This window comes from Bacillus massiliigorillae, assembly GCF_000380245.2.
GTDB lineage: Bacteria > Bacillota > Bacilli > Bacillales > DSM-1321 > Bacillus_AD > Bacillus_AD massiliigorillae.
Genome location: NZ_HG428743.1, coordinates 273738 through 316952, shown reverse-complemented (window position 1 = coordinate 316952; position 43215 = coordinate 273738). Strand labels below are relative to the sequence as shown.

44 protein-coding genes, 6 tRNA genes and 1 rRNA gene (1 of these 51 cut by a window edge) are annotated in these 43215 nt (G+C 36.1%); 36 read left to right on the top strand and 15 right to left on the bottom strand.

Going from position 1 to position 43215, the window contains the following annotated elements:
- Positions 1 to 62: 62 nt before the first annotated feature.
- The 10 genes from rrf (at position 63) to TX86_RS20230 (ending at position 4561) form a co-directional block, all read left to right on the top strand.
- Positions 63 to 178 (top strand): 5S ribosomal RNA (rrf, locus tag TX86_RS20275).
- Between the two features lie 53 nt (positions 179 to 231).
- A tRNA-Glu gene (locus TX86_RS20270) sits at positions 232 to 306 on the top strand.
- A gap of 61 nt (positions 307 to 367) precedes the next feature.
- Positions 368 to 443 (top strand) — tRNA-Val (locus TX86_RS20265).
- Between the two features lie 79 nt (positions 444 to 522).
- Positions 523 to 599, top strand: a tRNA-Arg gene (locus tag TX86_RS20260).
- A gap of 13 nt (positions 600 to 612) precedes the next feature.
- A tRNA-Gln gene (locus TX86_RS20255) sits at positions 613 to 687 on the top strand.
- 7 nt (positions 688 to 694) lie between these two features.
- Positions 695 to 765 (top strand) — tRNA-Gly (locus TX86_RS20250).
- Between the two features lie 12 nt (positions 766 to 777).
- Positions 778 to 851, top strand: a tRNA-Ile gene (locus TX86_RS20245).
- Between the two features lie 198 nt (positions 852 to 1049).
- Positions 1050 to 2531 (top strand): aldehyde dehydrogenase family protein, encoded by a 1482-nt coding sequence (locus TX86_RS20240; protein WP_042351658.1) that lies wholly within the window; start codon positions 1050 to 1052, stop codon positions 2529 to 2531.
- A 98-nt stretch (positions 2532 to 2629) separates the two neighbouring features.
- The gene (locus tag TX86_RS20235) at positions 2630 to 3427 is read left to right on the top strand and encodes an aspartate/glutamate racemase family protein (protein WP_230203695.1); all 798 of its coding nucleotides are present in this window, start codon (positions 2630 to 2632) and stop codon (positions 3425 to 3427) included.
- 36 nt (positions 3428 to 3463) lie between these two features.
- A complete protein-coding gene (locus tag TX86_RS20230) occupies positions 3464 to 4561 on the top strand; it encodes a YkvI family membrane protein (protein ID WP_042351656.1) in 1098 nt (365 codons plus the stop codon).
- 48 nt (positions 4562 to 4609) lie between these two features.
- Here TX86_RS20230 and TX86_RS20225 read toward each other — a convergent pair whose 3' ends face one another.
- The gene (locus TX86_RS20225; protein WP_052343797.1) at positions 4610 to 5797 is read right to left on the bottom strand and encodes a CdaR family transcriptional regulator; all 1188 of its coding nucleotides are present in this window, start codon (positions 5795 to 5797) and stop codon (positions 4610 to 4612) included.
- Between the two features lie 188 nt (positions 5798 to 5985).
- Here TX86_RS20225 and TX86_RS20220 point away from each other — a divergent pair, with 188 nt between their 5' ends.
- The 4 genes from TX86_RS20220 to TX86_RS20205 all read left to right on the top strand — a co-directional run bounded on the left by TX86_RS20220 (position 5986) and on the right by TX86_RS20205 (position 10563).
- A complete protein-coding gene (locus TX86_RS20220; RefSeq protein WP_042351654.1) occupies positions 5986 to 7152 on the top strand; it encodes an NAD(P)/FAD-dependent oxidoreductase in 1167 nt (388 codons plus the stop codon).
- A gap of 192 nt (positions 7153 to 7344) precedes the next feature.
- Positions 7345 to 7527 (top strand): hypothetical protein, encoded by a 183-nt coding sequence (locus TX86_RS20215; RefSeq protein WP_042351653.1) that lies wholly within the window; start codon positions 7345 to 7347, stop codon positions 7525 to 7527.
- The gene (locus tag TX86_RS20210; protein ID WP_042351651.1) at positions 7520 to 8944 is read left to right on the top strand and encodes an Asp-tRNA(Asn)/Glu-tRNA(Gln) amidotransferase GatCAB subunit A; all 1425 of its coding nucleotides are present in this window, start codon (positions 7520 to 7522) and stop codon (positions 8942 to 8944) included. The genes TX86_RS20215 and TX86_RS20210 overlap by 8 nt, the downstream gene beginning before the upstream one ends.
- A 344-nt stretch (positions 8945 to 9288) precedes the next feature.
- Positions 9289 to 10563 (top strand): dicarboxylate/amino acid:cation symporter, encoded by a 1275-nt coding sequence (locus TX86_RS20205; protein ID WP_195892932.1) that lies wholly within the window; start codon positions 9289 to 9291, stop codon positions 10561 to 10563.
- A gap of 77 nt (positions 10564 to 10640) precedes the next feature.
- Here TX86_RS20205 and TX86_RS20200 read toward each other — a convergent pair whose 3' ends face one another.
- A complete protein-coding gene (locus TX86_RS20200; protein WP_042351649.1) occupies positions 10641 to 11816 on the bottom strand; it encodes an LL-diaminopimelate aminotransferase in 1176 nt (391 codons plus the stop codon).
- Between the two features lie 83 nt (positions 11817 to 11899).
- Positions 11900 to 13558: a thiamine pyrophosphate-dependent enzyme gene (locus TX86_RS20195; protein ID WP_052343796.1), complete on the bottom strand. Its 1659-nt coding sequence runs from the start codon at positions 13556 to 13558 to the stop codon at positions 11900 to 11902.
- Between the two features lie 181 nt (positions 13559 to 13739).
- Here TX86_RS20195 and TX86_RS20190 point away from each other — a divergent pair, with 181 nt between their 5' ends.
- Positions 13740 to 14513: an IclR family transcriptional regulator gene (locus tag TX86_RS20190; protein ID WP_042351647.1), complete on the top strand. Its 774-nt coding sequence runs from the start codon at positions 13740 to 13742 to the stop codon at positions 14511 to 14513.
- A 391-nt stretch (positions 14514 to 14904) separates the two neighbouring features.
- Positions 14905 to 17043 (top strand): peptidoglycan D,D-transpeptidase FtsI family protein, encoded by a 2139-nt coding sequence (locus TX86_RS20185; RefSeq protein ID WP_042351645.1) that lies wholly within the window; start codon positions 14905 to 14907, stop codon positions 17041 to 17043.
- A gap of 731 nt (positions 17044 to 17774) precedes the next feature.
- On the opposite strand, the gene TX86_RS20175 is transcribed toward TX86_RS20185, so the two are convergent.
- From TX86_RS20175 to TX86_RS20165, 3 genes are all read right to left on the bottom strand, one after another.
- Positions 17775 to 18335 carry a hypothetical protein gene (locus tag TX86_RS20175; RefSeq protein ID WP_042351643.1) on the bottom strand — a complete coding sequence of 187 codons (561 nt, stop codon included), beginning with the start codon at positions 18333 to 18335 and terminating at the stop codon, positions 17775 to 17777.
- 173 nt (positions 18336 to 18508) lie between these two features.
- On the bottom strand, positions 18509 to 19021 hold the full coding sequence (locus TX86_RS25935; protein ID WP_052343794.1) for a hypothetical protein: 513 nt from the start codon (positions 19019 to 19021) through the stop codon (positions 18509 to 18511).
- 260 nt (positions 19022 to 19281) lie between these two features.
- Positions 19282 to 20007 carry a DUF2238 domain-containing protein gene (locus TX86_RS20165; protein ID WP_154663183.1) on the bottom strand — a complete coding sequence of 242 codons (726 nt, stop codon included), beginning with the start codon at positions 20005 to 20007 and terminating at the stop codon, positions 19282 to 19284.
- 328 nt (positions 20008 to 20335) lie between these two features.
- Here TX86_RS20165 and TX86_RS20160 point away from each other — a divergent pair, with 328 nt between their 5' ends.
- The gene (locus TX86_RS20160) at positions 20336 to 20791 is read left to right on the top strand and encodes an NUDIX hydrolase (RefSeq protein WP_081707776.1); all 456 of its coding nucleotides are present in this window, start codon (positions 20336 to 20338) and stop codon (positions 20789 to 20791) included.
- A gap of 127 nt (positions 20792 to 20918) precedes the next feature.
- Here the strand turns inward: TX86_RS20160 and TX86_RS20155 are convergent, their stop codons facing one another.
- From TX86_RS20155 to TX86_RS20140, 4 genes are all read right to left on the bottom strand, one after another.
- The gene (locus tag TX86_RS20155; RefSeq protein ID WP_042351641.1) at positions 20919 to 22208 is read right to left on the bottom strand and encodes a DUF4179 domain-containing protein; all 1290 of its coding nucleotides are present in this window, start codon (positions 22206 to 22208) and stop codon (positions 20919 to 20921) included.
- A complete protein-coding gene (locus tag TX86_RS20150) occupies positions 22201 to 22746 on the bottom strand; it encodes a sigma-70 family RNA polymerase sigma factor (RefSeq protein WP_042351639.1) in 546 nt (181 codons plus the stop codon). Before TX86_RS20150 ends, TX86_RS20155 begins: the two co-directional genes overlap by 8 nt.
- 276 nt (positions 22747 to 23022) lie before the next feature.
- Entirely contained in the window at positions 23023 to 23232 is a 210-nt protein-coding gene (locus tag TX86_RS20145) for a DUF4177 domain-containing protein (protein ID WP_042351637.1), read from the bottom strand.
- A 227-nt stretch (positions 23233 to 23459) separates the two neighbouring features.
- Complete coding sequence (locus TX86_RS20140; RefSeq protein WP_042351636.1) at positions 23460 to 23645, bottom strand: hypothetical protein; 186 nt, start codon at positions 23643 to 23645, stop codon at positions 23460 to 23462.
- Between the two features lie 254 nt (positions 23646 to 23899).
- Here TX86_RS20140 and TX86_RS20135 point away from each other — a divergent pair, with 254 nt between their 5' ends.
- The 3 genes from TX86_RS20135 (at position 23900) to TX86_RS20125 (ending at position 25565) form a co-directional block, all read left to right on the top strand.
- Positions 23900 to 24283 (top strand): hypothetical protein, encoded by a 384-nt coding sequence (locus TX86_RS20135; RefSeq protein WP_042351635.1) that lies wholly within the window; start codon positions 23900 to 23902, stop codon positions 24281 to 24283.
- A 155-nt stretch (positions 24284 to 24438) separates the two neighbouring features.
- A complete protein-coding gene (locus TX86_RS20130) occupies positions 24439 to 24669 on the top strand; it encodes a hypothetical protein (RefSeq protein ID WP_042351634.1) in 231 nt (76 codons plus the stop codon).
- A gap of 368 nt (positions 24670 to 25037) precedes the next feature.
- Entirely contained in the window at positions 25038 to 25565 is a 528-nt protein-coding gene (locus TX86_RS20125) for a YceI family protein (protein ID WP_042351632.1), read from the top strand.
- A gap of 90 nt (positions 25566 to 25655) precedes the next feature.
- Here the strand turns inward: TX86_RS20125 and TX86_RS20120 are convergent, their stop codons facing one another.
- Positions 25656 to 25865, bottom strand: coding sequence for a hypothetical protein (locus TX86_RS20120; protein WP_042351631.1), 210 nt, complete (start codon positions 25863 to 25865; stop codon positions 25656 to 25658).
- Positions 25866 to 26319: 454 nt separating this feature from the next.
- On the opposite strand from TX86_RS20120, the gene TX86_RS20115 reads away from it, so the two are divergent.
- Together TX86_RS20115 and TX86_RS20110 are read left to right on the top strand one after the other, a co-directional pair.
- Positions 26320 to 27570 (top strand): benzoate/H(+) symporter BenE family transporter, encoded by a 1251-nt coding sequence (locus TX86_RS20115; protein ID WP_042351630.1) that lies wholly within the window; start codon positions 26320 to 26322, stop codon positions 27568 to 27570.
- Positions 27571 to 27834: 264 nt separating this feature from the next.
- The gene (locus TX86_RS20110; RefSeq protein ID WP_042351628.1) at positions 27835 to 28515 is read left to right on the top strand and encodes a DUF4652 domain-containing protein; all 681 of its coding nucleotides are present in this window, start codon (positions 27835 to 27837) and stop codon (positions 28513 to 28515) included.
- Between the two features lie 247 nt (positions 28516 to 28762).
- Here TX86_RS20110 and TX86_RS20105 read toward each other — a convergent pair whose 3' ends face one another.
- Complete coding sequence (locus TX86_RS20105; RefSeq protein ID WP_042351626.1) at positions 28763 to 29251, bottom strand: prolyl-tRNA synthetase associated domain-containing protein; 489 nt, start codon at positions 29249 to 29251, stop codon at positions 28763 to 28765.
- Positions 29252 to 29469: 218 nt separating this feature from the next.
- A complete protein-coding gene (locus TX86_RS20100; RefSeq protein ID WP_042351625.1) occupies positions 29470 to 31227 on the bottom strand; it encodes a helix-turn-helix domain-containing protein in 1758 nt (585 codons plus the stop codon).
- 262 nt (positions 31228 to 31489) lie between these two features.
- On the opposite strand from TX86_RS20100, the gene TX86_RS20095 reads away from it, so the two are divergent.
- The 11 genes from TX86_RS20095 (at position 31490) to TX86_RS20045 (ending at position 40801) form a co-directional block, all read left to right on the top strand.
- Positions 31490 to 31747, top strand: a complete 258-nt coding sequence (locus TX86_RS20095; RefSeq protein ID WP_052343793.1) for a DUF4318 domain-containing protein — start codon at positions 31490 to 31492, stop codon at positions 31745 to 31747.
- Positions 31748 to 31872: 125 nt separating this feature from the next.
- Positions 31873 to 32121: a hypothetical protein gene (locus TX86_RS20090; RefSeq protein ID WP_154663182.1), complete on the top strand. Its 249-nt coding sequence runs from the start codon at positions 31873 to 31875 to the stop codon at positions 32119 to 32121.
- 538 nt (positions 32122 to 32659) lie between these two features.
- A complete protein-coding gene (locus TX86_RS20085) occupies positions 32660 to 33166 on the top strand; it encodes a DinB family protein (protein ID WP_042351622.1) in 507 nt (168 codons plus the stop codon).
- A 248-nt stretch (positions 33167 to 33414) separates the two neighbouring features.
- Positions 33415 to 35484 (top strand): HelD family protein, encoded by a 2070-nt coding sequence (locus tag TX86_RS20080; protein ID WP_042351620.1) that lies wholly within the window; start codon positions 33415 to 33417, stop codon positions 35482 to 35484.
- 213 nt (positions 35485 to 35697) lie between these two features.
- Positions 35698 to 36441: an alpha/beta hydrolase gene (locus TX86_RS20075; RefSeq protein ID WP_042351619.1), complete on the top strand. Its 744-nt coding sequence runs from the start codon at positions 35698 to 35700 to the stop codon at positions 36439 to 36441.
- Between the two features lie 94 nt (positions 36442 to 36535).
- Positions 36536 to 37609, top strand: coding sequence for an alkene reductase (locus tag TX86_RS20070; RefSeq protein WP_042351617.1), 1074 nt, complete (start codon positions 36536 to 36538; stop codon positions 37607 to 37609).
- A gap of 331 nt (positions 37610 to 37940) precedes the next feature.
- Entirely contained in the window at positions 37941 to 38363 is a 423-nt protein-coding gene (locus TX86_RS20065; protein WP_042351616.1) for a hypothetical protein, read from the top strand.
- Between the two features lie 139 nt (positions 38364 to 38502).
- Positions 38503 to 38817 carry a hypothetical protein gene (locus TX86_RS20060; RefSeq protein WP_042351615.1) on the top strand — a complete coding sequence of 105 codons (315 nt, stop codon included), beginning with the start codon at positions 38503 to 38505 and terminating at the stop codon, positions 38815 to 38817.
- Positions 38818 to 38832: 15 nt separating this feature from the next.
- Positions 38833 to 39285: a DUF3997 domain-containing protein gene (locus tag TX86_RS20055; protein WP_042351613.1), complete on the top strand. Its 453-nt coding sequence runs from the start codon at positions 38833 to 38835 to the stop codon at positions 39283 to 39285.
- Between the two features lie 177 nt (positions 39286 to 39462).
- Positions 39463 to 40398 carry a bifunctional helix-turn-helix transcriptional regulator/GNAT family N-acetyltransferase gene (locus tag TX86_RS20050; RefSeq protein WP_042351611.1) on the top strand — a complete coding sequence of 312 codons (936 nt, stop codon included), beginning with the start codon at positions 39463 to 39465 and terminating at the stop codon, positions 40396 to 40398.
- 94 nt (positions 40399 to 40492) lie between these two features.
- Complete coding sequence (locus TX86_RS20045; protein ID WP_042351609.1) at positions 40493 to 40801, top strand: YfzA family protein; 309 nt, start codon at positions 40493 to 40495, stop codon at positions 40799 to 40801.
- Positions 40802 to 40968: 167 nt separating this feature from the next.
- Here the strand turns inward: TX86_RS20045 and TX86_RS20040 are convergent, their stop codons facing one another.
- The gene (locus TX86_RS20040) at positions 40969 to 41343 is read right to left on the bottom strand and encodes an HsmA family protein (RefSeq protein ID WP_042351607.1); all 375 of its coding nucleotides are present in this window, start codon (positions 41341 to 41343) and stop codon (positions 40969 to 40971) included.
- Positions 41344 to 41526: 183 nt separating this feature from the next.
- Between TX86_RS20040 and TX86_RS20035 the strand changes: the two genes are divergently transcribed.
- Both TX86_RS20035 and TX86_RS20030 read left to right on the top strand, forming a co-directional pair.
- Positions 41527 to 41706: a hypothetical protein gene (locus TX86_RS20035; RefSeq protein ID WP_042351606.1), complete on the top strand. Its 180-nt coding sequence runs from the start codon at positions 41527 to 41529 to the stop codon at positions 41704 to 41706.
- A 56-nt stretch (positions 41707 to 41762) separates the two neighbouring features.
- Complete coding sequence (locus TX86_RS20030; RefSeq protein WP_042351605.1) at positions 41763 to 42173, top strand: nuclear transport factor 2-like protein; 411 nt, start codon at positions 41763 to 41765, stop codon at positions 42171 to 42173.
- A gap of 65 nt (positions 42174 to 42238) precedes the next feature.
- Here TX86_RS20030 and TX86_RS20025 read toward each other — a convergent pair whose 3' ends face one another.
- Positions 42239 to 42718 (bottom strand): GyrI-like domain-containing protein, encoded by a 480-nt coding sequence (locus tag TX86_RS20025; protein WP_042351604.1) that lies wholly within the window; start codon positions 42716 to 42718, stop codon positions 42239 to 42241.
- A gap of 111 nt (positions 42719 to 42829) precedes the next feature.
- On the opposite strand from TX86_RS20025, the gene TX86_RS20020 reads away from it, so the two are divergent.
- On the top strand, positions 42830 to 43215 hold the 5' portion of the coding sequence (locus tag TX86_RS20020) for a helix-turn-helix transcriptional regulator (RefSeq protein ID WP_042351602.1). Its footprint extends 577 nt past the window's final position; 386 of the gene's 963 nt are visible here — the first part of the coding sequence; the start codon lies at positions 42830 to 42832; its stop codon lies beyond the right edge, outside the window.

Here is a 43215-nt window from a genome sequence, read left to right as displayed (position 1 = left end):
CAATTTTATTTGGAAAAACACTTCTGTTATCTAGTTTTGAAAGAATGAAAATTCTTCATATGTCTGGTAATGATGGCGAAGAGGCCACACCCGTTCCCATTCCGAACACGGAAGTTAAGCTCTTCAGCGCCGATGGTAGTTGGGGGGTTCCCCCTGTGAGAGTAGGACGTTGCCAGGCATAATCCCATTGGGATTATTTTTTTTGGTTATTTTTTAAGAAATACAAACAATGGCCCGTTGGTCAAGCGGTTAAGACACCGCCCTTTCACGGCGGTAACACGGGTTCGAATCCCGTACGGGTCACCAATAATACAGTTGATAGTTCTTTTAGCTATCCGTTATCAACTTTCAACTATAAACTAACCACGGAGGATTAGCTCAGCTGGGAGAGCACCTGCCTTACAAGCAGGGGGTCGGCGGTTCGATCCCGTCATCCTCCACCATGAAGATGCAGTAGACAGTTCAATGTTGATTGTGAGTAGTTTATTCCTCGAATAACTATAAGCTTTCAACGTATAAAATGCGCCCGTAGCTCAATTGGATAGAGCGTCTGACTACGGATCAGAAGGTTATGGGTTCGACTCCTTTCGGGCGCGCCATTTTTATAATTATTGGGCTATAGCCAAGCGGTAAGGCAACGGATTTTGATTCCGTCATGCGAAGGTTCGAATCCTTCTAGCCCAGCCATCCTTATGCGGGTGTAGTTTAGTGGTAAAACCTCAGCCTTCCAAGCTGATGATGAGAGTTCGATTCTCTTCACCCGCTTAAAATCTTTGGGGGCCTATAGCTCAGCTGGTTAGAGCGCACGCCTGATAAGCGTGAGGTCGGTGGTTCGAGTCCACTTAGGCCCATTATATGTTTAGAAGATAACCCAATGAGGGTTATTTTTTTTGCTTAAATTACAATCGCACCATGCCTATTTGTACAAATTTTACAGAAAACACGGGTGAAATCCATATAATTTTAGTGTAAATCATCCATAGTCCTTACATGAAAAAAAAGATAAATTTATGTTAATAAATTTCTTACTGTAATGGAGGAGGATGACAATGAATAAATATTTGAATTTTATCAATGGAGAGTGGAGAGAGGCTTCATCAGGTGAAAGTGTTCCCGTTACAAACCCAGCAACTGGTGAAGTTATCGGGATGGTTGTTCAATCGACTCAAGAGGATGTTGATGCGGCTGTCCAATCTGCTAAACTAGCGCAAAAATCATGGAGATTAGTGCCTGCACCTAAGCGAGCTGAAATTCTATATAAAGTGGCCTACTTATTACAAGAAAGAAAAGAAGAGTTATCCCAAACTTTAACGCAAGAAATGGGAAAAGTCATTAGTGAAGCTAGAGGAGAAGTACAAGAAGCAATTGATATGGCTTATTACATGGCAGGAGAAGGCCGTCGTCTGTTCGGTGATACCGTTCCTTCAGAGCTACAAAACAAATTTGCGATGAGCGTCCGTGTGCCAATCGGAATTGCAGGCTTAATTACGCCATGGAACTTTCCAATTGCTATTGCTTCGTGGAAGTCATTACCGGCATTGGTTTCAGGTAATGCAGTAGTTTGGAAGCCTGCAACGGAGACACCAGCAGTTGCTCAAGGCTTTGTAAAAATCTATGAAGATGCAGGTTTACCAAAGGGTCTAGTAAACCTTGTAAATGGGTCAGGAAGCGTAGTAGGTAATGCGATGGTTGAACATCCAGACATCGATCTAATTTCGTTTACAGGATCGAATGAGGTAGGAAAACAAATAAATGAACGTGCAGGAGCTTTGTTGAAGCGTACATCGCTTGAAATGGGCGGTAAGAATGCGGTGACGGTATTAGAAGATGCTGACCTTGATCTTGCGGTTGATGGCATTCTGTGGGGTGCTTTTGGAACAAGTGGTCAAAGATGTACAGCATCCAGTCGAATCATCGTACATGAAAAAGTAAAAGCAGAATTAGAGCGCAAATTAGTGGAACGAATCGGTGAACTAAAGCTGGGTAATGGGCTAGATGAAACAGTAAATGTCGGTCCTGTGATTAATCGTTCTTCACTTGAACGAATTGATGAGTATGTGAAGATTGGTCAAGCTGAAGGAGCGAAGCTTTTAGTTGGAGGACGAATTGCGACGGAGAATGGTTTAAATCAAGGAAACTTCTATGCCCCTACCATTTTTACAGATGTGACACCTGATATGAGAATTGCGAAGGAAGAAATCTTCGGCCCTGTCCTTTCCATCATAGAGGTGAAGAGTCTAGAGGAAGCTATTGAAGTCAATAATAGCGTTGAGTTCGGTTTATCAAGCGCTATCTTTACGGCTGATGTGAATCGTGCTTTCCAAGCGATGAATGATTTGGACACAGGTATTGTGTACGTGAATGCAGGAACAACAGGTGCTGAAATCCACTTACCATTTGGTGGCACGAAAGGAACAGGCAATGGTCATCGTGACTCAGGAGTAGCTGCCCTTGATGTGTATACAGAGTGGAAATCCATTTATGTAGACTATAGTGGTAAATTACAACGAGCACAGATTGATAATAATTAATGTGAGAAGGCTACTCTTTTTGAGTAGCCTTCATTACCTCACTTTAATAATAGAACCCTCTAGATGTCCTAATCATCCAATAAAAAAGGAGCCAAAATATGATGAATCATTCTTCGTTTTATAAGGAAAGAGAATATGGATATATAAGTCGAGAAGGAAAAACAACAGACGTAACGCAAAAACGTGGTCAATATATTTCAGGCTATTCCGTCGGTATTTTATATTTAGATGGCTGTTGGTATCCTGTGCTACCTGGAAATGTTGCGAATTTAAGCACCTATCAATTCCCCGTAAGACTTAAAAAAGTACCTAATTGTACAACCTCTCGATTATTAAATGGTGATGCTGACTTATTAGAGAGCGTCATTCAAGCTGCAAAAGAACTAGAAGCAGAAGGTGCAAGAGCCATCTCGGCGGCATGCGGATTCTTTGGCAACTTTCAAGAGAAAGTCGCAAATGCAGTGGACATACCGGTTTACCTCTCAAGCGTCGTGCAAATTCCATGGATTCAAGTCGGTTTGAAGTCTAATCAAAAAGTAGGCATGTTAACAGCCTATGCTGACGGAATGAGTGAAAACTTATTTAAGAGTTGCGGTGTGTACAATACGAATAATGTCGTCATTCAAGACTTAAGTAAATGTACAGAGTTCTCGTGCATATTAGAGGATCGAGGTACGTTTGATAATGAAAAATTGCGAGAAGAAGTAGTGATGGCTGCTGACCAGCTCGTTAAAAACAATCCTGATATCGCTGCGATTCTTTTAGAATGTAGTGATTTACCTCCTTACGCTTCCGATATTCAACGGCAAGTAAAGCTTCCTACCTATGATTTCATCACCTTAATTAATTGGGTTCATCATGCAACGAGTCAAAGACCTTACTATGGTTTTGTGTAAAAAGACTGAAAATTCAGGTAAGTTAGGAGTGATTGTATGAAACAAAGTTTACAGTTTTCTGCGGCAATTGTCGGAGTCATTGTAGGTGCAGGATTTGCTTCTGGACAAGAAATCGTGCAATTCTTTACGTTTTTTGGCTTAAAAGGAACGTTTGGCTCCATTCTAGCAACGGTCTTGTTTGCAATTATATTTATGCGGATTGTACAGCTAGGGAGTATGCTCCAAACTACTTCTCATCAAAAGGTTCTCTATCATATTTGTGGGAAGTATATCGGGATCGTTGTTGACTTTATCATTACATTCTTTTTGTTTGGGGTATTAGTTGTCATGTTTGCTGGTAGTGGCTCACTATTTGAGCAACAGTTTGGCTTACCGAATTATGTTGGTAATATCTTTATGGCTATTATCACGATTTTAACGGTTTGTTTAAACATCCAGAAAATCATATCCATTATGGGGGCATTCACCCCAATTCTATTTGTCATGATATTACTTATTGGTGGTTATTCCGTTGCAACGATGGACTATAATTTTGCTGAATTAAAAGAGTTAAGCAATGTCAAATCGGCTGCTGCTTCTAATTGGGTACTAGGCTCTCTATTATATGTTTCATATGTAACGGCAGCTGGCTTTGCGATGTTAACCGTAATGGGAGGGACAAGCAAGGAGATGAAGTCTAGTCGAAACGGAGGCATTATGGGTGGCATAGCCCTTGGGTTATTAATTCTTCTATTCCACTTTGCAATGATCAGTAAATTCGGTTCTATTCAAAACGTAGATATGCCATCTCTCCTTTTAGCCGATCATCTTTCACCTTGGGTTGCTATTATCATGACAGTATTGATATTAGGGATGATTTATAATACGGCTGTAGGTATGTTGTATTCCTTTACGGTTCGCTTCTTTAAAGCTGATAATCGTAACTTTAAAAAATATATTATTGGCATCGGCATCATTGCATTTCTCGCAAGCTTTGCTGGATTTACAAATCTAGTAGGCACACTATATCCAATCACAGGCTATCTAGGCTTTGTATTAATTGCTGCCATTCTATGGAGTTTCGTGAAAACAAAGAACTTGAAACAAACACAAGAGGCACATACGGAAGACGAGAAGGAAAGTGTCAGTTTATAGAGGAAAGACGTCCCAAAAGTGATGATACATTACTTTTGGGACGTCTTTTTATGCGGTATGCCCTTGCGTTTTAATCGCGAAGTATAACAATAAACAATGTTCAAAGTTATTGATATTAAGCGAGGTGAGCTTGCTGATCTTCTCTAATCGATATACCAATGAATTGCGGTGCAGAAAGAGCTTTCGAGATGTTTCACTTAAATTCATATTGCATTTGCAGTAGGTCATGAAGGTGGAGGCAAGTGTCTCGAAGTTTTCATGCGTCAGAAAGGCATGCATATTCTTCATTAGTTGTTTTTGTATGTAGGGATGTAATCCATTCGCTAGGAGCTCCAAGGTGATGTTTAAGTCGTTATATTGATAGATTCTTGGGGAGATGCTCGTCTTTTTGCCGACGGTTAAGGCTTTTAAGGCATCTTGATACGATTCTCTTATACCAATGATATCCCCTTTTATCTCACCAATAGAGATGGCAGCCTTGGCATTATATTTCACTTCTATGTATTGATTAAATCGATGAAATTTATGTTTGATTTTTTTGAAGAACATATCACTAGTCTCTGTTGAATTGACTGTTTTTAAAAGGATGAATTGCTCGATGGTTAAGGAAGAAACAATATCTTGTTTATTGTCGATTAAGTAGTATTTTACATCATGCATTAAATCTGTTTGGAGCTGTACAGTAACTTCTTCATCTTGGAGGGCTGATGATTTCAAAGAAAGGATATCAATATCAAGAAGTATGCAGGCTCTATTGAGGTTTAAATCATAGCCAAGTATTTGCCCATATCGCATCACCCGATTGTAATCATCTTCATCTGTGGAATGAATTAGGTGGTGAATGAACGTATCTGTTTTTTTAGTCTCCAGAATGTCTATTTCTTGCTTCATAAACTCCTGGCACATCATTTCTACGTAGCTTTTAATCATTTGCGTATATTTCTTCACTTCTTCTGGGTCACCGATGATTCCTAATACGCCGATGTATTCGCGATTAAAGATAATTGGAACGGCTGAACCAGGTAGCACATTGTCTAACGATTTCACTTCCTCTACTTCATAGCAAATCATTTGCTTTCTTTTTAATACATTTAGTGATGCTTGGTGAAAAGTTCCGAGGCGCTGACGATCGGTCGCTCCAATAATATAACCCTTTTCATCGGTAATACTGATTGGATGACCGATAATTTCCGAGGTGTTCTCCGCAATCTTTTGAGCGATTTTTTCTAATAGCATAAGCAACTCCCCCTTTTTGTAGATGGTTAACATAGTACATTCAATTTTAATGTGTAATTTCCTTGTTAAAATGACTGATTTTTTGCGTCATAATGCAATTTTTTTTGTGGAATTTAAACATAGTTTCAATATGGCGTAAAGGATTACAGTTATAACAAGAAATCATTTGAAGAAAAGGTGGTTATGGTATGCAAAATAAAGCAGATGTTCTCATTGTTGGTGGAGGCGTTATTGGTTCTAGTATTGCGTATAATCTTTTAAATGATGGATTTACTGGTCGAATCATTGTTTTTGAAAAAGATAGTGTATACGAATTCGCCTCAACACCTCGAAGCGCAGGTGGTTTTCGTCAATTGTACACAACCGATGTGAATGTACAGCTAAGTCGCTATAGCCTAAGTATTTATAAAGAATTTGCAGAGAAAATGGCAATCGATGGGGAGAAAGTAGAAATCGATTTTAAACAAAGAGGTTACCTATTCCTTGCAACAGAGGAAATGATGCCTCGTTTTTCCAAACATTTAGCTATGCAGCATAAGAACGGTGTGTCTTCTCAACTTCTAGAAAAACACGGATTACTAGATATTATCCCAGAACTAACGCTGGATGATTTGGCAGGAGGTCTATATTGCTCGGAAAGTGGTTACTTAGATCCGTATTCGGTCATGCAAGGTTATATTAAAGCATCGAAGTTTTTAGGAGCAGAATATGTCTATGATGAAGTTGAAAGCCTTCTGACAGAAAATGACCGTATCAAAGGGGTTAAACTAGCGAACGGCACTGAATACTACGCGCCTATTGTGATTAACTGTGCAGGAGCGTGGGCTTCTTTACTAAGTGAACAAGCCAATCTTCCTCTGCCTGTTATTCCAATACCTAGACAAATCTTTCAATTCGACGTCGGACAATCTTTACAAAAGTATTTACCATTAACGATGGACCCAACAGGTGTCTATTTCCGTCACGAAGGTGAGAAGTTCATTGCGGGTTATGCAGAAGATGTGGTAAGGAAAATCGATTTTAGCTGGAGACGCTCTGATTTTGAAGAAAATGTGTGGCCAATTTTAGCACACCGTGTGAAAAACTTCGAACAAGTTAAAATCACAGGTGGATGGGCAGGGCTGTATGACTTCAATACGAAAGATCATAATGCCATTATTGGCGAATATCCAACCATGAAAGGCTACTTTGTTGCATTTGGCTTCAGTGGTCATGGCATGCAGCAGGCACCTGCTGTTGGAAAAGGTCTCTCAGAACTCATTCGCAAAGGCAAATACGAAACATTAGACTTAACACCGTTACGCGTAGAACGCTTTGCGGAGAATGAATTAGTTATTGAGGATGCTATTTATTAACAAAGTGAAGATCAACTCTTGTAATCATTTACTTATTATAGGAACAAGATATATTAATTTAGGAGATTTTATATGAATTAATAGAAACTTCCTTACTCTGTATTAACCTTTTTAAGAGTTTTTTAACAACTAAATTAATAGTTTGGAAAATTATTGAAATCCGTTAAAATTAGTAAAAAAGGAGGTAGTGCAGTGGGAAATACTATTGAAAAGATTTTATCGGCGAAGAGTATTAGAACATCTGCAGAAGAGTTACAAGCATTGACACAACAGTGGGAGTCAATTCAATTATTAAAGAATGATTTTAGGAGTGTAGAATTGAACGACTATGATATTGCTATGACTCACACTCTGGGAGGTGCTCATGATGAATAAAAAATGGAATGAGAGCACGATTTCAGAGTTAGCTCCTCTTATTAAAAATAAAGAAGTTTCACCAGTAGAAGTGACAAGAGCTGTCATTGATCAGATTGAAACATTAAATAATAAATTAAATGCGTATATTAATGTCACCGTAGATAAAGCTTTGGAACAAGCTGAAGTAGCTGAGAAAGAAGTATTATCGGGGAATTACCGTGGGCCTTTACATGGCATTCCTATGGCTATTAAAGATAATATTTATTTTGCTAATGAAGTTACAACGATGGGATCAAAGATTCATAAAGAGTTTGTTTCAAAAGATAATGCTACAGTTGTTACTAAATTAAAAGAAGCAGGTACTATTTTTACAGGGAAATTAAATTTACATGAGTATGCTTGGGGGGCAACGAATAATAATCCTCATTTTGGACCATGTCGTAATCCATGGGATTTGGAAAGAATTTCGGGTGGCTCAAGTGGTGGTTCAGGTGTCTCAACAGCATCGCATATGACAATTGCTGCTTTGGGTACTGATACAGGTGGATCTATTCGCATACCTTCCTCATTTTGCGGTATTACAGGTTTAAAACCAACACACGGATTAGTAAGTAAATATGGAGCTTTTCCCTTAGGGTGGTCTTTAGATCACATTGGTCCTATGGCGAAGAGTGCGAAAGATGCAGCGTATATATTAGAAGCCATTTCAGGATATGACGCCAAAGATCCTACGTCAGTAAATAGGGCTATTCCTTCTTATTCGAATGAATTAACAGGTTCAATTAAAGGGCTAAAAATTGGCATTAATGAAGAGTACTTTTTTAATAACGTTGATGCACCTATAGAGAAAACAGTGAGGAATGCGATTTCGTCATTAGAAAAATACGGAGCCACTATTGAAGTGGTGAAATTACCGACACTTTCTTATGTTGAATATGCCGAAATGATTACTATCATAACGGAAGCCAGTGCGATACATCATGATAATTTGATTAAAAGAGAAGAAGATTTCGGAGATGATGTTCGTTTCTTATTAAAACTGGGTGAGATTCCTTCGGCAGTTGATTATTTACAGGCACAGCAAATACGTTTGCAATTGAATCGTGAATTTAAAGATTTGTTTACGAAAGTAGATGTGCTAATTACTCCTACACATCCAGTTTTACCACCAAAAATAGGCCAAGATATGGTGTCTCTAAATGGAACGGAAGTTAGTTTCTTAGATCAAATTATTCGGTTTACAGGTCCATTTAATTTAACAGGATTACCAGCAGTTACGGTACCATGTGGATTTGTTAATAATCTTCCTGTGGGTATGCAAATTGTTGGACCCGCCTTTAAAGAAGGAAGAATATTAAATGTGGCACATGCTCTTGAACAAATACATCCTGAGTTTTCCCAAACCCCAAGCTTGATACAGTATACAAATAAATAGATGAAAGAATAGCCCTAATTCTATGAATTAGGGCTATTTAGATTGTAGAACCAATATTGTTTTAATAGAGTTCTAGGAAGCAGACACGCATCTCTTGGCGGCAACTCGTCATTAATTCCTATCCTAAGAGAGACCTTTAACCTATATATACTCCGGAACCATGAGAAAACTTTATTATTATCAGATTATTTAGACTATTGAAAATAATAGTAGATTAACTTATACTTCTATTAAGCTTCGTAATAATTGAAATGATATTTCAATTATTGAAACGAAAAGGAAGGAGTAAGTATTTCTGAAGCATGATTTGGTTTGGAAAATACATAATTATAGGAGGAATGTGGATGTATGGAGCATGGAGATGGTATCGAGAAAAATCATTTATTTTAAAGATTTCGGTAGGTTTCTTACTAGGAATATGTATAGGTCTGATTTTTGGTCCATCAGCACATGTATTGGAGCCGTTAGGTACTATTTTCTTAAAACTTCTCAAAATGGCAGTTGTTCCACTTATTTTACTTACAGTAATCGTGTCTATTAACAATACCAACCCAAAGGAATTAGGTCGTATAGGAGGAAAGATATTTCCATACTTCATTATTACAACGGCTTTGGCAGTTATTTTAGGTATTGGAATTGCTGAATTCATTAATCCCGGCACGGGGTTAAAGATGCCTAATGGTACGAATATGGAGGTACCCGAAGCGCCCTCTCTAATAGATGTATTACTACAAGTTATACCTACTAACGTTTTTTCTGCGCTTGCGAATGGCGATATATTAAGTATAGTTTTTTTAGCTGTTATTGTTGGCTTTGCCATCTCTTTTATGAGACATTCAGCTGAAACTCAAATGAAAGAATGGGGCAATCTTTTATTGAAATTTGCGGAGGCAGGAAGTGAAGTTACTTTCCGTATTCTGAGTGGAATCTTACAATATGCACCAATTGGTGTGTTAGGGATTACTGCGACAACAATTGGTAATCAAGGTTTTGATACGTTAATTGCCCTTAGTAAATATGTCATTGCTTCTTATGTAGGTGTTGGTGTGCAAATATTTATCATCTTCCCGATTATACTCCTCTTGTTTAAAGTTCCTGTTATTAAATTCTTTAAGAATACACGTGAAGCGATTATTACAGCTTTCGTTACATCTAGTAGTCTAGCGACACTCCCAGTTACACTAAAGAGTGCAAAAAAAGCTGGTATTAGTGATAAAGTAGCTAATTTTTGCTTACCAGTAGGTGCTACAGTAAATATGAACGGTTCTGCAATTCATTTTGGTGTTGGAGTTGTTTTTGCCGCAAATATTATGGGATATGAATTAAGTATTGGTGCCATAGTTGGTATTATTTTAGCAGGAACATTAGCTGCCATTGGCACAGCTGGAGTCCCTGGAGCTGGATTAATTGGTATGTCTATTGTATTTACGCAAGCAGGTCTCCCGATTGAAATTGTCGGACTGACAGCTGGGGTAAACGTCATCACCGATATGATATTCACAACTTGTAATGTGACAGGTGATATTGTCGGTGCTGCAGTTGTTGATCAGTCAGAAAAGAAACATGAATTGACAGCATTCAATGCGAATGAAATTGCGAATGAAAGTATGACGGAATAATAATTTCTTATCATAATAAAAAAAGATCAATCTCGCGTTTGAAGGAGATTGATCTTTTAATAGTGTGAAAGAATGCCCTATTGACTAAGAGTTCGATAATAACTTTTCAATCGTTCCCCTGCTTCTACTAATCTTTCGATTGAAACGGAAAGAGAAATGCGGAAATACCCTTCCCCTCCTTCACCAAAGGCAGTACCAGGTGTGACGACAACCCCAACCTCTTGGAGCAATGTTTCTGCGAATTCAAAAGAAGTAAACCCTTGAGGCACCTCAGCCCATATGAAGAAACTTCCACGTGGAACATGAGCATGGATTCCAATATCATTTAGCAGTTCAATCACTTTCATCATGCGCTCTTTATATATGGCATTGTTTTGAGAAATAAAGCTTTGCTCGCTTGCTAAAGCAAATGCAGCAGCTTTTTGTATGGGGATAAATTGTCCTGTATCAGTATTGTTTTTTACAACGGCTAATGCTTTAATCATAGAACGATTTCCTACAACATAGCCAATTCTCCAACCAGTCATATTATAGGTTTTGGAGAAAGAACCGAATTCAACGGCGATATCTTTCGCTCCTTCTGCTTGCAGAATACTAGGAGCTTCGTAGTTATCAAATGTAATCATATTGTAAGCAAAGTCATGTGCGACAGGAATCTGATACTTCTTTGCGAACTGGACTACTTTTTGAAAAAACGCTATATCAACGGTTGCTGCTGTAGGATTGCCAGGATAGTTAAGGAGCATTAACTTAGCTAGTTCAAGGACAGTAGTAGGAATAGCATTTAACTCAGGCTTAAAATCGAGTTCTTTTTTTAAAGGCATAGTAAAGGGCACACCGTTTGCTAGCTGAATGGCTGTACGGTAGACACCATAACCAGGATCTGGTGTTAATACGACTTCTCCTGGATCAATCATAGCCGGAATTAAATGGGCAAGCCCCTCTTTCGAGCCAATTAATATTAGTACTTCTGTTTCTGCATCAAGCTCAACTCCGTATTGACGCCTATAAAATTCAGAAATAGCTATTCGTAATTCGGGTATTCCATTATAGCTAGGATATTTCATATTAGCTGGGTTATCCAACTCTTCTTTTAGTTTATTGACAATATGCAATGGTGTTGAAAAATCAGGATCTCCAATGCCAAGATCAATAACATCTATTCCTTTCTTTTTCAGTTCAGCTTTCTTTTTATTAATACTAGAAAAAACATAAGGGGGTATTTGGGAAATTCGCTTTGAATGAAAGATCATTCGTATTCTCTCCTTCCATATTGGTAGTAAAAGTAAAGAGAAGCCTTTCGTTAAAGTGTTAGAAAGGCTTCATTATTGCATTATTAAGCATTTGTTTGTTGTACTTTTGCTTGGTTTACGGAAAGAATATCTGGATTTGATAGCACTTCAATCAGTGTTGTTTTATTGGATGCAATTGCTCGTTGTAAGGCAGGAATAAACTCATCATTTTTTGTTACTCTTTCACCATTACATCCAAAGATTTCAGCGAGCTTTGAGAAGTTAGGGTTGGATAATTCAGTTCCTACTACGCGATCTGGAAAGTGCTTTTCTTGGTGAGCACGAATGGTTCCGTATAAATTATTATTAACCACAATCGCTATAACAGGGATATTGTAGTGAATCGATGTTGCCAGTTCTTGCATAGTCATCATAAATCCACCGTCCCCGGAAAAAGAAATGACAGGTTGATTAGGGTGTGCAAGCTTTGCCCCTAGTGCGGCTGGTAAACCGTATCCCATGGCACCAGATGTTGGACCGATATAAGTCTTCGGCTGCTCAAATCGATAGTATTTAGAAAGCCATCCAAAAAAGTTTCCTGCATCACTTGTAATAATGGCATTCTTCGGGGTGTGAGAAACGAAATCATGAAGCATTCCATCTAAATCCACATATTCTTCTGAATATGCTTTTTGAGGGGTAGAAAATGCCATATAACTGCTATGAAGCTGATTGACAAGTTTCATACGATTAGAATTCGTTTGATCTATAGAAATGCTTTCGTTTAGGTTTTGAAGAAATGAATGTACGTCTGAAACGATAGCAAGTGACGCTGTATACACTTTTCCAATTATTTCTTGAGAAATATCAATATGTATTAAATCAACTCCAGGCTTTAAGAGTGAATAATCTTGCGTCGTAACTTGGGAAAATCTTGTGCCAATCGCTATGACTAAATCTGCATCATAAATATAATCTAATAAATCTTTGTTTGAACCAAACCCTAGCCACCCAGCATAGGAAGGATGTTCATTTGGAAAAGCATCAAATCTTCGAAAAGCTGTAGCAACAGGTAAAGCTAGCTTCTCAGCTACTTCGACTAATAAAGGAGTGGAGTCAGAGGCAGTCACTCCTCCACCTGCTATAATGATTGGTTTTTTCGCTTTTGTAATCTTTTGTAGCACTTCATTAATATGTTTTTTGTTAGCTTCAGGTGTAGTTGGTTGTGTGTTGTGGTATTGATCTTGAGGATTTTGAACGATGTCTTCTAACATATCATGAGGTAAGGATACTACGACTGGACCAGGTCTACCTGATGTAGCCATATGAAAGGCACGATTAACTATTTCAGGAATCCGTTTGGCATCTTGAATTTCCACAGTCCATTTGCAAATATGACCAAAAAATGCAGCTAAATCTACTTCTTGAAAAGCTTCTTTCCCGATGTAATCACGTTCTACCTGTCCGAGAAAAGCAACAACTGGTGTTGAATCTTGCATCGCGGTATGAAGCCCAATTGAAAGATTTGCAGCTCCTACACCACGAGTCGCCATACAAACGCCCACTTTTCCAGATGCTTTCGCGTAGGCCTCAGCCATAAATGCAGCACCACCCTCATGACGAGTCGAAATGAGTTCAATATTTTCGTGATTATAAAGACCATCTAAAACACTAAGATAACTTTCACCAGGAACGCAAAATACTTTGTCAATCTTTGCCTTCTCTAAAGCTTCTACTATTAAATGCCCACCTAATTTACTCAATATCAATCGCTCCTTATCTTGTTTCAATTATTGAAACGTTATTTCATTTTATGATATTATGATGGTAACATATAAAAAACAGAAGAGCAATAAATTTTCAGAACATTCAGTTTGTTGGGTGGTATAGTTTTATCAGAGGGTATAGGGACTATTTGAAAGACGTTGGAAATGGGGGAAATACATGAATCAAAGTGTAGTTAAAGCACTAGCATTATTAGATTATTTTTCAAAAGATCAAAAAGAATTAACGCTTGGGGAGTTAGCTGAAAAGTCCAATCTTACTAAACCAACAGCTCATCGTTTGCTTTCCTCATTAGAGGAATGTGGTTTCCTAACAAAAGTGAAACATAATAATCAAGATGTACGTTATCGATTAGGCTTAAAATTGCTTGATTTAGGTAGTCTTGTTGCTGATCAGTTCGAGCTTCGAGATGTAGCATTACCTTTCATGAGACAATTGTGTGCTGATATTAATGAAGTGGTTCACTTAGTTATATTAGACAAAGATGAGGCTGTATATATCGAAAAGGTTGAAACGAACCATGCGATTCGTTTATACACACGAGTTGGCAAACGCTCTGAGCTATACATAGGGTCAGGGCCAAAACTACTACTTGCATATTTACCAGAACCGGAAAGACAAGCACTGATTAAAAAAATGACTTTTAAAAAGTTAACGGAACAAACGATTGATAATGAGGCAGTTTTACAAGAAGAAATTCTAAAAATTAGAGAATTAGGCTATGCACTAAGTAGAGGAGAACAAGACAGAGAGACCATCGGTATTTCGTATCCAATCTATAATCATAAAAAAGAAGTAGTAGCCGCCTTAAATGTCAGTGGTCCAGAATTAAGAATTGATGATCAGTTTATGGAAGTAGTAAAAGAAAAAACAGAGAAAATGGCTATGCGTATTTCTATGGAATTGGGTTATGCAGGAGCTAGAGATACCTAAAAACATCTCTTCTCTCACCAGAAGTTTATGTTGAGGGCTTTTATATAAAAAGTAGATATAAGAGGATTATCATTGAAGAAAACAACCTTTCATGGAAGAAACGTTGTTTTCTTGTTTTATTCCATTAATTCTTCAGCACTCCAAGTATTCAAAATCAGTATTTACATTTGATTTGAATACCAACCATTGGTCAGCGCGTTCATTTCAGCAATAAGCCTAATTACTTTTAATAAAAGACGGATAATGCTACGTTTAGAAAATGAAAAATATTTTTGTTTATTTTCGAAAACTGAAACTATTTCTATTCGACCATCGTCAAATCGAATGCTAGATTCAGAAAGGAGATACACATTAATATTAAGCCTATAATTCTACTTATTGTATAAAGGATATGAAGAAAGTGAAGAAATTTAAAGAAATAAAAGAAAAGAAAAAATCGCACATCCCTTTGAGACTAAACATCCTCTTTTTTGCTATTTTTTTGTTGTTTGTCGCCCTCGTTCTCCGTTTAGGAATCGTACAAATTATTTATGGGGATGATTATCGACGTGAAGTTGAACGAACAGAAGATATTATGATCAATAATTCTGTTCCTCGTGGAATTATGTATGATCGAAATGGACAAGTGATGGTCGATAATGTAGCTTTAAATGCGATTACATATACACGCACTCAAAATACAACGACAGATGAAATATTAGAAGTGGCTCAAAAGCTGGCAACGCTGATAGATAAATCTACAAACAAAGTAACAGAGCGTGATATGAAGGATTACTGGATTTTAGTGAATCCTAAAAAAGCTAAGAAGAAAATAACAAAAGAAGATAATAAGCTTTTGGCTGAAGAAAAAATAGATAATAAGGAAGTTTATAAACGTCAAATAGAGCGAATTACAGAGAAAGATCTTGCGTCTATATCGAAAGATGAATTAAAAGTTTTAGCTATCTTCAGAGAAATGAATAGTGCAAAAGCTTTAACGCCTCAGATTATTAAGACGAAAACAACAAGAATGAAGAATGGAACTCTGCAAGTGGTTGAAGAGGTTACCGATAGAGAAGTTGCCGAAGTGAGTGAAAACTTAGAATCTTTACCAGGAGTGGATGTAACAACGGATTGGGATCGTACATATCCTTTTGATAAAACATTAAAAACCGTTATTGGTAATGTATCAAAATCCGATCAGGGTCTACCATTAGAAAGCCTTGATTACTATTTAGCTAGAGATTATAGCCGTAATGATCGAGTGGGTACGAGTTATATAGAAGCCCAATATGAAGATGTTCTGCAAGGACAAAAAACAAAAGTGAAGAATATAACTGACAAGGGCGGCAGTGTTGTCGAATCTACACAGATTTCAGAAGGAAATAGAGGAAAAGATTTAGTATTAACAGTTGATATGGATTTACAATTGGCTATTGATCAAATTATTGAAGAAGAACTTAGAGCGAAAAAATCGTATGGTGGTACATATCTTTTAGATAGAGCCTTTGTTGTAATGATGAATCCAAAAACTGGCGAAATATTAGCTATGTCTGGTAAACAATTTGTTAAAGATAAAGAAACAGGTAAAACCGAATTACAGGATTATGCTTTAGGAAATATCACTTCTTCTTATACAATGGGATCTGTTGTAAAAGGTGCCACAGTTTTAACTGGCTATCAAACAGGTGTTTTGAAACCAGGAGAAGTGAAAGTAGATAGCCCTGTAAAAATTGGAGATCTTACTAAAAAATCATGGAAAAACATGGGGGCGATTAGTGATTTAACAGCGTTAAAACAATCATCTAACGTTTATATGTTTAAAATTGCTATGGATATCGGAAAAGGTCATTATGTCTATGGACGTCCATTAAGTATAGATACACAAGCATTTGATACAATGCGCAAATATTATAATCAATTTGGGTTAGGAATTCGTACCGGAATAGATTTGCCAAATGAATCAAAAGGATTTCCGGGTCCAGATAGAATTCCAGGTAAATTGCTAGATTTAGCAATTGGTCAGTTTGATACGTATACACCTCTGCAATTAGTACAATATGTTTCTACGATTGCAAATGGAGGAAATCGAATCCAACCTCATATTGTAAAATCTATTCATGACCCTAGTAAGAATAGTAAAGAATTAGGACCTGTTTTCCAAGAAATTGATCCAGTTGTATTAAATCGAATACCTATGAAACAGGAATGGATTGAACGTGTTCAAACCGGATTTAAACAAGTTATGCAATCACCAGGAGGAACCGGCTATAGTAAGTTCGGTGGAGCAAAATATAACATGGCAGGTAAGACAGGTACAGCACAATCATTCTATGATGGACCAGAGAAGAAAAAATATGGAGCACTTCAAACTATGAATTTAACTACGGTAGGTTATGCGCCAGCAGATAACCCAGAAGTTGCTATTTCTGTTGTTGTTCCTTGGGCTTATCAAGGTGCAACAGGTCATAGCATGAATATGGATATTGCAAAAAAAGTAATGGATAAATATTTCGAACTCAAAAATAAGAAAGATGTTACAGAAAAATAAATGTGAGAAGGAGCTGTGATTGCAGCTCCTTTTCATATGCAACTAAGTAATCACTGAAGCCTATACAATCAATAAAGAAAAGAATAAAACAACTTTTCTAGGAACGTTGTTTTATTCTTTTCTGCTTCTCTTCTATTCTTTATCATCGTTTCAATAGTTTTTTCACTCAATAAAAATCTATGAACTCCCCTTCTCTCCCCCAGCCTAAATAGTTATGTATTTTTGGGGAGAGACTAATTCCTTACTAAAAATAGTTCTATAAAATTGTCTTACTCTAGTATAAATCTTCCAGAATACGTTAATATTATAAATAGGATATTCTTAAATTTAAAGAGGGTTTTTTTATGATGTTCAATATTCGCTCATTATTATTTGTGATAGGTTGTCTAGCTATTTGTGGAATTGGATTAAAAGGAATTATAACAGGGGTAACACAGTCTATAACATTATCTTACGTCTTAGCTATTCTTGGCTTGGTTGGAATTATAAGTAGTGGCATACAGTGCATCAAAGGAAGAACCTCATAACCTTTATCCCGTTCAAACTGGTGCTAAGACTCCCACTTAAACAAGGCAGTGGAGACACGTAGACGAGTAAGTGGGAGATCAAGCACCAGTAAGAATCCGATTATTAGTTGAACCTTATTTAGCAGTAGATAGAACGGTTGATTAGAATCAAAGAAGAAAATAACCTTTCTATGAAGAAACGTTGTTTTCTTCTTTTTGGTTCTATTACTTCGCTTGTTGCTTTAACCATTCCTTGTATTCGGCTTCAGTATATTCATCTGTTTTGATTACCGTCCATTGGTCACCTTTTTTTTGTAGGTAAAGTTCCATTAAAAGTTCTCCACCAGATTCACCAAAGTCTTTTCGCAAGTAACTAATGCCACCATGAATACGCACAATGACCTCATCATCATTTAGAGTTTTTACTTTTAATTGATCATGACTTTCCATACTGAAGTTTGCGTCAATCAATGTAAAATGTTGATTCAATCTTTCAACCTCATCCTTTTCTACGTTAATCCCATTCTTTAAATCTATATTCTCCATTAATTCAGGATACTGTTTCCATAGAATTGTAATATCGTTATGTACGGTAGCCTGTGTGCGGTAATACATATACCTTATGACAGAACTTGAATAGTTCAACCAATCAGATGGTGCTGGTTCAATAAAGCCATCTACAACCTTTTTTGTTTTACTATCATCTGTTTTGGATTCAGGCTGCTGACAGCCAGCTAAAGAAATTCCGAGTATCGCGATTAAACTTATTAAAAGATATTTTTTCATTATGCCCCCCTACTTACTATTTTACTTCTCTATTAAACTAAAATTATTCATATATGTATAATAATAGAAGTGAAGTGCATGATTCAATTAATCTCTCTTTTTGTCTTGCTAAATAAGTAGATTAGTAAAAAAAAGAAAACAACCTTCCTAGAAACGTTGTTTTCTTTTTTCTATTAATCTTCTATTCCATCAAATAAATGATTTTGTAATTGCTTATTCGCTTCCATCACAATTAATGTCGTTAAGTAGTTTCTTGTGAAAATGGTCAAGTTATCGCCATATCGGAAGTCATCAATTTTTTCACTAATATCATACCAGATGAAAAACTCATCGACTTCATCGATAGTTAAGAAATCTTCATGTATAACATGCTCACGGACAACCTTGTATACATCATAAGCCACATCGAGAACATCCTCATCGCTATACACAATTTTCCTTAAGAGGACGTATATATAGTAGAGTACACACTCTTCCTTGGTGGGCTCCTGCAGTTGTAATTCTTTTTTTGCCCTTGAATAATATGATTCTACTTCAAAAATATTGAGTGGTTCGTTAAGAGAAGCAAGAATTGTGAGCGATGGTGTGGACATATTTTTTTCTAGCATGTGGATTGCCCAATTCACATAATCAGGCGAAGTTACTTTTCCTTCAAATTTCTTATAGAACAAAAGTTTAGTATTCATTTATACCCTCTTTAATTAATTTCTACAATGACTCGCATGAAAAGGATAAATTAAGAAAGAAAACAACCTTTCAACGAAGAAACGTTGTTTTCTTTTTATTTTTCGTTTCTTTTTTCAATGCTTTCTTTTTTGTATTAACAGAACGAAAACAAAAATGATGGCTGGAATACCGTATAGGAGAAATTGCAGTACGTAATCGCCTAGATGCATAGTGCCTTATCCTCCCCTTTTTCTAGATAGTTAGGAACAGAAGTTATGCATTATTTGACTTGTTCATTTCGCTTGATGGATTCTAGCAGTTGAAGATCTCGTTTTTGGTGTTTACTTATGTTGAGATAACCGATGACGGTTACGACTAATGCTCCTAACGCATCAACAATGATGTCCTCCATCGTATCCGAAACGGCTTCATGTCCTGTTAAGACGATTCCATCGGCAGTGATAAACTTTTGCATGTTTGTTCCTAACACGCCATCAGCTAGAAATTCATAGATTTCCCAAACTGTTCCGCATGTGACCGCAAAACAAAAGGCAAATAGTGCCACGAAGAAAGGGCTTAATCGGATGTTTAGCTTCTCTGTGTTATTAAAAAATTGAACAATCAAGAAGCCTAACGCTCCCAGCATTGCAGCACTAAAGCAATGGAGAATTAAATCCCAATAAGGAACCTTGTAATAAAAATTTCTCACTTCGCCAAGGTAAATGGCACAAAATAAGAAAAGAAAATACATGATTTCCATGATATCTGGAATATCAATTCGAAACCGTTTTTCCACCTTTGACGGAAGAAAAATGACAATACAGCCTGTTACACATTGTAAAATCATTAATACATAGTCACTTTTTACTCGATCATATTCATTTTGTGCTACTCCTGATGGTGCAGTAACTAACATATAAATGGCATAAAATATCGATAATAGAAGTAATATAAGGACCGTCCAAAAAATAAAATTTTTACGTTTATTGAACTTTCGAAAATTCACCTGATTCCTCCTCTTCCTAGGAATGTTTAGAAACATTCCTTTTCTATTATAGAGTAATTTCAATCTTAAATTACTATTTCATTCTAATTAACTACCCAATATTCGGTTTTGTATGCAAAGGTTCTTATCTTTCTAGTAATTATTCTGTAAGAAGTAGAACAAGAATGGAAACAACTAATCTTCTAAGGAATAAACGTTGTTTTCTTCGTATGATAACCTCTCTGCTCCTTTCAGATGAAGTGCAATAAATTCTAATGTAGAAGTGGGTAAAGAAGATGATAAAATATAATAAAAGACAAACTATACAAAAGAGGTGCTAGTTCAGCAGATGTTCAAATATACGGTTTGTTTCGTGAAAAAAAATAATCATATACTCATGCTTAATCGAGAGAAGACACCCATTATGGGTGTTTGGAATGGAGTAGGTGGCAAAATCGAGCAAGGTGAATCACCTGATGAAGGTGCACTGCGTGAAGTGTTTGAGGAAACAGGAATACAAGTAGAGCACTTTTTTTCGAAAGGTATTGTTACCTGGGACACTTCAAATGGAGAAAAAGATGGCATATATGTCTATTTGTATGAAATAGAACATGATGTATTAGGTGATACGCCCGTAAAAACAAGAGAAGGCATTTTAGACTGGAAAGCGATTGATTGGATTCTCCACCCTCATAATCTTGGTATTGCGGAAATGGTTGCTCAATACTTACCTGTTTTGATGGAGAAAGAAGGGGTGCATTCATTCAAATATCATGATGGGCATATATTATATATCGAATCATGAATCTACACTTTGTCCTTAGCAACTTCAGGGCTACGCTTGAGTGAGTACAGAAGTAGATCAGCATAGCAATCAACAAAAGAAAACAACGTTTCCTCCAAGAAACGTTGTTTTCTTCTTTTATTTTTCATTAATCAACGGGTATATCAATAATCCTATTATATGGTTTCATAAAGTGCATCCCGTTAATTAATACGTATTCAGGCATTGTTTTTGTGTCAAAAATCAAGGTGCGTTCTTTTAATATTCGTCCATCATTTTCTGTCGTCAGGATTTCGTTTACAGTTGTTTCTAATGGAGTCACTGTATTTTGAGCAGAGATAGATACACCATCAAGCATCACATCTTGCTCTGTCGAAATTGTTAATTCAATTCCCTTTTCGGTTGTTGCGACATTTTTAACCCATAGTTCTTTACTAGCAAGAGATATTGGTTTCTTGTCAGTAGAAGTAAGAGAAAGTTTTTGATCTAGCTTTTTATATCCGGCAAACTCTTTTACAACGAGTTGTAGTGAATCCAGTTGTTTTGGTAGTGCATCATAACGAATGTCAAACTCTCGTCCGATGAGTGCTGATTGGACACTTCCGCCTTTTACTTCAATCGGTTTTCCATTTGCGATTAGTTGAACCCCATCTAATGCGGAATCTACTCGGTCAAAGTTCTTTACATTTAATGAGCCTTTGATGACAGTTAAAGTTGGTGTAGCTGTAATGGAATGGAATGTAATAGTCCCTTTGTCAACTTTTACAGTTTTTCTTATAGAGTGTTCTGTCTTGGCTTGCATGGCTTTGTTTGGATTATAAGGAAAAGTCATCTGTCCCTCTTTTGTTTGCCCATTCTTAGAAACTTCCCGGAAGTGTAACGTTAATTGTTTCGCGAACGGATTGACAGGCTCAAAAGACATGGTCCCTTTTACTTCTGTCTTCTCTTCATTCATTGAGGAGATGCTGCCTTCAGCATTGGATTCGGTTAAAAAACCGGATATATTAGAAAGCATGAAGAAATCAGATGTTTGTTCATCTATTCCATCTGGATTACGTAACGTGTAATACATGATTAATCGATTCGCATCTGTCATTATGCCATTAAGGATAAAATCAGTACTGTCTTGTAGTTTTGTCTTTTTCTCGATGACTTGTCCCATTCCCTCCTCGTTTAAGTCTTGTAAAGTGCCTGACATTAAATCATCAAACCCAAATAGCTTCTTACTATAAAAGGCCAATGCGTTGTAATGATAGCTAAAGATGAAGAGACAGAATATGCTAGCCACTGCTACTGACCAAAGAGGTACTTTCCGTTTCTTACTTTTAGGAGGTATAGAGTGCAACGCATTTCGTAATCTCATTTCTAACTCCTCTGGCGCTGTTATGGATTCTAGACGTTTCTTCTCTTCCATCAATTGTTTCTCGATGTTATTCATCGTTTTCACCTCCATAATATGCTCGTAGCTTCTTTAAGCCTTGAAAGATTCTTGATTTAACCGTACCAATCGAAACCTGTGTAACATCTGCGATGGTTTGATAATCAAAGTCATGAAAATACTTTAATTGAATAGCTTCCTTTTGTTGCTCATTTAACTGCACTAGCAGTGCCTGCATATCCATTTGCTGCTCACGTTTTATATAAACATCAGCAGTTAAAGGCTGATGCTGTTCGTGCTCGCTCACCGTATTCCAATCATCGATTAAAACGATTTTCTTTTGCTTATCCAGTAGGGTTTTACAAATATTCACGAGTATCGTCTTGCTCCAACTATAGAAAGCTTCTTCTTTTTTGAGTTGATGAATTTTTTCATATAATATTACAATCATTTCTTCCATAGCATCCATCGCGTCATGCGAACTTTTCATATAGGTGAGAGCCAGTCGATAATAGTCATCTTGTTGTGCCATAATCAATTGAAGTAAGGCTTCTTTGTTGCCTTTCTTCGCCTTTTTCACTAATCGAACGACATTCATTCCTTCACCTCTCCTCCTATAAGAGTGTTGAACATGAAAAAAAGTTCATTTTTTCTATAAAAAAATACTTGTATGATAAAGTTCATTTATTTTCGCATAGGAGTAAGCTGGGATTCAACATGGATAGACTATGCTTTGAGGAATATAGGTAGAAAGGAAGGAGGTAGAAAGGAAGGAGGTAATCTTCTTTGGAAGAAACGTTGTTTTCTTCATATCAATATAGCCAATAGAAAAGGGATATTCATTCAGCTACGAATGGATATCCCTTTTCTATTGTTATCCGATTGTACATTCTTCTGTATGATCTTCTGCTTCAAAAACCAATAATGTGGATTCTGTAGAACCGTCAACAAGCTGAGGTATTGTCGAGCTTAATTTATATCCTTTTTGACCGTAATGATTCAAATGCTTTGTTAATTCTTCTAATGATGATTGAGCATCTACTGATCCTTTAATTTTTGATACGTTATATTTATAAATTTTCATCTGCTTATCTCCAAGTTAGTGTATTAGATGTTTTTCTTTATGAGTCAAATATATCATTAAAGCTTTAAAAGTCATCCAATAGAGGGGGGTGTTTCCAGCAGTGATCCAAAAGAAAAGATATCAAGGAATTAATCTTTTTTGGAATAAACGTTGTTTTCTTCTTTTATTTTTTAGTGACGAAAGAAAAAACGATTCCCCGTAATGAAGAATCGTCTTTAGTATTCCTATCAGAATTTCTTAGGATTTTTCACTTTGATGGAAGCCACTTCACCACATTCTTTACAAAAGGTAATAATTAATGGAGAACTGCCAAACATTTTATCTACTGGAGTAACGCTGGTATAACCATTTCCTAACTTTCCTTGTGTGAACGTATTATTTCCGCAAGCCCGACAAAATCCAACGGTTGTCATTTACATCACCTCGAAAATTACTTTTCTCCTGTACTCTATATTACGTACCCAGCAAGCTGAATAATATAAACGTTTCTGATATTATGATCAGTTATTGTGAAGATATAAAAGAAACTATCTTCTTTGGAAGAAACGTTGTTTTCTTTTCAAGATTTATAAAGATATTTTGTAAATAGCTTCTATTTTCTTATTTAAAGTTTAAAATAAAGATTCTCGTAGAATGAATTAAAGAGTAAAAGGAGTTAGGAATACACATGACTATAGAAGATTCAATCATAGTATTTGAAACAGAGTCATATGAAGAAGCAGAGGAATTTTTAGAAACACAACGTTTTGAACCTTATCAAAGATTACGCCATATGTTTATGGCTGCGGAAATGGACTTATATAAAAGTACAACCTTCTTAGATTTCAGAGTGTTTAAAGAGGAAGATCTAGTGCAAGGTGAAGTATATACATATAACCTAGATTTCAGACGAATGGACGGAAATGAAGGTATTCATTACTTCTCGATTTGGGGAGCAAAGGCAACTTTACACGATGAACCAATTGTCGTTTCACTTAATTATCTTGATGAAAACTTTGAAACTCTAAAGCAATACATTGTATTTGAAAATGGAGAGTATTATTTGAATTAGAATGAAATAAAGAAAACAACTTTTCATGGAAGAAACGTTGTTTTCTTCTTTATTAGGGTGGGGATGGTATGAAGAAGATATTGAGTATATTTCTTCTAGCACTTTTAGCTGTACTGACATCATGCGGAGGGAATTCTATAACTGTGAATTCCTAATTGGAAGTGATTGGTAAATGTCGTTCTGACGATTATAAGGAGTACTGGATAATTGCCTATGATTTTAATAATCAGCAAAAAGAGGAAGCATTTAAAATTCTTGTGCAGGAAGAAATGGTTTGGAACTTGATTGAGGAAGGGAAAGAGTATTTTGCTGTGTATGCAAAGAAGGATAATGAATCTTGGTTTTTGCAGCAAATCGAACATATAGATTCGGATAAGAATTTATGAAAATAGTTAGACATGAATCTTGGGGATAGGAACATCGAAAGAAAAATATATAATAAAGAAGAAAACAATTTATCTATAAAGAAACGTTGTTTTCTTCTTTTGTTTATTCTTATGCAGAGATTTGATTTTATACAATGCTACTAATAGTGAGGGGTTAAATGCATAAAATTTAGAATAATAAATATAAAGAAAAGAAATAATAAATTCCGAAATAGAATATCTTGACTTCGAGATGTTTATGATTTATAGTTATAAACAGATAATCAATAAACAAACACGACGATAAAAATTGTGCTCTTAGCCGTTATCGTCTTATATTTTAAGATAATATCTCGAAATAGAGATATACTAATGGGAGGAAATTTTCAATGACAAAATATGTAGTAGATCAATCACATTCACACATCGGTTTCCAAGTAAAACACATGATGGTATCAAAAGTGAAGGGGACTTTTGAAGGCTATAGCGCAGAAGTAGAAGCGACAAACTTAGCAGATCTTACAACAGCAAACATCGCTTTCACTTTCGATGTGGCAAGTATCAACACAAAAAGCGAAGATCGCGATAATCACTTAAAATCAGCAGACTTTTTCGATACAGAAAAGTATCCTGAAATCAAATTCCAATCTACAACTATTACAGGTGCAGGTAGCGACTTTGAAGTGACTGGTAACTTAACAGTGAAAGATGTAACAAAACCAGTAACATTTGAAGTAACTTACAACGGTAAAGGCACTAACCCTTGGGGCGTTGAAGTTTACGGATTTGAAGCTGAAACAAAAATCAACCGTGAAGAATTCGGTTTAACTTGGAACGCAGCACTTGAAACAGGTGGCGTGTTAGTTGGTAAAGATATTAAAATCAATCTTGAATTTGAATTAAATCCAGAAGCTTAAAACTACAGTTGTTAGTTTTAAAAAAGGCTGTTCAAAAAGTGATTTGTAATCCTTTTTGAACAGCCTTTTACGTTTTATTGCAATATACGTTTATCGAGATGCTTTTGGCGGTTGGCATACGTCACATTTACGTTGATTATTATTTTTAAACTTTGTAAATGTTTTTTCAAAGTTGCTACCACATGCACATTTAAATAGTAACTTTTGAGAAAAGCCATGATATTCCGTTGTTAGCAGCTTGCTATCCGAATTTTTCTCAACAAATTCTTTAATCTTACCAATTGTCCATCGTTTGTTCATTCTTATACACCTCTATATTTTATGACTAGGCGGAGGCTTTTGTTGGCGTCCGTTCAATTATGAGTAAAAGTCGTAATTATCCTAAGTGCTTCATTATAACATGAGCTCGTACACAATTAAACAGATGGAGAGAATCATAGTCAATTCTTAAGTAGCTAACATTTCCTGATAGTAGTAGAAGGTAATGCAATTATAGTTTTTGTTTTAAGGGGCAAGTTTGAAAGAAATCAAACTTTCAAGGAAGAAACGTTGTTTTCTTGTTTTGTTTATTTTTATGTTTGCTTTCGTAGATGTCTACTTATCCCTTTACGTTTTTAATTTGTTCTTTTTTTTATACGGAACTGTAGATATTTTAAGAGTAGTTTCTATATATTCAACTAATATATCTGAATATTCAGATATATATGATATAGTATAGCTCTATAAATGAATAGAAGAGGAGGCATCAATAGTCATGCAAGAAAATCGCTTACGTACAAATTTTAAAGACTTACGTCAGAGTTTGAATGTAAATACGATTAGCGCTGGTTTAGTTGCATCTATTTTTGGGTGTACAGGTCCAGCGTTAATTATTATTGGAGGTGCTACAAGTGGTGGATTGACGTATGCTGAAACGATAAGCTGGATCTTTGCTGTTTATTTTTTTAGTGGCTTACTAGGCATATTCTTGTCATTGAAATATCGTCAACCCATTGCAGGTGCTCATTCTATTGCTGGAGCTGTACTAGTTGCGGGTTCCTTAACTCATTTTTCATTAAATGAAGCAATAGGTGCTTATATAGTAGCTAATATTCTCGTTATTATTCTTGGTGCAACAGGGTTAATTGATAAGGCGATGAAATGGATACCACTTCCCATTGTGATGGGGATGATTGTTGGTGTGATGATTCGTTTTTCGACGGAAATGATTAAATCTGTTACTGTTTCACCATTATTAGCAGGTTCAGCTATTCTTGTGTTTTTACTATCATCGAGATTCTTAAAAAAAGTTCCCCCTGTTTTAATGGCTTTAATTGTAGCTGTTATATTAGCAGTTATTACGGGTGCATTCCAACTGCAGAATGTACATAATTCATTTATTCTTCCTCACTTAGTAATGCCGTCATTTAGTCTTGATGCGATTGTATCTATTGGTATCCCACTTGCGCTTCTTATCATTTGTACGGAAAATGCCCAAGGAACAGGAGTATTGATGGCTCAAGGATACAAGCCACCAAATAATGCAATGGCTATTAACGGTTCCATCGTTGGTCTTGTCGCTTCATTCTTTGGTGCTCACGCAATCAATATTGCAGGACCAATGACAGCTATTTGTTCAGCAACTGAAGTGGGGAAAAAGGAAGATAGATATGCAGCATCATTTGTAAATGGATTTTTCTTTTCTGTCTTTGGTCTATTCGCGGCAGTAGTTGTTCCATTTGTTATCGCTATGCCAAGTGTCATTGTTACGGTGATTGCAGGATTAGCTATGTTGGGTGTTCTGACGAATTCATTAAAAGCAGGTTTTTCTGATAGCAAATTTCAAATGGGTGCTTTTTTTGCCTTAATTATTGGTATGTCGGGTGTGAATTTCTTAAATATTGGTGCTCCCTTGTGGGCCATCATCGGAAGTTTATTTGTTTCTCTTTTAATTGAAAAAGATCATTTTGCGTTTAAAACGAAGGCAGATAAGACTGAAACGTTAAAGACGGGAACGGGTATTTGAATAATTTTTTACGGGTTGTCCGTTTACATATCATTGCACTATTCTTGTAAATATTCATTTGTAGATTTGTTTATATGAATAAAGTTTTTAAGAAAACAACCTTTCAAGGAAGAAACGTTGTTTTCTTCTTTTCGTTAAGTATGCAGAATATACAGCTCTGGATTTATTACATGTATATTTTTCCTACATCATATATAATTTAGAGAGGTTTTCGAAACAAATAGAATATTTTTAAAATTATATAGTGATAGAGGAGACAGGCAGATGAAGGGCATGAAGAATGCACTATTAGTAAGTTTTGTTGTTGCGACTGTGAATTTGTTTTCAGGTTGTGAGAATGAAGAAGGGCATGATAGTGAACTTATTAATAGTACAACAGAAAAGGTCGATACTCAGTCGTTAAAATCGATAGAGACAAAATTTACGACAGTAGATTTGAGTAATCTTGGTGAGGGTTTGGATATATTTGATAGGAAAAACAATCCTCAATATGAGTTAAGCGATCCAGCTGATTGGGTTTCGATTTCGGGTCAAGAAAAAATAACGGTTGATGGAAAAGGCCCGTTTGGCACAGAAGAGGGGATTGCTACGATTGTTTTAAAGGATGATGTGGAAAAGACGACCGTGACTTATTCGTTAAATGATAAGTACGATAGAGGGACGCAGCATACACCGAAGGAAGTAGAAGGCATTGATGATACACATGTCTTTGTGACAATTGGACATGGATATGGAACGGTTTCAAATGGTGGCGATTTATATGTATTGAATTTGGAGACGAATAAGGCATATCCAGTTACATTAACGAAACAAAAAGGCGACGTATTAGATATTCGAAGTAATCCAGATGGAAGCTTTACTTATTTTGAATATGTATATGATGATGAGAATTTTGAAGAAGGCCATTATGAAGAGGGCAGAATTATTTTAGAACAGAATAAATAAATAATGGAAGAAAACAATATTTCTAGAAAGAAAGATTGTTTTCTTCTTTTCTTTTTTCGGAAGGAAGCTTGTTGGAATCCATAATGAGCGAAACAAATCCTTGGTGGTAATAGTCTTCGTTTAATATTGTTTTCTTAAAATTATGTTCCAAATTAGCAATAGATTATTAGGAACACATACTAGAATCACTGCTGACAGAAGAAAGAACTCCTGATATTGGTGTTCTTTGTATGAGAACCAACGCAAATTATAATTCCACAATAGAGTATTCATAACCTAATGTTGTCATGAATTTATACATATCCTCTGTGGAAATAAAAAGAGTCTTTGTGTTGTCATTAGCATGAAAACTCATGAATTTTTCTGAAAGCATCTCTTTATCTAAGTAGACCTTTATATCCTGATCAACATTGTTTAGCAATCCAAAAATGGAAACAACACCAGGAGGTAATGCCATTTTTTCCATTAACCTTTCGGGCGAACAAAAGCTCATCCGTTTTTCATTAAGAGTTTCCGCAAGATGCTCCATATCAAGTCGCTTTCCATCATCCATAACCACTAAATAGTATGCAGTCTTTTTTTTATTACAAAGAAATAGTGTTTTAGTACGTACACCTTCTTTACCAACAATATAGCTGTCTGCTTCTTCTGTTGTCAAAGCAGGAAGATGTTCAACTACATCAAATGGAATGTTCATTTTATTTAATACAGCATATACAACCTGGTATTGTTCCAATGAAAAGACCTCCAATTTTTATGTATAATACTATTTTACTATAATTGTATATGTAATTGAACAATTTAAAATGTTCAGTAATTCAATAACAAAAAAGAGCTGTAATCAACTCTTTTTGTTATTGAAGGATAATCGATTAGTATGTAAAATCGCACACCTATTATGACATGCAAATGGGTGTGCGATTAATGAGAAATATTTATCTTTTTTATGCTTCCTTATTTTTGTACATTTGCCTTCAACCATTGCAGCATTTTCTGGTCGTTGCTTTTGTTTTGACGTTTGATTTTGTTGCGCATGTAGCGAGAGAGGGTGCTGTGTGAAATTCCGATTTCTTCTGCTACTTTGCGAATGCTGAGTTTAAGTGATTCTATCGTTTGCTTCATTAATTCCGGGCTTAGGACAATGTTATCGGTTGGCTCATGGAATGTGAAGGACGCTTGCACTTGCACAGGCTGTGGCACGGGTTGATCAATCACCACGGGTGCCGGTGGCTGCAGTTTTGTTTTGGGCTTGTCCACTTGTTTAATATCATAGATTTCTGTGCGCTGAATGGAGCTTACATTGATTTTCTTGGCGTTTTCTTTGGCTACGAAATCAGGAGGAAGAATGGTCACGTTAATCTGTATCCAGTAGTCCTTGAACCAGCCCTTTTTTCCGACGCGCTGTTCGTCGATGGGCTCGCTATAGTGCCAGTTTTGAATGACGCCGTCTTGCTGTAAGTCATCTAAAATATGTTCGAATTTATCACGTACTTGCACGCCATTGTAACGAGAGGAGAAATCCATCGTTTTTAAGAGCGTGGATACCTTGAACGGTTGGTGGATGGTGCGCTTTAAGGCACGGATTTTCCACTGGTAGTTTAAGTAACGGGTTAATCGCTTATGTTCACGCTGTGTGAAGTGGCTATATTGGAATACCTTCAAATCGAGTAAGCCAAGTGACTGCTTCGTGCCATCTAGGTAGGGCATGAGCACGGATGATGGCTTGATTTGCAGGGCATAAATCCCTTTTGGTTCGTTCGTCTTCTTATCGAAAGCGACACGGATTTTTCCGATTTCAAACATACGTGTATAGTCTTTGAACATGTATAGCTCGTTTTCTTCCAAGTTTTCGGTGTTAATCACCTTGATTTGGTCTTCACCCATGGAAACCCATACGCTAGAAAGGGCAGCCACACGTTTCATAATATTGAAGCGTTCCTTTTCCCGGAAATACAGTTCTTCTCCACTTGCTTGCTTCTCGGCATAACGAAGTCGCAGGGCATCATCACTGTGAAATTCAATGTAACCATTACGGTCTTTTGGCATGACCATCCATAGGTAAGAGATTAAGTCGAAGAGGTCAGCAGTCATTTCATCGAGTGAATTGATGGTGGACTCTAATAGATTCAGCCACATTTTCGGTTGGCCAGCGCTACTTTCGACTAATTGATTAGGACGTAGCTCAGCAAGTCCACGTACATTACCTTGGTTGTCGACGATTTCTGTGCCTAAAATGCCGGTTTCTTTTTCTTTGAAGCCTTTTTTCTTTGTGACAATATCGCGCATTAGGTGGTAATCGGAGTCCATGCTGGAATAGATATAGTCTTGATTCATCGTGTCATCGATGGCGTTTTGGTTTTGGCTATTGAGCGATTCTTCTGCTTGATGTTCGCTCGTAAAGTAAGGTTCGACAAGGCTTACGATGGAATCTTTATAATTAATGATCGCCTCTTTAATCATATGCTTGGTGATCGGCTTATCTTGATATATGGTTTTCGTAAAGAAGGTATAAAGGGCATAGAAGCTTTGGCTCATGGTGCCATCGGGTGCTTGTATGCTTTTTTCATCTTCGGTCATCGTGAGCGCTTGCTGCTGCCACTGCGTGAGCACTTGCGGTCGATCAAGGAAGAGAAATTTGCTTTCTTCGTAAATGGCTATCTTGAGCCATGGATAAGTTAATATAAGTGCATCTGGAATACTAGTATAATTCACCGAGTTCTAACTTCCTTTCAGGATATACGGCTTAATAGTTCTATTATAGCAAAAATGTCGTGATTGCTAATCGTGTTAAGTACGTTTGTTTTCGATGCTTTGTTTGTACGAAGCAAGTCATCGACCATGAACGACTTTTGAATGAGATAAAAGTTTTTTCGAAATAATGAAACGAATACTTATTTCACTCGTACTAATAGGAAGAGAAGGTTTAGTTAGTAGCTTTAAAAGGTATTCAAAATACTAGAAGGGTGGTCATACGATGTTATTTGGAAAAGAAATGAAGAAAATGCTGAAAAAATCGATAGAGATTCCTTATGAGGATATCTCGGTCTATCCGACAGTGAGTATGACAAAGGATGCTATTGCTAAGTACTGTGCCAAAGAAGGCTTAGATTATGAATTCCTTGGTGTGAACGAAGATGAAACGATGCTTATGACAATTGATGGTATTCAATACGAGGTTATCCATGGTTTATACGCAAGAGGTAGCTATGGTATTCAAATTAGGCAAGTGTGAAAAGATATTGTACATAGAGGAACTGCGGATGCAGTTCTTTTTGTTTTAGTAGGAGAAGTGAAAAAAATAATAATTCAAAAAAAAAGAGTTTTTCAAACAAAGCGTTATACTTGCAAGTGAGTAGAATGATGAAAATTAGGTCTAATTTATTAAGTAATTTATTAGTGAAAGGAACGGTTTTTCTTATGATGAAGTGGACATGTGTAATTGGTTGGTTCTGCGTATGGGGCGTTATTAGCCAGCTTTTACCTTTACCGACTAATGCAATTTTTAATATTGCTCAGGCGCTTGTTCTTGCTGCAGGTGGTTATGCGATTATTTTCTACTTTGATAAACGAGAAAAAGTAAGTAGAGCAGCACGAAGTAATAAGTAGTAATTGTATATATGAAAAGAGTGAGGTATGGCGCTCTTTTGTCGGGAAAACGCAACAGTATTGGTTGCGTTTTTTTACATAGTTAAAAATGGTATAATAAGGGAAAAGGTGGCGTGATTTGTAAGGGCTGTGATGGGACTTCATTTGTACAGGCAACCGATTATATTAATCTCCGTCCTTTAGATAAAGTGAAACTATAATCGGTGGGGGGGCATTCATCCCCCACCGATTATTAGTTGAACCAATCGGGTTCTTACTGGTGCTTGATCTCCCACTTACTCGTCTACGTATCTTTACTGCCTTGTTGAAGTGGGAGTCTTAGCACTAGTTTGAACGGGATAAAAAAATCGCGATTGGTTCAGAGAAAATATATTTTGTCTGCTTGGATTGTGGGGAAGTGCTGTCGATTAGGATTAAAAATCCTAAGAAGTTAACATGAGGTCTCTAGTCAGAATGAGAGCTTGTAAGAATACTTTTCATCGTTGGGAATATATACAGAGTAGGAATGTACGCTGTTTGTGGTGAAAGGAGAGTTGTTATGATTAATTTATTGAATGCATTGAACGAGACGAGAAAGAAGCTAGAGAATGAGATTGCTTTAGTAGGTGATGCTCAGTTTAATAGTAAGCCAGATAAGAATACGTGGAGTATCGCACAAGTTTGCCATCATTTAGTTTTAGTAGAAGAGGCGTCGCTAAAGGCTATTGCATATGGATTAAAAGAGTTGGATAGTATCACAAAAGAGCATAAAAATATTCAACTAATCATGCTAGATCGCACAACAAAGATTAAGGCACCTAGAGTTGTTGAACCAGATGCAAAACCATTTCAAGTGCAGCAAATGTTGGATTTATTGCAGAATTCGAGAGGAAAATCGCTGACTTTTCTTAATACGATTGATGATAAATCGATATTAGAGACAAAATCAGTGAAGCATCCTGCTTTAGACGAATTACGTCTTGATCAATGGATTGAACAAATTTATTTGCACGAACAGCGACACATCGAGCAAATCCAAGAGCTAAAAGTACTTTTAGAAGCATAGCATTGTAGAATCATGATTGTAGGGAGGAACTGTACCTTAATTGTTAGTGGTGTCTAACAATTGGGGTGTAGTTCCTTTTCTTAATGTAGGTTGCCTTTCAAAATTAGAAATAATTATTATACATTTGGAGTAAAGTGAATAGAACTGCCCTTATATTTTCAAAGTGTAGATGATTGACTTTACATAAAGAATATTTATATAATCTTAACTCGACTGAAATTTTTGAACGGTTAGGAGGTTGTGTCACAATGAGTCACATATTTGAAACGGAATTAAAGCGATTACAAAAGGTTTTATCTACGCTAGATGAGCAATTAGATAAGCTCGAAAGGGTTCCTGTTTATCATGGAGACAATTTTAGCGAGCAGATTCTTGAAAGTATGCGGGAGTTAGATCGGCAAAACCTACGGATTGGTGTACAAGAACCATACTTTGGGCGGTTAGATTTTCAAGAGGATGGTCAATTAGAGCCAAATCCGATTTATATTGGCAAAGTCGGTGCTTCCGATGTGGAAACGATGAAACCATTCGTGATTGATTGGCGTGCACCTGTTGCCAGTATGTTTTATTCCTTCACTGGTGGTGAAGAACTGGCTTTCTATCAATCACCCGATGGATTAGTAGAAGGAGAGGTCCATCTAAAAAGAAACATTGCTATTCGCAAAAGAGAATTGGAACGTGTTGTTGATACGTATGTAAAGGGAAGTGAAGATGTATCACTGACGGACGATTTTCTCTTATATCGATTGGGTGAAAACAAAGATAATAAATTAAAGGATATTGTTTCAACGATACAATCCGAGCAAAATGATATTATCCGAGCTGAGAAAAATAAACCATTATTGATTCAAGGGGTTGCAGGGAGTGGAAAAACAACAGTCGCTTTACATCGCCTTGCTTTTTTAATTTATGAATATCGTGAACAGCTACAAGCAGACAGAATGATTATCTTTGCTCCAAACAGTTTGTTTTTAGACTATATTTCTGGAGTACTTCCGGAACTTGGTGTAGGTCATATTAAGCAAACAACTTTTCCTGAGTGGGCGTTAACTCAATTAGATAATGTGGTGAAATTAAAGCATCCAGAAGAAAAATTGCAGGAAGCTTTCTCAATCAATCGTGACAACGAGAAAGTTATGCTTGGTAAATTAAAGGGCTCGATGAAGTTCAAGGCATTTATTGAAGAAAGTATCATTCAATTTGAAAAAAATCTAGTGCCAACAACTAATTTAGAGCTATGGAATCGAGCTATCATTACAGTAGATGAAATAAAGAAGTGGTTATTTGAATATAAGCATTACCCATTACTGAAGCGTAGGGAACGATTAGTGGCTCGAATCAAGCGTTGGATGGAGATTGAGCTTAAAAAGTTCGAAGGTACGAATGAGAAAAAGCTATTGAAAAAAGAAGCTAACAAACGATTAAATGCGTATATGAAGTTTTGGCCTAAAGTGACTCCTTTATCATTTTATACGTCGATGATGAAACAAAAAGAAATAGTAGAACTATTGCCTGAAGTACTTGTTCGAGAAACAGAAAAGAATTGTCGTAAAAAAGAAGTATATATAGAAGATTTAGCACCACTCTTATATATTCATCATCAGTTAACAGGAATAGAAGGTAAGCAAAAATTTCATCATGTGGTCATCGATGAGGCACAAGACTTTTCACCATTCCAAATTCATATTTTGAAAGAGCTGACATTGGGTAATTCTTTTACGATTTTAGGAGATTTATCTCAGGCAATTTATGATTATCAAGGTATTGAGGACTGGAATGATTTTAAAGAAGTGTTTCAAGAAACGGGTTATTACGAATTGACGAGAAGTTACCGTTCTACAAAGGAAATTATTGAATTTGCCAATGAGGTCATTAAGCATGCTGAAGTTCCAGTAGGTCTAGCAACACCTGTTTTTCGTAGTGGTGAAAAAGTGAAGGTGATTGCTACGGATGATCAATTTACTGAAATTGTGAAGGTTCTACAAGATTTACGGAATGAAAACCTAAAGACAATCGCAATTATAGGCAGAACAGATGTTGAATGTCGTAAAATACACGAACAACTACTAACAGTAGGAATCAAGGCAAACGTCATTGAAGCGAATCAAAGTAAATATGAAGGCGGTATTTCAGTAGTGCCGGTTTATTTAGCTAAAGGATTAGAATTTGATGCAGTGCTACTTATCGATGTAGATGCGAGTCACTATAAGGATTCAAAGTCTGATGCTAAATTATTATATGTAGGATGTACGCGTGCTCTCCATGACTTACGAATTTTCCATTCTGGCGAAGCATCTCCGTTAATTCAGGGAATATAAGAAGGATTTTATCCCGTTCAAACTGGAGCTAAGACTCCCACTTCAACAAGGCAGTGAAGGCACGTAGACGAGTAAGTGGGAGATCAAGCACCAGTAAGAACCCGATTAAAGTTTCACTTTATCGGATTGATGAGCTGTTAAAAGGCTGTTTGTACTTTCATAATGTTATAGTTAGTCCAAAAACAACTTCACACAAAAAGGGAGATAAACATTATGAAAGTCATTGCGCCTAAGCCTTTTTATTATAGAGGAGGGAATAAAGCCGTCCTTCTGTTACACGGTTTTACCGGAAACACTGTCGATGTAAGAAAGTTAGGGAAGTATTTGCAGGAACGTGGTTATACTTGTTATGCCCCACTGTATAAAGGGCATGGATTGGAACCGGAGAAAATCATTCAAACAGAACCAGCTGATTGGTGGCAAGATGTGATAGATGGATATCATTTTCTGAAAAATGAAGGATTTAGTGAGATTGCGGTTGCTGGGATATCGTTAGGCGGTGTTTTCTCATTAAGAGTAGGAGCTAAATTACCAGTAAAAGCTGTTGTTTCGATGTGTGCGCCAATCTTAGAGAAAAGTACGGACGACTTATTTGGACGCATAGTAAATTACGCTAAGGCATTTAAGAAGTTAGAAGGGAAGGATGAGGAGCAGATTCTTGACGAAATCAAAGATTTTGAGCAAAAACCTGCCCCATCTATAAAGAAACTACAACAATTCATTGTTGATACGAGACAACAGTTAAAAGATATTACCTCGCCAACTTTCGTGTTACAGGGTAGCTTAGATGCCCCACTAAACAAAAAAAGTTCGTATATTATTTATGATCATGTACAGACAGAAGATAAGCAGATAAAGTGGTATGAACGCTCTGGTCATATTATTACTTTGGGTGAAGAACGTGAGACGATTTATGAGGATGTGTATGCATTTCTTAATTCATTAGAGTGGAACTAAGTCTTTCATAAGCCATATTCATTGTTGGCACCGAACCCCTATGTTATTCTATATGCGTTGTTTAGTAACATAATTTGGAAAGAGGTGCTTTGCAATGAAAAAAATGTGGACTGAAACCAAAGTTGGGCGTATAACTTTACCCCATCGGTTAGCGATGGCTCCAATGACACGCAGTCGTGCAAATGTAGATGGAACACCAGGTGAATTAGCTGAACTTTATTATTCACAGCGTGCTTCAATGGGGTTATTAATCAGTGAAGGAACACAACCTTCTGAAGATGGACAAGGGTATTTATGGACACCGGGCCTTTACAATCAAGCACAAATTGATGGCTGGAAAAAAGTAACGAATGCTGTTCATGAAAAAGGTGCATATATGTATATTCAATTAATGCACGCTGGGCGTATGTCGCATCCTGAAAACACACCACATCATCGCCAAGGCGTTGCGCCTTCTGCCATTGCACCGGGAGTTCAAATTGTTACTGAAAAGGGAATGCAAGACATTCCAGTACCTCATGAATTAACGAAAGAAGAAATAAACACAACCATTCTAGATTTCAAAAAGGCGGCTGCAGCAGCAATTGAAGCTGGTGCTGATGGCGTTGAAATTCATGGAGCAAATGGCTATTTAATTCAGCAATTCTTCGCGGAAAGTTCGAATAAGCGTGAAGATGAATACGGCGGTTCTATTGAAAATCGTGCCCGATTTGGAATCGAAGTAGCAAAAGCAGTTGCGGAAGAAATTGGCGCAGATCGTACAGGTTTCCGTATCTCACCTGGGGATATAGCCAATATGGGTATTTTTGAAGGTGAACAAAGTGAGGACTTTTACCGTTATCTAGTACCTGAATTAGCAAAATTAAATCTAGCGTATTTACATGTTAAGCATTCTAGTAATGATGAATTATTAACAGAAATCCGTAGAATGTGGCCAAATGCCTTACTTGTAAATCGTGCTGGTCGTCCACTAGAAAAAATTGATGTGGATATTGAAGAAGGACGTGCAGATGTCGCTCCAGTTGGTGCTTGGTCTTTAGCAAACCCGGACTTAGTAGAGCGACTCCAACAAGATGCTTCATTAAATGAACCTGATCGTAGTACGTACTTTGGCGGAGATAGTAGAGGATATACGGATTATACAACGATGAGTTATCAATCATTATGATGAAAGCTTTTGGATTCATCATTCAACGACAGTAAAATCTATTCGTCGATTAGAAAAAGCTATTCTCATAATAAGAAAACGTGAACTAACCCCACTTAGCTTAACGCTTGAAGTGGGGTATTTTTGTGAACAGTGGTATCCACCGGTTAGTGAGCAGGAGTTCCTTGGGTGTTATTTTACTGTATTTGAATTATGTTTTTATTTTTGTCGTAATAGGTTAGTTCTGCATAATAGGGATCTTCTTGATCATAGCTCATTTTTATTATGCCATTCATAAGAAAAAATGAATGGTGAAGAATAAGGAGTAAATGTAAAAATGAGGTGAGTCTTGGTGACGAAACGATATTTGATATTGTTTGGCTTCTTATCATTGGCTTTTTTTCCTTTCCAATCTGTTCATGCAGAATCCGTTTCAAAGGAAGAAGGCTTGTATGTCACAACGGAAGATATTATTTCAGATATTGTTCTTCCAGTCCTCGATCGTAAAGTGCAAAAAGAATACAGTGATGAACATATCATGTGGAATTGGAGAGGCATTGCTGATTTACATTATAATAATAATCATTCTTATGATATGGATGTAAGAATTGAGGTCAATCCACAGCTTGTAAAGGGGAAAAATCAATATGGAGTAGAGAATGATTTAGTAAAATTAAGAATTTCTCCATCTTGTGACAGTAATAAAATCAATCAGATGGTATGTAAACACGATTTTAAAATAGAAATCCTTGAGTATAAGCATTTATCGCAGTAAGAATAATTGGCTGTCCTATTGGCAGCCTTTTGTTGTGTAAAAAACGGAGTGAGCTTACAGAATAACTTTATTTGGAAAGTATGTTAATATTAGGGGTAATTGGGTTTATCTGAAGAAAAAAGATAAAAGGGGGATTAATGTGAGTGGCTGGCTTAATATGGGGAGTCTCGTACTTGGACTAATTGCATGGATTCTTCCTGTTTTAAATCTCGGACGTGATAACAAGAAAGAATATAAGCATTGGGTTACTCTTTCTATTATAAGTATCAGTGCTTGTGCTCTTTCATTATGCTTGCAAATTTTTAATAACTATCATCTAGTACAGATTGAAGATTGGGGCGGTCTTATGGATACCATGAGTGCTTTGGCGTTCGTTGCAGGAGTTCTTCTCATTGTTACCATTCTATTAAATGTAATTACGCTTATTGTATATCGTGATAGAACAGTAAAATAAGACGTTGGAGGTTCTATGTTTAGAAATAGATGCTTTTATTTTTTATTTATAGCTACTATCAGTGTACTTTTTTTAACTGGATGTCCTGGAGCATCCGATTTTGATGTAGATTTACCTGGTGAATATTCAATTGTTCGACTATCTGCTCATGAGGTGAAAATAGCTCCTAAAACAAGTGCAAATGGTTGGGGGAAAGCCATCATACCTACCAAAGTAATTGAAGCTGGATGGAATAATCAATACATTATCGCGAAACAAGTGGAGTTAATGAAGGACCCCAAAAGAAATAATGGTATGGAAATACCGGATGAAAAAAACTATCATTATTGGATTTTAGAAATTAAAAATGGTAAAGTAACAGGTCCTCTAGATGATGCGGATTTCACGAAAAAGAAGCAAGAATATCAAATATTTGATGATGTTGTATTAAAAAGTGTAGGGGATTTAGAAAGGAACTATACTTATTGAGCTAACAGGCGCTTTTCTTCCGGATTAAGAGCTATTGTCAGCTCTTTTTTTTACTCATTTATCGAAGCGTCCTCCATTTTAAAGTTTTCATTCTTTAGTGTTATATAGTTGACTGAGTCAACTATATAAAATATACTATCAGCAGTTTAAAATTTCAGAATATTAGGAGGCGACTTCATGAAATTCATTCAATATATAGAAAAAATCCGGGAATTCAATAGATATTATGCCAATGTACTAGGGAAAATCGATCAAGAGATTTATAATCAACCTTTTCCATTAACAGAGGCACGTATTATAACAGAAATTAAGCTAAGTAATGGTAGTACCGCAACGGAAATTCAAGACAAGTTAGGTATTGATCGGGGCTATATGAGCCGAATTATTCAACGCTTTGAAGCTGAAAATATCGTCACAAGAACACAGTCAAATGAGGATAAAAGACAATATTTACTATATCTCACAGAGTATGGCGATAAAATCTATAACGATTTGGTTGAAAGTGCAAATATTGGTGTAGATAAAATGATACATAGTCTCTCACAAAAAGAAATTTCAACCCTTGTATCGTCTATGCAAACCATTAAATCTATTGGCTCGAAAGAAGATTCTTTGATGCCAGAAGTTGTTATTCGTCCATATCAAGCTGGAGACATCGGATATGTTGCACAGCTTCACGGAAAGCTATACGGTGAAACATACCATTTCAAACAAGTATTTGAATATTATGTGATGAAAGGTTTAACGGATTTTATGCTCGATCAAGAAGGAGGAGCGCTCTGGATTGCTGAGGTAAATGGTGAAAACGTCGGCTCTATTGCGATAACGAAGTCTAGTGAAACAGAAGCACAGCTCAGATGGTTTGTTATTGATGACAAGTATCAAGGTTTAGGCATTGGCAATAAGCTAATAAACACAGCCATTACTTTCTGTAAAGCACAAAACTATCAGCATATTTTCTTATGGACGGTCAGTATTTTAGAAGCAGCTCGTCATCTATATGGAAAATTTAATTTTACTAAAACAGAAGAAAAAACAAATGACGAATGGGCAGAAACTACATTAATAGAAGAACGATGGGATCTTCACCTTTTAGATAAAAAGCAGCAGTAAAAGATTCTTATTTGGAAAATATGACATATTTTGAAACTTACCCCTTGTTTTCTCGTATACTTATATATGCAATTTAACAAGGAGGGTATATTTCTTGGCTGATAAACCAAAGAATCCAATACCATTTTTCAAAAGGCCATGGGTATCTCTTATTGGTACATTTTTATTGTCACAAATATTTTTCATTACATTTGAGATAACTGGGTGGATACCTAATTTGAAGGATATTGATGGAACGTTATTTGGAAGAATTGCTGAGTCTTCAATTTTTAGAGAGTGGTTTTCTTTTTATGAAACAACACACTTCAACTTATTTACAGTCTTTTTTGGTATTGTACTTCTTGTACCTGGAATTATAGGTGCAATTAAAGATATTCTTTCGAAAAAAACAATGGTTAGCTGATATAAATATTTACTAACGGTACATAACTTTCGTGTTCGTTTCTTATGGAACAAACGGTTGAGGATAGTTTTAGAAAAGTAAATGACCACACATATATTCAATATGCGTGGTCATTTTATTCTCAACAACGTAACCTAACTAAGCTAAGGGTGTTGTAATCAATTATATTAAAAATTATTTGTCATTCCATAAATCATTCCTGATATATAAGGAATTAACCATAATAACCAAACAATGATACTTAATTTATGAAATTTTACCATCATAACTTTATCCTTTTTAATCAAAACAATTGTTGCCCAGATAGCATGGAATAACATTAATAAAATGGCTAATAAACCAGTTATACCATGGAAGCTAAATAGAGATCCTTCCAATGCCATTTTTTCCATTATAGTTGTTCCAATAGTGTCGAACACTAATCCTAACCAAAAAATGATTACATGCCATGGTTTTAATATATTTTGAAATTTCTCTGACCATACTCCCACAGAATAAAATAATAATGCTGCCGTAATGAATATAATTGCTAATACAAGCATTCAAATCACTCACTTTTTTAATTAATCTAAACAGTGTTACCTTGAAGCAAATGAATTATTAATAATTACTGTTTGAGCTCAGTATATAAAAGGAATATGAACGGCAGATGAACGATGTTTTTTGAAGATTATGTTTGGATTATATATATTTGTTCGCAGATAATTGAAAGGAGCTTAATGAATATGACGTTTCTATATATGACAGTTGCTGGTTTGTTGGGGTTTCTACTATTTGGTCAATTTCATTTAGCACCACTTGGTCTAGGGATAGGCATTATGTTTGGGATATTGTTTGGAATGATAACTAACAATAGTCAAAGAATAAAAGAGCTAGAGGATATAATTAATAAGAATAAAAAGTGAAAACTACGTAATACATCTCATACGATATAGAATTTAAACAAACTGAGGTATAAAAAATGTCTAGTTCAAATTATCAAAACGATGACGTAAAAATAATTTGCCCAGATGATTGTGGCAATGCACCTAAAAAGAATTTTCTAAAGGAATTAACCATTTCTTTTGCTAGAAACAATATGGAGTTTATTATTGATAATATCACGGATGATTTTTGTTGGAATATAATAGGTCACAAGCTCATTCAAGGAAAAGAAAATTTCGTCCAAACAGTAAAACAAATGCAAAATAATCTAGTAACAGAACTAGAAATTAGTAAATTTATTGCTCACGGTTACGACGGTTCTGTGAATGGTTCCTTATTGTTTGAAAATAAAAAGAGCTATGCATTCTGTAATGTGTACAGATTTAGTAGTTCACGTAATAATTCTAAAATAAAAGAATGTACTTCTTATGTAATTGAAGTGAAATGAAAAAAGATACCTAATAAAAGGTATCTTTTAAGCATATGGATGAATTTCTCCACTATCATTTTTGTCTACTTCTTAACAACAGGAATCCACATTTCACCAAATACTAAGCCATCTCGTATCCCCATCTCAACTGTTGCATTAGGTCCGCCGACATAGGCAAAATTCTTTACTTCTGGCAAGACTTGTCCAAAGGCAATACCAGTAAGCTTGTTACTCAATTCATCTGCCGTCTGTCCTTCTCCTTTAACAACTAGATATTGCCCCTTAGGGAATTGAATCTCTCTGGATGCTTCTTCTATTGATGCATCTGTCATGACACCAGCATAGTGCATCATCTTGTTATTTACTGCTTCGTTTACGGCAAAAATGTAGTCATTTTCAGCTATGGATTTCAACTTATTAAGTCTTCCATCTTGTTTGATGGCTGACCAAAAGTCTGCCTTTTCCTTATTTATGCCAGCAAAGTCTGTATAATCGCTTGTAATCTCAGTTCCAATACCTAAAACGATGAATGCATCTTTTTCTTCTAGAGTATACTTTTCCATGTTCAAAACCTGCCTCTTTTTGAAAATTAATCAAATGATTTGTCTTTTCACTTGATGAGTTTATAATAGCCTTAAATAGTGTCAAAAAATGATACTATTTAGGAGGACCCAATGAAAAAAATTGAACGAATTAATATCATCATGCGATATATCAACAATCGCTCCCACTTTACCATTTCTGAAATCATGAAAGAATTTAATATTTCTCGTTCGACAGCTATTAGAGATATAAGAGAAATTGAAGCTATGGGGATGCCACTTGTCGCTGAAGTTGGGAGGGATGGGGGTTATTTTGTCATGAATAACTCTGTGTTGCCCACTGTTCGCTTTACCGATAATGAAATTAAAGCTTTGTTTATTGCCTTTATGGCCACAAGAAATAAACAACTCCCTTATTTAAAAAGTCGACAGTCTTTAGCTGAAAAGTTACTTGGCCTCATCTCCGCAAACCAGCAAGATGACCTTGTTCTTTTAAATCAAATTTTGCTTTTTGAAGG

Excerpts from the sequence above, each read along its gene's own strand:
- TX86_RS20240 (WP_042351658.1), top strand. The coding sequence starts at position 1,050 with ATGAATAAATATTTGAATTTTATCAATGGAGAGTGGAGAGAGGCTTCA.
- TX86_RS20235 (WP_230203695.1), top strand. The coding sequence starts at position 2,630 with ATGATGAATCATTCTTCGTTTTATAAGGAAAGAGAATATGGATATATA.
- TX86_RS20230 (WP_042351656.1), top strand. The coding sequence starts at position 3,464 with ATGAAACAAAGTTTACAGTTTTCTGCGGCAATTGTCGGAGTCATTGTA.
- TX86_RS20225 (WP_052343797.1), bottom strand. The coding sequence starts at position 5,797 with ATGCTATTAGAAAAAATCGCTCAAAAGATTGCGGAGAACACCTCGGAA.
- TX86_RS20220 (WP_042351654.1), top strand. The coding sequence starts at position 5,986 with ATGCAAAATAAAGCAGATGTTCTCATTGTTGGTGGAGGCGTTATTGGT.
- TX86_RS20210 (WP_042351651.1), top strand. The coding sequence starts at position 7,520 with ATGAATAAAAAATGGAATGAGAGCACGATTTCAGAGTTAGCTCCTCTT.
- TX86_RS20205 (WP_195892932.1), top strand. The coding sequence starts at position 9,289 with ATGTATGGAGCATGGAGATGGTATCGAGAAAAATCATTTATTTTAAAG.
- TX86_RS20200 (WP_042351649.1), bottom strand. The coding sequence starts at position 11,816 with ATGATCTTTCATTCAAAGCGAATTTCCCAAATACCCCCTTATGTTTTT.
- TX86_RS20190 (WP_042351647.1), top strand. The coding sequence starts at position 13,740 with ATGAATCAAAGTGTAGTTAAAGCACTAGCATTATTAGATTATTTTTCA.
- TX86_RS20185 (WP_042351645.1), top strand. The coding sequence starts at position 14,905 with ATGAAGAAAGTGAAGAAATTTAAAGAAATAAAAGAAAAGAAAAAATCG.
- TX86_RS20175 (WP_042351643.1), bottom strand. The coding sequence starts at position 18,335 with ATGAAAAAATATCTTTTAATAAGTTTAATCGCGATACTCGGAATTTCT.
- TX86_RS25935 (WP_052343794.1), bottom strand. The coding sequence starts at position 19,021 with ATGAATACTAAACTTTTGTTCTATAAGAAATTTGAAGGAAAAGTAACT.
- TX86_RS20160 (WP_081707776.1), top strand. The coding sequence starts at position 20,336 with ATGTTCAAATATACGGTTTGTTTCGTGAAAAAAAATAATCATATACTC.
- TX86_RS20155 (WP_042351641.1), bottom strand. The coding sequence starts at position 22,208 with ATGAATAACATCGAGAAACAATTGATGGAAGAGAAGAAACGTCTAGAA.
- TX86_RS20150 (WP_042351639.1), bottom strand. The coding sequence starts at position 22,746 with ATGAATGTCGTTCGATTAGTGAAAAAGGCGAAGAAAGGCAACAAAGAA.
- TX86_RS20145 (WP_042351637.1), bottom strand. The coding sequence starts at position 23,232 with ATGAAAATTTATAAATATAACGTATCAAAAATTAAAGGATCAGTAGAT.
- TX86_RS20140 (WP_042351636.1), bottom strand. The coding sequence starts at position 23,645 with ATGACAACCGTTGGATTTTGTCGGGCTTGCGGAAATAATACGTTCACA.
- TX86_RS20135 (WP_042351635.1), top strand. The coding sequence starts at position 23,900 with ATGACTATAGAAGATTCAATCATAGTATTTGAAACAGAGTCATATGAA.
- TX86_RS20125 (WP_042351632.1), top strand. The coding sequence starts at position 25,038 with ATGACAAAATATGTAGTAGATCAATCACATTCACACATCGGTTTCCAA.
- TX86_RS20120 (WP_042351631.1), bottom strand. The coding sequence starts at position 25,865 with ATGAACAAACGATGGACAATTGGTAAGATTAAAGAATTTGTTGAGAAA.
- TX86_RS20115 (WP_042351630.1), top strand. The coding sequence starts at position 26,320 with ATGCAAGAAAATCGCTTACGTACAAATTTTAAAGACTTACGTCAGAGT.
- TX86_RS20110 (WP_042351628.1), top strand. The coding sequence starts at position 27,835 with ATGAAGGGCATGAAGAATGCACTATTAGTAAGTTTTGTTGTTGCGACT.
- TX86_RS20095 (WP_052343793.1), top strand. The coding sequence starts at position 31,490 with ATGTTATTTGGAAAAGAAATGAAGAAAATGCTGAAAAAATCGATAGAG.
- TX86_RS20090 (WP_154663182.1), top strand. The coding sequence starts at position 31,873 with ATGATGAAAATTAGGTCTAATTTATTAAGTAATTTATTAGTGAAAGGA.
- TX86_RS20085 (WP_042351622.1), top strand. The coding sequence starts at position 32,660 with ATGATTAATTTATTGAATGCATTGAACGAGACGAGAAAGAAGCTAGAG.
- TX86_RS20080 (WP_042351620.1), top strand. The coding sequence starts at position 33,415 with ATGAGTCACATATTTGAAACGGAATTAAAGCGATTACAAAAGGTTTTA.
- TX86_RS20075 (WP_042351619.1), top strand. The coding sequence starts at position 35,698 with ATGAAAGTCATTGCGCCTAAGCCTTTTTATTATAGAGGAGGGAATAAA.
- TX86_RS20070 (WP_042351617.1), top strand. The coding sequence starts at position 36,536 with ATGAAAAAAATGTGGACTGAAACCAAAGTTGGGCGTATAACTTTACCC.
- TX86_RS20055 (WP_042351613.1), top strand. The coding sequence starts at position 38,833 with ATGTTTAGAAATAGATGCTTTTATTTTTTATTTATAGCTACTATCAGT.
- TX86_RS20050 (WP_042351611.1), top strand. The coding sequence starts at position 39,463 with ATGAAATTCATTCAATATATAGAAAAAATCCGGGAATTCAATAGATAT.
- TX86_RS20040 (WP_042351607.1), bottom strand. The coding sequence starts at position 41,343 with ATGCTTGTATTAGCAATTATATTCATTACGGCAGCATTATTATTTTAT.
- TX86_RS20035 (WP_042351606.1), top strand. The coding sequence starts at position 41,527 with ATGACGTTTCTATATATGACAGTTGCTGGTTTGTTGGGGTTTCTACTA.
- TX86_RS20030 (WP_042351605.1), top strand. The coding sequence starts at position 41,763 with ATGTCTAGTTCAAATTATCAAAACGATGACGTAAAAATAATTTGCCCA.
- TX86_RS20025 (WP_042351604.1), bottom strand. The coding sequence starts at position 42,718 with ATGGAAAAGTATACTCTAGAAGAAAAAGATGCATTCATCGTTTTAGGT.